Here is a 56,827-nt window from a genome sequence, read left to right as displayed (position 1 = left end):
CTCGTTCTCAACCGGGGGGCCGAGCGGGGACAGGTGCTGATGCACATACTGCTGGCTCATGCCAACTTTCCCTCCTGTCTGGGGCTTGTCGCGCAGCGGCCCCGCCCCCGGGATCCGGGGACGGGGCCGGGAACGCGACATGCCGGGTGCTATGGAGCACAGTCGCTGAGACCGGGCCCGGGGGTCGTGCCCGCCGGGCCGAAGAAGAGGAGCGCGCAACCGGTCAGGAATCCAGGGTTCTCCTCGGGGACGAAGTGCCCCGAGTCGGGCGCGACCACGGTGCGCACGTCGTCGGCCACCTGGCTGAAGGAGCCGGCGACACCCGGGCCGAAGGAGTACTGGCCGCCCATGGCCGCCACCGGCATGGCCAGCCTCTTGGCGGCGTTGGCCTTGTTGTTCGCGGCGTCCGCGGCGAAGGCCCGGTAGTACTCGTACCCGGCCGTGCGCCTGGCGGGGCCGGCATATGCGCGGTAGTAGGTGTCGCGGCGGATCGCGTCCTTGCGGTAGCTGAAGTCGAAGATCACGTCCAGGTACGTGGGCACGTCCTCGTCGTCCATGATCCGTTCGGGGATGGGGGCCGGGGAGGAGTTGAACTTGAAGTGGAAGCTCAGCCCGTACAGGTCTTCGAGACCGAAGCCGGACAGCGGGCTCTCGATCGTCACGAGCCTGCTCACCTCGGCGGGGAAGTCCCGCGCGTACGGGTACGCGACGAGGACGCCCAGGTCGTGGCCGATGATCCCGACCTTGGTGTGGCCCAGCGCGCGGACGGCCTGGCGGACCCGGTGCGCGGTGGTGACCTTGTCGTAGCCGCCGGCCGGGATGGACGAGGTGCCCAGGCCGGGCAGGTCCAGGGCGATGACCGTGTGCTTGCGCGCCAGCTCGGGCATGACGCCGCGCCACATCTCCCAGGTCTGCGGCCAGCCGTGCAGGAGCAGCAGGGCCGGTCCTGATCCACCCTTGACGTAGTGGACGGTGCCGCCGTCGACGGGGACCTGACCCTGGGTGAAGCCGGACAGGCCGTCGGCCTGTGCACCATCGCCTGACGACGCGGCGGCGGTCGTGGCGATCATCACCACGGCAAGGGCGGCGGACGCGACGACGCGCGCCACCCTCCTGCCCCACGTTCCTGCTGGCGTCATGTCGTTCCTTTCGATCTCACGGGAGACGGCATGCGAGGACCGGGTCCTGCCGGGCGTGTTCACCGGCGGACCCGGTCCTGAAGCGGGGCCCTCCGCCCTCCCGCAAGCGCGGCAGGCCCCCGCGACCAGTGGTCGGCGTGCTTTCTACGGCCTCATACTGACCGCGTGCGGCGACTCCGCGCATCTCCTGGATTGCGCTCGTGGCCTGGCCGCCCATAACTCCGCAAACCCGGAGTTGCACCGCCCGGCCTGCTGATCGAAGCTCGATATCGCGACACGACACGAACGCCCCGAGAATCGAGGTCCCGCTCATGGTCACGGAAGCCGTAGCAGCCGGTCGTTCCCGCCGGTGGCTGTCGGAGCTGAACACCCGGCATCACAAGGCGGCGCTGACCGCCTATCTCGTGGTGGTCCTGGCCCACTGGGCAGAGCACCTGGCCCAGGCCGTCCAGATCTACGTCCTGGGCTGGCCGCTGCGCGAGGCGCGCGGCGTGCTCGGCGTGCCCTTCCCCTGGCTCGTCACCTCCGAATGGATGCACTACGGCTACGCGCTGCTGATGCTGGCCGGACTGCTCATGCTGCGGCCCGGCTTCTCCGGCCGCTCCCGCGTGTGGTGGAACATCTCGCTGGGGATCCAGGTGTGGCACCACCTGGAGCACCTGCTGCTGCTCCTGCAGGCGCTCACCGGGAACAACCTGCTCGGCCGCCCGGTGCCGACCAGCCTCATCCAGCTCCTCGTACCGCGCGTGGAGCTGCACCTGTTCTACAACGCGATCGTCTTCGCGCCCATGGTGGTCGCGATGCTCCTGCACCGCCGCCCCCGGCCCGGTGAGCGCTCCGCCATGCGGTGCGCCTGTGCCGCGGCCCCCGCGTAGTGGTGGCCCGGCGCACCCGCTCCCCCGCCTTCACCACCGTCCTGACCCTCATCGCGGCATTCCTGCTCTACCTGGCCGTGCCGAACCTCGGCACGGCCGTTCGCGCGGCACGGGCCGACGGTGCGCACGGGGTGTTCACCGCGCGGGAGCTGACGTGCGTGCGGCATCCGGGGCACGAGTCGTGCGTCTGGATCGGCGAGTTCCGGTCCGACGACGGCTCGATCGCCAGGCCGGGCGTCGAGATGTACGGCAGCGACCGGTACTCGAACCGAGCCGGGGAGCGTACGCGAGCGGTGGACATCGGCCTCGCCGGCCGGGTCTACGGCCCCGGCGGGTCGAACGAGTGGGTGTTCACGGCGCTTCTGCTCGCGAGCGGGCTGGCGATCCTGCTCTGGCAGTACGGCGGCCCGCTGCGCCGCGCCTTCGGCCGGCGGGAGCGAATCCCGCTGTCCGATCGGTCCTGAACTCCGCTCAGGAGTCCCGGCCGGCGATGCGGGCCAGGAGGGCGGCGAGCGGTCCGGGAGCGGAGACCATGGGCCAGTGCCCCGTCTCCAGCGTGTGGAAGTCCCACGTCGGCACGGCACGCATGGCGGACACGTCGGCCGCCAGCCGCCCGGCGAAGTGTTCCATGGTGCAGACGACGTAGCTGGCCCGCTGCCGTTCGAGCGGGCGGGTCAGCACGGCCGGTTCCGCGATGGTGCGCCCCGGGTGCCCCACGAGGCGCTGGGCGAGCCACCGCGCCTGCGCGCGGGTCAGCCCCTGTCCGTCACCCACGACCGTCGCGTCGGGGGCGGGCCAGCGGCCCTCGTTGTCGGCGATGAGCCGCAACTCCTGGGTCCGCTGGCGCTCGGGGAACGCGTGCAACATCGACCTGCCGTGGTGCGGCAGGAACCCCTCGACGAACACCGTGTGCGCGACCCGGTCGCGCGCCCGGTCGGCCACCTGCCCGGCCACCAGGCCGGAGTAGCTGTGCCCGACGAGCACGACCTCGTGCAGGTCGTCCGCCTCCAGCAGCGCCAGGACGTCGTTCACATGGGTCTCCAGGCCGACGTCCGACACGTCGCCCTCGCCGGCGGCCAGGCCGCGCAGGGTGACCGCGCGGGCGTCGTGCCCGCGCGCGCGCAGCCGCCGTGCCACCGGCTCCCAGACCCAGGCCCCCATCCAGGGGCCTGGGAGCAGGACGAGCCTTCGCTTCACCGACGGTCACCTCCCTTCCCTTCATCTGATCGAGGCTCTTCCACGATGTCCACAGTCAGGCGGCTTGCAGGACGCGCGAGCGGTCGGGCTGCGGCGAGCGCGTGGCGGCGGCCGGCCGGTAGCCGATCACCTGGGATTCCACGACGTCGACGCGTCGGGCGCCGGAGATCAGCGCCACCACGGCCACGTACCCGTCGCCGGGGTCCAGGTCGACGAACCGGATGTCATCGGGCGGGATCTCCAGCGGCCAGCTGAGCAGCTTGGGATCCTCCTCTGGGCCGCTGACCTCCAGCTTGTCCGGCGAGATGCGCAGGCCGTGCCCGGTGGCTTTGAGCGCCGCCTCCTTGCGCGTCCAAACCCTGGCGAACGCCTCATATCTCTCCATCGGCGGTATCGCCTCCATGGCCCGCAACTCATCCGGCGTCAGTGCGCACCGGGCCAGATCGTCCACAGGTGTCGAGGGAACGGCCTCGACGTCCACGCCCAGCGCTCCCACCCTCGTCATGGCGACCGCGACCCGGTCGCCGGAGTGGGAGACCGAGACGTGCAGCCGGCGGCCGGACGTCCTGATGTACGGCTTGCCGTGATGCCGGTTGCAGTCCATGCAGCTCCTGTCCACCACCACGTCCTCCGGCCGTACCCCGAGCTGGGTGGCGGCCGCGGTGCGCAACAGCCAGGCTCCGGTGAGGAAGCGGCGGCGGTCGGGGTCGCGCCGGAACTTGGCGGCCCGCTCGAGCTCCGGGTCGCTGAGCACCGCGGACAGCGTCTCCACGGTCCGGTGCCCGGGGGTGGCCCACCAGACACGGCATTCTCCGGGGGCCAGCAGGGAAGCGATCATTGATGTCCTCCTTCAATGGCGTCCTCTTTGTGATTTCTCGCGAGCAGCGTGTGGCAGGTCACCAGCTCCCAGTGGTCGATCTCGGGGTTGGTCAGGATCTCCGTGACCACGGCGCGCACCTGTGCGTTCGTCGTGGGCTCGTCCGTGCGCACCCGGATGACGATGTCTCCGGTGGCCTGGGTGAGATCCTTGTGCCAGCGGCTCGGCAGTAGCGCCATGATGCGGATCCCGTCCACCGGCGAACCGGGCACGGGAAGGCCCTCGACCTTGCGCATCGTCAGCTGGATCAGCATGATTCGGCGGTCTCCGTCCTCGTGGGCGCCCCCGCGATTCCGTTGGCGAACGCACCGGGAATCGCGGGTTCCGCGTAGTCGGCCAGGGTGTTCGTGTTCCACCTCCTAGCGTTGGTCCTTGTTGTCGCACTTCCCACTGTGGGACCTGCGCGACAGGGGAACCAGAGCTCGGAGAGTCAGGAAGCTGCACGTGCCCAGCCGCATGCTGTCAACGCCGCCCGAGCATGCGAAAGCCCCGCGGGCGCGGCCTGCGGGGCTTTCCGGGTGTTGCGGGGGTGTTCTACAGAGGCACGTTCCCGTGCTTGCGCGGGGTCGCGTGCTTGCGCTTGTCGCGCAGCATGGCCAGCCCGCGGGCCACGGCCGAGCGCGTCTCCACGGGATCGATCACGTCGTCGACCAGCCCGCGCTCGGCCGCGTACGTGGGGTGGACCAGCTCGCTGGTGTAGCGGGCCACGAGGTCCGCGCGCAGCATGCCGGGATCGCTCGCGGCGGCCAGCTCCCTCCGGTAGATGACGTTCACCGCGCCCTCGGCGCCCATCACGGCGATCTCGTTAGTGGGCCATGCCAGTGACAGGTCCGCGCCGATGGAGCGGGAGTCCATCACGATGTACGCCCCGCCGTAGGCCTTCCTGAGGATGACCTGGATGCGCGGGACCGTCGCCTCGCAATAGGCGTAGAGCAGCTTGGCCCCGTGCCTGATGGCGCCGGCGTGCTCCTGCTCGGTGCCGGGCAGGAAGCCGGGCACGTCCACGAGCGTCACCAGCGGGATGCCGAAGGCGTCGCACATCCTGACGAAGCGCGCGGCCTTCTGCGAGGCGGCCACGTCCAGCACGCCCGCGAGCACCATCGGCTGGTTGCCGACGACGCCGACCACCTCGCCGTCGATCCTGGCGAACGCGCAGATCACGTTCGGCGCCCAGGCGCGGTGCACCTCCAGGTAGTCGCCGTCGTCCACGAGCTCGGCCAGCACCTGGCGCATGTCGTAGGGCTTGTTCGGCTCGACGGGGACGATCTCCGCCAGCCTGGGCCGCACGTCGTCGGCCGCGCCGCGCGCGGGCAGGGCCGGCGGGCGGCTCATGTTGTTGCTCGGCAGCATCGAGACGAGGTAGCGGACGTCGGCCAGACAGCTCTCCTCGTCGTCGTGCACGAACGCGGCCAGCCCGGAACGGGCGCCGTGCACCTGCGCGCCGCCGAGCTGGGCATGGGAGACCCGCTCGCCGGTGACCGCCTCCACCACGTCCGGCCCCGTCAAGTAGAGCTGCGCGGTGTCCTGCACCATGAACGTGAAGTCGGCCAGGGCCGCGGAATAGGCCGCCCCTCCGGCGCATGGGCCGAGCACGACGCTGATCTGGGGGATCACGCCGGATGCCGCGACGTTGCGCTGGAAGATGCCCCCGTAGCCGTTGAGCGACATCACCCCTTCCTGGATCCTGGCGCCGCCGCTGTCGTTCAGCCCGATGAACGGGGAACCAGTGGACAGCGCCAGATCCATCACCTTCTGGATCTTCAATGCGTGCGCCTCGCCGAGCGAGCCGCCGAAGACGGTGAAGTCCTGGGCGTAGACGAAGACCCGGCGGCCGTCGATCGTGCCCGAGCCGGCGATCACCCCGTCCGTGTGAGGACGCTGCCGTTCCATGCCGAGCCCCTGCGCCCGATGTCTGCGGAGCATGTCGAGCTCCAGGAACGACCCCTCGTCCAGCAGCAACTCCAGCCGTTCGCGCGCGGTCCGCTTGCCGAGCGCGCGCTGCCGGGCCACGGCCTGCGCGCTTCCCTCCGCGACCTTCTCGCGCAGGCGCTCATGCTCCTCGCGCAGCCGGTTCATGGACGGAGGCGGCGACTGGACCGCCTCGTCAAGGGCCTCCACGGACGGCATTGCGGCGATGTCGAGTTCCGAGATGCTCATGATCTCCCTCCCTCGGATCCCCTGTTCAGTGCATCCAGTCAATGGTCAGTGGCCGTTTCCTGTCACCTCCTGCAGTGCGGGGACACGGGGGCCGTGGCAGGAAGCGGAAACCGGCGTGCAGCTTGCTGACTGGGAAAAGCCTGGTTTGTGCCCTTGCCACCTAGCAAAGTTGGAGGTGCGAAGGAAAACGCAAAACAAAATTGACTCAGCAAGAAAGAGGCAGTGTGATGGCGAACTCGACGATTATTCAGAAGATTTTCACCAACGTGACCAAGTGGGCCGTCGCGATTGTCGCCGCCACCGCGATACTGACCTCTGGAGCCGCCGCCCTCGGCTTGAGCGGCAGCACGGCGGTGGCCGAGAACACCTGGCCCGCCCCCCTGGCCCAGGACGACCCGGACAACACCTGGCCCGCTCCCCCGGCTGACGACCCCGACAACACCTGGCCCGCCCCGCTGGCCCAGGACGACCCCGACAACACCTGGCCCGTCCCCCCGGCCGACGACCCCGACAACACCTGGCCGAGCGCCTGAGCCTCACGGCCTCCTGAATTTTTCCGAAATTGAATTCAGAAAGGAGCATCGATCGACAAACTGAATGACCATGAAACCACTCAGGAAAGGAGCAACAGGAACGAGAGCCGAAACCAAAAGAACCCCGCGACCACCGGTCGCGGGGTTCACGCTGTGCGCGAATGGCACAAAAAGCGATCAGATCCAGTTCTCCTCCTTGGCGCGCAGCGCGGCCTGGAAGCGGTTGACGGCTCCCAGCCGGGCCATGAGATCGGCGACGTAGCGGCGGTAGGTGCGCACCGAGACGTCGAGCTCGCGGGCGGCGATCTCGTCCTTGTCCGCCGTGGCCATCACTTCCAGGACGCGCCGCTCCATCTCCGTCAGCATCGGCTCCTCCTCCGGCGGGTCGATGTAGGTGCGCAGGTCCGCGGCCGAGTTCCACAGACCCTCGAAGTAGATGAAGAGCTGTGAGACCAGGCCGGGCTCCCGTACGAGCAGAGCGCCCTTGGAGTTCTGCTTGGGGTCGATCGGGACGACGGCGACGCTGCGGTCGTACATCAGCATGCGGTCCATCGGCTGCTCGGTGATGCGCACCTCCCCGCCGAGACTCATCAGCTCGCGGAGGTAGGACACCATGTGCGGGTCCTCCAGCGCGGAGGGGTGGAAGATCTCCTTGATCGAGAGCCCCCGGCGCAGCGAGCGGGCGTCGAGCGGCAGCGCCGACTCGATCATCACCTTGTTGAACGGGCCGCCGGGGTGCAGGCAGAGCGTCTCCTTGTAGGAGAAGAAGGCGAGGTCGTCCAGACGCTGGCGGACCCGCGCGCCGTTCTCCACCCGCTCGATGTCCAGCACCGAACCGGTGCGCTCGCCCTCCTGCATGTCCTCGAGGAAGCCGGCGATGGCGTCACGGGCGGCGAACACCCGGCGGATTTCGGCATTGAGCTCGTCGAGGCGCTTTTCCACCAGGCGCTCGATGGCGATCCGCGGCTCGGTGGCCACGACCCGGTGGCGGTCGGTGAGGTCGAGCATGGAGAGCTTGCCGAGCTGCTCCACGGCGGCCTCGACGGTGTCGGGATCCATGGACAGGCTTTCGGGAAGCGAGCCGACACCTTCACCCCTGTGCCGGAGGAAGTAACGGTAGATCTCCTCCAGTTCGGGAGTGATACCGATGACTGTAAGGTCCATGGCCCACCTCCCGGCCGCCGGCATGTTGTTCCCGCGGGCGATGCAGTCTTTGTCCGCCTTCATCCCGCATATACGCAATTATCTGTATTAAGTGTGCGCAGCACGTCTTGCGCCGTGCGCTGCCGCGTCCCCGGCTCAACTGAGCAACAACGCGGTTGCCACCGCCGGCGGACGCGATCGCCGCCGCTAGGGAAGGGGGCACGGCAGCCTGGCAGGGGCGGCGCGATAACACGAGGCCCCCGGGCACACGACCTTGACGACCACGCCTGTGCCGCCGGACTCGACCGCCACGGGCTCGTGACCGAACCGGCGGGCGGCGATCTCCATCCAGCTCGCCGGCCGCAGGTCGCCCGGCTCGTCGATGAGCCACGGCTCGGCGTCCACGCCCAGACGCTCCAGGTGCGCGGCGTAGTCGCCCTCGCGGTGCCAGACCGCGAAGCGGCGCAGGGCGTCGGGCAGCGCCAGCGTGGCCCATGGCTGCGCCTTCGCCGCCATCGCCCGCAGGAACGCCTCACCGACCGCGCTCCTGATCGTCCGGCCGGCCGCGACCCCCAGCGTGGCGCCGTCGCCGCCGACCATCACCATGGCGATCCTGGCGTCCGGCACGGAGAGCGCGAACGCCGACACCCGCAGCCCCAGCCCGGAGGCCGCGGCCATCACGCCGGTGGGCAGCAGGCGGTCGAGCTGGGCCGAGACTCGCAGGAGTGGCTGCTGGTGCGGACTGGCCCACCAGCGGGCGACCACGTCATGGGCGATGATCTCGGCGATGCCCTCGGCGATCCCGAGGTCCACAACGCCGCTCATGACCGGCTCCACCTGGGTCTCGCGGTCGCCCAGCCACACGACCTCCGCCGGGAGCTGGTAGCGGTTGCCACTCACCAGGCCGGTGCCGGGAACGAGGAGCCCCACCGGCTCCGGGGGGTCGGCCAGGAAGTCGGCCAGCCGCAGCTCCCTGCCGCGTGGGGCGTCCGCGCGGGCGGGCGAGTCGTAGGGCAGCCGGTGCAGCTGGTCGAGAGCGGTCGCCCGGGCGAGAGCCCTGGCCCTGGTCTGCGCCTCGTAGCGAGAGTAACCGGCGACGACGGCATCCAGGCCGGAAGCCTGGGCGTACGCCAGGTGAACGGTGCCCCCGAGGCAGTCGGCCAGCTCCGCCACCACCCCCGGCACCGCTGTCGCCGACCGCGAGCCCGCAGGCGTGGATGCCATTCTGTCTCCTCCGCGCTCGTCCCCGGCCGGGGCAGGCCCGGCGTGGGGAACATCGGCACCGCGGCCGCCATGCTCCGGCGGATACGGAGGGGGTCCGGCGATGTGCGGACCGCGGGCCGAGCTTCCCCACCGGCCAGCATCGAGGCGATCCTCCGGATGCTGACTCATGACCAGTACAGTCGCAGGTCGGCCGGGGCGTCAACGCTCGGGACGCCATCCAGCAATCCCCAAGAAGGCCGTCACTGCGAGCGTTCGCGGTGACACCGCGACAGCGGCGCATGGCCAGGACAGGCCGGAAGGCCGCACGCCCACATGCGAGAGGCGTGCGGCCGACCGGCCATGTGACGCAGGCGGCGGTGTCAGGTCGCCTACTGAGGCACGGTCACGAACTGGCCCGGCCGGCGACCGGCGCCCGCCGGGCCGCGGTATGCCTGGGCGATGTTCAGCCAGCGGTCCGCCTCCTGCCCGGCCGCGGTGACCGCCACGTCGTCGCGGTGCCGCCGCCTGGTCACCAGCAGGCAGAAGTCGTTCGCCGGGCCCGAGATCCGATTTTCCGCGTCCTCGGGCCCATAGGCCCACAACTCGCCGGAGGGTGCGGTGATCTCGAAGCGGAACTGGACGCCCGGCGGCGTCAGATCGCGCGAAAGGTAGCCGAAGTCCTGCGTGAGCACAGCGAACACCACCAGGTGCTGAAGCCGGTCAGTCCGCTCCAGCTCCACGCCGAGCGCGTCGGCGATGTCCTGCCCGTGCGCGAACTGCTCCATGATCCCGGCGCACGCCAGCACGATCGGCGGCAACGGGTTGACCAGCCACGGCACGGTGTCACCCGCCGGGACGGAGGCGAGCCCCTTGACGACGGCGGCCCGCTCGGCCCGCCACCGGCCGAGCAGGATGTCGGGGGTGTCGTTCTCGTAGTCCTTGAGCGCGGCGTTCACCGCGCCGTCGAAGTTCTGCTGCGCCCCGGCCGTCATGGTCTGGAACGCCTCGGCGTCGGTCGCGGCCGCGGCGGCGATCCGGAAGATGAAGGCGAGGTGGGCGATCTGGTTGGCGATCGTCCAGCCGGGCGCGGGCGTGGGCAGGTTCCACTGGTCCACGTCCAGGCCGGACACCAGACGGTCCAACTGTTCGCCATCGGCGGTCAGGTCGCTGAGCACGACCTCGAGCTCGGTCATGGGCCTGTCCTCTCATTCGGAGATCGGTTCTCTCGGGTCGGTTCGGTACGGGCCGTCATGTCCGGGCGGCCTGGGTGAGTGGCAGCCAGGCGCCCACCCTGCGTGCGGCGGCCAACGCGGCCCACCCGGTCACCTCGACCAGCGCCCGCTGGTCGGGCTCCCCGCGCTGGAAATCGGCCACCACGGTCCCGTCCACCTGATAGGAGGCCAGTGCGGTGAGCAGGGCGAGGCGGGCGGCCGGTCGCTGTCCCTCCGGCAGGCCGGCGACCGCCGCCTCGGCCCAGCCGCGGCCGAGGCCGGGCGGGTGTCCTTCCCAGGCGGCCACCCGTGCGGCGACCAGCTCGCGGACGGGTTCGGGCAGCCGGCGCCCGCCGCCTTCCTCGACGGCCGCGGCGGCCCTGGCGAACGCCCCTTCTATGTGCCTGATGCCCCTGGTCCACGACAGATCGGCGGGCACCGGCGCGGCGGGCAGCAGGGCGAGCGAGTCTCCCTTCGGGCACGACCGCCGCGCGGCAGGCCGCATGGCCAGGCCGAACAGCCGTAACGCCAGCCCCCGCGCACCCCGTGGCACCTCGGGCGGCAGCGGCGAGTCGCCGAGGAACACGTGGACCATGCGGTTGAGGTACTGGAACGTCACCGCCACCGCGACGAGCTCCTGGCTGTGCCCCGTGAGCAGCGGCGGCTCGTGCCGCTCCGCCGTCTCCCTGACTCCGCAGGCCCGCGCCCAGGACGCCACTCGTCGCAGGCCCGGGTCCTCGACTCGGGAGATGCCTCGCAGGGTCGCCCTGTGCACGTCCACGCAGTACGGGCAGGAGTTCGCGGCGGACACCTCGGTGGCCACCACCTCCTTGAGCACCCTGCTCACCGATCCCGACGCGAGCAGCGACTCCCGCAGCAGCAGCCAGCAGGCCGCCATCGTCTCCGGTGCGGGCGAATGCATGACCACGGGCGGGGCCAGCATGCCGAAGTCCCGCTCCACCTGGGCGTACACCTCGGCGACCAGGCCGCGTGCCGCGCCCGGCCGCACGGGAGAGACGTGGCGGACCTGGGCCAGCGTGCCTGGCGCCGTCATCCGGCTGAGCATCGTGCCCATCGCCGGCTCCTCTCTACTTGCGCATCAGGGAGGGCACCAGGTGCGCGGCGCCGCGCCGCCCGCTGGTGGATCCGTCAGGCGCGGGCGCCCCGTACGTGACCTCGACCCCGCGCTCCTGGGCGGCCCTGACGATGCCGGGGATCGCCCGCTCGGCGAGCGCGGAGATGGTCATGGCGGGGTTGACCGTCAGCGCGCCCGGCACGGCGGAGCCGTCGGTGACGAAGATCCCCGGATGGCCGCGTACCTCGTGCCTGTCGTCGAGGGCGGAAGTGTGCGGGTCGTCGCCGATGCGGCAGGAGGCCAGCGGGTGCACGGTGTAGGCGCCGACGAGGTCGTTGGTCCACGGTGTCACGGTGGCGAGCCCGTCACGTTCGAGGATGTCCTTGCAGTCGGCGTCGGCCATCGCCCAGGCGCTCAGCGTGTTGGCGGTCGGCTTGTAGCTGAGGCGGCCGATGCCGAGCATCTGCTGGGAGAGCCGGTCGGCGTTGCCGCGCTCCGGCGGCGGCCCGAAGACGCCCTCGTTGTCGTCCTCGATCATCTGGAAGATGATCAGCCACGACTGCCAGCGCTTGAGCATCTCCTTCTTCCGCGGCCCGAACCACGACCCTTCCGGCCCGTCCGTCAGCGCCAGGATGGTGCCGAGGCCGGGCGGGAAGTAGAGCTGCTCCAGCGAGTAGCGGGTGTACTCGGGCAGCGACCCGTCCAGCCGGTCCCAGTTGGCGACCGTGGGCCCCTTGCCGATCTGGTTGGCGGCGTACGCGAGGCCGTCGCCGCGCTCCAGGCCGAGCACGTCGCGCACGCGGTCCTCGTTGAGCACCGCGGTGTTCAGCCGCTCTCCGTTGCCGGAGAAGTAGCGGCCCACGCCGTACGGCATCGGGCCGAGCGCGGGCTCACTGCGCTGCAGGATGACGGGCGTGGCCGCGGCGCCCGCAGCGAGCACGATCACCTTGGCGTCGATCGTCCCGCCGCCCTCGGTGAGGCGGTAGTCCTCATCGTGGACGTGCATGTAGTGGACGCGGTAGCCGCCGTCGTCGGTTCTGGAGATGCGCTGTACCTCGTGCAGCGGCCTGATCTCCGCCCCATGCGCGAGCGCGGCCGGAAGGTAGTTGAACAGCAGTGACTGCTTGGCGTCGAATCGGCAGCCGGCCATCATCCAGTTGCAGTTGACGCAGGTGGAGGTGTCCACGGCGGCGGGTACCGGGTTGGCGGTGCGGCCCGCGTGGCGGCAGGCGGCGGCCCACAGGCCTCCCGCGTACGACACGTCGTCCCACCCTTGCCGGGTGATCGGGATCGACTCTTCCACCCGGTCGTACCAGGGGTCGAGCGTGTCACGGTCGATGGCCGCCGGCCACATGCGCCTGGCTATGCTGCCGCGGCGCTCGAAGACGAAGCGCGGCGCGCGGGGCATCGCCGCGAAGTAGACGACGCTGCCGCCGCCCACGCAGTTGCCGCCGAGCACGCTCATCCCGTCGCCGACCACGAAGTCGAAGATCCGCGTGTACGACGACCCGAGCTTGAAGTCGTGCTCGAACTCGTTGCTCGACAACCACGGGCCGCGTTCGAGTATCACCACCTTCGCGCCTCCCGCCGCGAGGTGGTAGGCGGCGATCGCGCCGCCGAACCCGCTGCCGATCACGAGCACATCGGTACGCTCGACGCTGTTCATGCGGGGCTCCCCGATGACGTGGTGGCGGGGTGGAGGCCGGCCAGCGGGCGGCCGTAGGACCAGGCCGGGAACCTCCACAGCCCGTCGGCGTCCGGCAGGGTGAGGCCCATCGCGGTCAGCCCCGGGTGGCCGGCCGCGATGGCGTCCACGGTGTTCATGTGAGCCGCGGAGTCGTAGGCCATGTTGCAGAAGAGGGCGAGGCTGACCCACAGCGCCTTCTCCGGGTGGCCGGGCGCGGTCAGCCACCGGACCACGGCGGCGCGGTCCTCGTAAGGGAGTGACACGAACGGCGGCACGTCCTCGTCCGGCACGATTCCGTGCTCGGCCGCGTAGGCCGCGGCGTGGCGGTTGAGCGCGCGGGCGAAGTCGTCCAGCCCGCCGGTGATGCCGGTCGCGTCCCACTCCAGCAGCTCGATGGCGCCGGCCTGGACGGCGCCGCCCCCCTGGCTGACGCCCGCGACGGCCCTGTCGTCGGCGGACCGCTTCTCCCCGGGGATGATGGTGTCGGCGAACGCCTCCAGCGTCGTGGTCCTGTACTCGTAGTCGTCGTCTGGCGTCTGTGGGCCCATGGGCGTTCCCTGCCTAGATGCGGTTCGAATCGGGATCAGAGGTCGCTGCGGTGCCGTCCACGCCGGTGGCATCCGCCGCCGGGGCGTCGAGTGCCTGGCGCAGGGCGTTCAGGGCGCGGGCGGTCTGGCTGCGCACCGTGGAGGACTCGTTGCCCATGACGCGGGCGGTGTCCTCGACGCTGCGGTCCTCCCAGAAGCGGAGGACGAGGGTGGCCCGCTGCCGCGGGCCGAGCCCGGCGAGCGCGTCTATCAGCGCCATGCGCTCGCTCACCAGGAAATACGGGTCGGCGGTGAAGGCGGTCTCGGGCACCGCACCGATGAGGACCTCGCGCGACCAGCGCATCGTCCTGCGGTCGCTGATGAACAGCCGCCGCATGACCCGCCGCGCGTAGGCGCCGATCCTGTCGCGCCCTTCGAGCGTGTCCCAGTGCCTGTGGAGCGCGATCAGCGTGCGCTGGACCAGGTCGTCGGCCTCGTACCAATCCTGCGACAGCTGGAAGGCGGTGCGCCGCAGGGCCGGTCTGCTTCGCCGGACGAAACGCGCGAAATCCCCGTCATCTCGCGCTTCAGCCATTGTCCACACTCCAAGGACGCCGATCCGGCCCCGCGCATCGGCGGTGTCGCATTCGAAATGTTTGCCAGCCTCCCCAAAACTGACCGCCGCATTCGCGCGTCACAACCCCTACCGGCCGTCTGGCTGCCCTTATTCGCGGCCCACCCCAATTCTCCGTCCGGCGACCCCTCTTTTTCATTTCCCGGAGTTGAAAACTCCGTCCGGCGCTGAAGCCTGCGACGGTGACGGGATGAGCCGCGGTGGTGCCGTGTCCGCCGGCACCCCTATTGTTCGCGGCGGAACCCCTATTTCCGCTGCGTACGCGCGGTCCGACCAGCGACGCGACCATAGGCTCGCGCCATGAGCAGTTCGCTGACCACGCGGCAGTCGCCGTCGCCACTCAGCGCCATCGCCCGGTCACTCAAAATTTCTTTCGAATGAATCGATGTCCCATGCAGCATTCCGCCACGTTCGCCGCGTGTAGCAGTAGGCAGCCGAAATCCATTCGATCGCGAATGCTGAGAATGCGCACCAACCAGGGTGATCGAGGAATCGTCGCAATCCAGAAGAAGAATTCGGCCGCCAGTCGGGGGCGATTTCATCCGAGATTGCTCGACCCCCTCCTTAACCCGGGAGGACAAATGGACGACGTCATCGAGCGAGCGGTCATGCGGGTGATCGAGAGCATGCAGGAGAACCTCGGCGAGCAGCTCACGATCGACGACATGGCGCGCACAGCGATGTTCAGCAAGTTCCACTTTTCCCGCGTTTTCCAGCGGGTCACGGGGCTGTCGCCGGGCCGGTTCCTGTCGGCGGTGCGGTTACGCGAGGCCAAGCGGCTGCTCGCCACGACCTCACTGAGCATCACGAACATCAGCCACCAGGTGGGCTACTCCAGCGTCGGCACCTTCAGCTCGCGCTTCACGCACAGCGTGGGCCTGCCGCCCAGCAAGTACCGCCAGCACATGAGCATCACGACGCAGACACTCCTCGCCGGACGGGACGGGCCGCCGGCCACCACGACGATGACCCTCAGCGGCACCGTCACCTCTCCGCTTGCGGACCAGCCGGTCTTCACCGGCCTGTTCCCCGACCAGATCCTCGAAGGACGACCGGCCAGCTTCACGGTGATCAGCCGCCCAGGACCCTACATGCTGGAGAACGTTCCGGAGGGCCGCTGGCACCTGATCGCCCAGTCCGTGGCCGCCGGCCACGAGGACGCCATCCATCATCCGCCGCTCGGCGACGACGCGCTGTGCATCGCGCGGTCCGGGCCTATCGTGGTCGGCTCCGACGGCGGGCAGCAGCGCGCCGACATCCGGCTCAAACCCATGAGCTCGCTCGACCCGCCGGTCCTGCTCGCGCTGCGCGACCTGCTGTCGTCGGCGAACGGCAGGAACGGCATCAACGGTTACGGGAAGGCGAGCTGACCCCGTACACGACGATCCGCGAGCGGTGAGAAGGTCACCGCCCGCGGATCGGCGCGTTTCAGGCGGGGCTCACCGTCATCGGCAGCCCGCCGCGCACCCGCAGCGACAGCATCGCCTCGGGCACCGCGCGGAACCCCGGCAGGCCGGTCAGTTTGAGCTCGCGGGCCACCATGGCCAGCACGAACGTGGCCTCCATCATGCCCAGGTGATTGCCGACGCAGAACCGCGGCCCGGCGCCGAAAGGAATGTAGGCGTACCTGGGCCGCACGGACGAGAGCCCGGGGTCGAACCTGTCGGGGTCGAACCGTCCCGGCTCCTCCCAGTACGCCGGATGCCGATGCAGCGTGTACGGACTGATCATCACGTCGGCCCCGGCGGGCACCCGGAACCCGCCCACCTCGTCGTCCCGCTGCGCGACCCGGGTCAGCGCCCACACCGGCGGGTACAGGCGCATGACCTCCTGGAGGATCATCGAGGTGTACGTGAGCCGGTGCAGGTCCTCGTACACGGGCGCCCGGTCGCCCAGGACGGAGACCGCCTCGTCGCGCAGTCGTTCCCGCACCTCCGGATGCCGGTCGAGGAGATGGAAGGCCCACGACAGCGTGCTCGCGGTGGTCTCGTGCCCGGCCAGCAGCACGGTGACGAGTTCCGCGCGCAGCCGCCGGCGGGCGGCACGGGGATCGGCCTCCTCCCTGGCGGCCGCGATCAGTTGGGACAGCAGGTCGCCGCCGTCGGTCGGGCGGCCGAGCCGCTCAGCCACCAGCAGGTCCACCGCGCGGTAGAGGGCCCGGCGGGAGCGGCGGAAGCGCAGATGAAGCGGCAGCGGCAGCCACAGCGGCACCATGGCCAGCGTCACCATCTCGAACATCGCCTGATCCTGCACGCCCTCGAAGGAGTGCCCGATCGAGGCGTGCGCTCCGAGGTCGGCGTCGAGCAGGGTGCGGCCGAGCACGCCGAGCGCGAGCCCGGTCATCTCCCTGGCCACGTCGACCGGCCCGGCGCCGACGTGCGCCCGCAGCCGCTCGACCAGCCGCCCGGCCTCCTCGCCGATGACCGTGTCCTGCTGGGCGATCCGCTTGTTCTGGAACAGCGGCTGTATCGTCCGGCGCTGCCGCTTCCACAGCTCGCCCTCGCTGGTCAGCAGCCCGTCGCCGATGACGCGGCGGGCCTCGGACAGGCCGATGCCCTTGTGGTAGTTGCCGCTGTTGTCGGCCAGCACGTGCTTGGCGTGATCGGGATGGTTGAACAGATAGATGGACTTGGGACCGATGGTCATCCTGACCGCGTCGCCGTACCGCTCGGCGGCCCTGGACAGCAGGCCGAGCCGGTCGGTGACCAGCCGCTGGAACAGCACGGGCGCGGCCAGGCGGGGCGGCCCCGGCGGTACCGCCGGGGCCGCCCGCGCCGGGGCCCGTGTGCCGATGGCCGTCACGCCGACACCTCCCGCAGTTCAGAGGTGATCTCCCTGAACTGGCCTCGGTAGACCAGCAGGCCCTCGCTGTCGGTGTCCTGGCAGAGGGCGAGCACCTTGCCGATGAAGATGGTGTGGTCGCCCCCGTCGTAGCAACGCCAGAGCTCGCACTCGAATCGGGCGATGGCGCCCTCCACGAGCGGCACCCCGGTGAACACGCCCTGCACCACGTCGACGTCCTCGAACTGGGCCGCGCCGAGCGCCCGGTAGCGGTTGGAGAAGTGCCGTGCCGCGTTCTCCTGGTGCGCGGCCAGCACCGACACGCCGAAGGTACCCGTCATGGTGAGGCACTGGTGCATCACCGCGTTCTTGTCGATGCAGACGAGGATGAGCGGCGGGTCGAGGGACACCGAGGTGAAGGAGTTGGCCGTCATGGCGTGCGGCACGTCTCCCCCGGTCGTCACCACGGTGACGCCTGTGGCGAAGGTACCGAACGCGCGCCGCAGCGCCTTGGTGTCCGACTGTTCGAGCGATGTGGTTGATGGGTGGAGTTGCACGCAAACCTCCTGAATCCGTCCTAGGACGCGTACGGTTCGAGCGCCCTGACCAGCGACTCGGGAACCCTGGCGGGTGCCGTCCTGGTGTTGGGCCCACGCATGCAGGCCACCCGCTGCCTGCCGCGGGCGATGAGCGTCTCGGTCCCGTCCTGGTTCAGCCGCATGTAGTCGAAGCCGAACTCGACCTGCGTCTGCGCCAGCTCGGTGAGCCGCATCCTGATGGACAGCTCGTCGAAGGCGGTGATCTCCGCGAAGAACTCGCAGTCGACCTTGAGCGTGAAGAGCTTGAGATCGTCCTGCAGGTCGGCGAGCACGTCGGGGGCCCGCTCCTTCAGGAACATCTCCCTGCACCGGCCCTGCCAGCGCAGATAGTTGACGTAGTAGACGTTGCCCACGATGTTGGTCTCTTCGAAGCCGACCGTGTGGACGTACTCGAAGTACTTGCTCATGACTGTGACCGTCCTTCGGTGAGTACCGCGACGACGACGGGCTCCGGAACGTCTCGCACGGCCGTCACGAGCGTGGCGACGCGCAGCTCCGCCGAGGCGAAGACCACCCACGCGTCACGCTCTCCCGGGGTGACCGTGAGCGGCTCGGCGTCGCCGAGCCCGGCCTGGCGCAGGCAGCGCACGGCGGCCGAGACGCGGGCCGTCGCGGTGTCCGGCCGTTCCCCGGTCTCCGCCGCCACCCGCTCGATGAGCGCCGGCTGCGCCGCCGGCTCTTGAGCCTCCCGTACGGGAGCGATCGCGCAGCCGATGACGCCGGGTCCCGCCACGCACAGCGTCAGGCCCTCCATGTGGGCGGACGCGACCGTGTCCCCGCGGGCGCGTCCCGCGATGCGTGCGGCGGCCAGAGCCTCGCGGGCTTCCTCGCCCTGCTGCCCCGGTTCGACGGAGACCGCGACCCGGACCCCGGTCAGGTCCTCCAGGGTCCGCTCCAGGTACGGCCCGAGCAGCGGCGCCACCCAGGGACCCCGGCCGTCCTTCTTGCGCACGGCCTGCAGCCGCAGACCCTCCCACCGCTCCACGACCTGCCCGTCCCGCGTGCGCACGGCGATGTCGTAGACGTAGGTGTCGCCGTCCCTGCTGCGCTCGGTGGCGCAGTAGCGGAGCCGGTCCTCCGAGGCGAGCGCGGGGCCGCCAGGATGGATACGATCGATGCCGGTCGGCAGCAGGGTGGCGTCGGGGACGCAGACCTGGTTGCCGTGCATCAGGGCGTCGCGCATGCCGGGGTCGCCCAGGAGCAGCTCGCCCGGCAGGAACGCGGCGAACCAGTCACCCGTGTCCAGCACCGCGACGTCGGCCTCGACGTCGCGGGCCTCGGCCCGCTGGTAGCGGGCCAGCCGCTGGAAGCGCTTGCCTTGGAAGAGCACGTCCCCGTACAGCTCCGACGCCGGGTCGAGCGGGACCGGCGCGAGGCCGTCGCCGGCCTGCGCGGGCGGCCCTTCCGGGGCGCCGTCGCCGGTCAGGCGGAGCACGGCCCTGAAGTGGTCCACGTCGTAGCCGGTGTCCGCGCTGCGGATGCTGAGGGCGAGAGTGTCGTCGTCCTCGGTGACCGTCGCGGCGACGCGCAGCGTGGTGCTGCCGCCGGGCGGCACGATGATCGGGCGCAGGAACTCCGCCCCCTCGATGATCGGCGTGGTGGCCCGCCCGGTGGTGGCCAGGGCCGCCTGGGCCATGGCCTCCATCCCGAACACGGCCGGGAACAGCAGGTTGCCGTCGAGGTGGTGGTCGGCCAGGTAGAGGTCGGTGCCGTCGGTCACCTCGATCTCGGTGACGAGCTCCACGCCGTGGTAGCGGATGAGCGGCTTGCCGACGAACCGGAGCAGGGGCAGCTCGGGCCGGTCGTAACGGACGGTGTGGATGCCCTCGGTGCGCCCGCTGATGACCACGACGCCGGAGGTGCCGGGGTCGGCGACGAGCCGCCTCATGATCTCCACGCCCCGGTCGGCGGGGATGGGTGTGACGCCCTGGCGGGTCAGCCTGTCGATGACGGACAGCCGCTCCCCCATGCCGACCTCGGACCACACGGACCACTCCATGCAGATGCTCCGGCAGCCCGGATGCCGCTCGGCCACCTCGCGGGTCAGCTCGGCCAGCCACTCGTTGGCCGTCGCGTAGTGGCCCTCCCCCGGCAGGCCCGCCCGGCCGATGATGCTGCCGAAGGCGACCAGCAGGCGCAGCCTGTCGCCGTCCACCGCGTCGAGCACGTTGCGCAGGCCGTCGACCTTCGGGGCGAAGGTGCGGCGGAAGGCGTCCATGTCGAGGGTGGCCAGCCCCTCGGGCTCGTTGCGGCCGGCGCCGTGCAGCACCGCCGTCACGGGACCGAGCACCTGCTCCGCCTCGGCGACCGCCCGCCGCACCTGGCCGGCGTCGGTGACGTCGACCCTGGCGTAGTGCACGGCCAGCCCCGCGTCGGCCATGCGCCGCAGGTTGGCGGCGAGCTCCTGGTCGTCGGCCGGGTCGGAGCGGCCCAGCACGGCCAGCGCGGCGCCGCCGTCGGCGGCCACCGCCAGGGCGCATTCCGCCGTGATGCCCTTGCCGCCACCGGTGACCAGCAGGACGTCGGACGGGCCCAGCGGTTGCTCCGTGCGCGCGGGCCGTACCGGCATCGCGCGCATGGTGGGCACCCGGCGCACTCCGTGGTCGTCGTAGTACGCCTCGGCGAAGGCGTCAGTGGCCGCCACCTCGGCGGCTACCCAGCCGGCCGCCTCCGGTACCGCAGGTACGTGCACGACGGTAGTCCGGAGGCCGGCCTCCAGATGGAGCGTCTTGGCCAGCCCCGCCGCGCCCCGTCCGTGCTGGACCAGGACGAACCTGGTGCCCGGTCCACCGGCCAGGGCGGCCTTGGCGCCGAGCAGGGCCTGCTCGACGTCATCGGGCGCGCATTGCGGAGGTAGGCACACCAGCACACCAGATCCGACCTTCCCGCGTTCGAGTGCCTCGCGCAGCGGCTGGGCGATGGGCGAGTCCGCGCCCGCGAACACCTGCCACGGCCCGCTCTCCTCGGCGCCCGCCCGGGACGGCAGGGGCAGCTCGTCGAGATCGACGGCGAACGGCCGGACCCACGGGGCGGAGCCCGTCACTCCGGTCACCGCCCGCTTGCCCGGCTCGGCCGCCAGCTTGTCCAGCGCCTCGCCCAGCTCGCGCAGGCTGGCCGTGGCGAGGTTCGTGGGAGCCTGCCCGGCGGACAGGCCGAGCTCCTGGGTGGCCTGGTCGATGATGTGCATGACGGTGACCGAGCTGAGGTGCAGCTCGTCGAGCGGTTTGCTGTCTTCGGTGACCATCTCCAGAGGCAGCTCCGCGCGTGCGGCGGCCAGGCGGCGCAGCAGGTCCGTGGTGGACTCGCCGGGCTTCCCCGCCGTGGCGGCGGGCGCGCCGGCCGGCTCCTCGGGCTGCTGCCCGGGCGCCTGCGCGACGGAGATCCGCGGCGCCTGCTCGGTCGGGCTCATGAAGAACGAGAGCTCGGCCCCGATCTCCATCGGCCTGGTCAGCCGCCCGTGGAACAGCTCCTCGTGCGCCACGGAGGCGCCTGCGACGTAGGCGGCGGCGACCACTCGCAGCAGCCCGGTCAGCGACTCGTCATCGGTGTCCAGCGCGATCGCCGGCACGTCCGTCACCCCGGCCGCCAGCCCGCTGAGCACCCGGCCGGGACCGACCTCGATGAGCAGGGCCAGGTCCCGTGCCGCCTGCTCGACCGCCTGAGTGAAGCGTACGGGCGCGGTGATCTGCTCCCGCAACAGCGCGGCGATGTCGGTGTCCGGCGCGAGCGCGGTCCCCGTGACCGTGGAGACGACCCGGCGCCCAACCCTGCCGAACCGCTCCTGCTCGAGATACCGGGACAGGGCCGCGGCCGCGGGTGCGACCAGCGGCGAGTGGAAGGCGTGCGAGACGTTCAGCTTGGTCCAGCTCACGCCGGCCGCCCTGGCCGCCCGCCCGACCTCCTCGACCGCCGCCACGGAGCCCGCCACGACGGTCTGGTCAGGGCCGTTGTATCCCGCGATCACCACGGGCAGGTCGCCGATCAGGGCGGTCACGGCGTCGGGCCCGGCACGCAGGCCGGCCATGGTGCCGGACTCGCTGTGCTCGGTCATGGCCCGGCCGCGGCCGGTGGCCAGCCGCAGGAGGCCGTCCTCGTCCATCACGCCGGCCCAGTGCAGGGCCGAGAGCTCGCCCAGGCTGTGGCCGACCGCGACGTCCGCCTCGATGCCGAGCATGGACAGCGCCCGCAGCCCCGCCATGGAACCCGTCACGATGCGGGGCTGGGCCACGGCCGTGGCCACCACGTCGCCGCCCGAGGGCAGCGCGGCCTCGGCATAGAGCTCGTCCACGTCGGCGAAGCGCCTGCGCAGCGCCCCGCCGCCGGTGCCGGAGCTCGCGCGGCCCGACCCTTGCCCGGGGAAGAGGTAGCCCAGCCTGGCAGGTCCGGCGGCGTGGCCGTAGAAGGCCCTGCCGTCGGGGGTGAGCAGCCTGCTCTCGCCCGAGTCGATGGCCTCCAGCAGCCGCGCGAGCTGCCGTTCCGCGTCTTCAGGAGAGGAGGCGACGACGGCCGCCCGGTACGGCAGACCGCGCAGCTCGCCCTGGAGCGTGGCGGCGAGGTCGGCGAGCTCGGCGTAGGACACGGCGGGCACGTAGTCGTGCAGCCGCGCCACCCGCTCGCGCAGTTGCTCGGGCGAGCCGCCGTCGAACAGCAGCAGCTCGGCGTCCTGCAGCGAGGAGGCCAGCAGCTTGGTCCGGCGTCCCAGGCGCCGCCGGGGCGCGGTGTTCTCGATCACCACGTGCGAGTTGATGCCGCCGAATCCCATGGCGCTGACGCCGGCCCGCAGCGGAGTCCCGTCGGGCCACGGCTCGGCCACGCGCAGCGCACGCAGCGTCGCGGACTCGCCGGTCAGCACCTCGTGCGGCTCGACGCAGCCGAGGGTGGGCGGCAGCACCTGCTCGTGCACCGCCATGACGGCCTTGATCAGACCGGCCACCCCCGCCGCAGCCTTGGCGTGCCCGATCATCCCCTTGATGGAGCCGATGGCGGCCGGCGCGACCGCCGGGTCCGCCGCCTGGGCTCTGGCCTGTGACAGCGCGGTCAGCTCCGTGGCGTCGCCGACCGCCGTGCCGGTCCCGTGGCCCTCGAACAGCGCGACCGTGTCGATGCCGAACCCGGCCATCTGGTACGCCCGGCGCACCGCGAGCTGGTATCCGGCCACCTCCGGCCTGGTCATGCTGCCCTTGCCGTCGGAGGAAATGCCCCATCCGGCGATGGTGGCGTAGATCCGGTGCCCCGCCCGTACGGCGTCGTCCTCGCGCATCAGCACGACCATGCCGCAGCCCTCGCCCGGCCAGAAGCCGTTGGAGTGCCGGTCGTACAGCCGGAAGTCGTGCTTGGCCAGGGCTCCGGTCTTGGCGAACCCGATCACCTCGAACGGGTCGATGGACAGGTCCACACCGCCTGCGATCGCGACGTCGAGGTCGCGGTCGGCCAGCGACCTGCTCGCCGTCACCACCGAGAGCAGCGACGACGAACACGCCCCGTCGACGGTGTAGCCGCCGCCGTTGAGATCGAAGTGGTTGCAGATCCGCCCGGCGATCGTGTTGGCCAGGGCGCCCGCGAGGGTGTCCTCGTCCACGGGCGGGAACGGGCTCTTGAACGCGGCCTCGTAGCCGGACAGGAAGCCGGCCAGCTTGGCGTCGTCCCAGCCCTGCTCCCTGAGCGCGGCCGCGAGCGTGCGCCGCACATACGGCCAGCGCAGCCGCAGCGCGTTGGCCCGGCTGAACTCGCCGGTGAGCGTGTTGCCCACGACGACACCCGTGCGCTCCTTCGGCAGCCCCTCGGCCCCCGGGAACCCGGCATCGGCCAGTGCCTGGCCCGCCATGTCGAGGGCGAGCCAGTGGGTGAGGTCGGCAGAGCGATAGGTGCTGCCGGCGATCCTGTGGGCGACCCGGTCGAACGTGTAGCCCTCGATGACGGCGGCGGTCTTGGCGTAGAAGCGGTCGGGCGTCGTGGGATCGGGATCCCAGTAGTCGTCCAGCCGCATGCGTTCATCAGGCAGCCGCCTGAAGGCCCGGCGGCCGGCGATGGCGTTCTCCCACAGCGCGCGAGGCGAGTCCGCATCGGGGTACCGGCAGGCGAGGCCGACGATCGCGATCCTGGTCATACCCGCGCGACCTCTTTCTCAGCGGAGTCGACCGCCGCGGCGGCCGCGGCGGTGACACGGGCCGCGTCGCGCTCGCGGGCCAGCTCGACGATGCGCAGCGACCACAGGAAGCCGCCGCGGACGAGGCAGACGATGGCGGTGGCGAAGAAGATCCCGTACGGGATGCTCATGCCGGTCAGCAGTCCGTAGGTCAGCGCCACGCCGCCGCCGAAGGCGATCTGCGACAGCGGCTTGGACGGGCTCGTACCCGGATCGGTGATCATGTAGTTGGTGAACAGCACGAACGCGACGCCGGTCATCATGGACAGCCCGCCGAGGATCGAGACGTCGTCGAGGATGACGCCGCGCACGACAGCCTGGAGGGCGAAGACGGTCACCCAGGAGACGATCAACCACATGCGGTTGGTGAGCTTGGCGTTGAGCATCGTGCCCGCGACGATGATGACGACGGGGATGATCCAGTCGATCGGGTTGGTGACGTGCTCGGTGAAGTGGTACGGCGGCGCGATGCTGGCCCAGGGGATGACCAGCAGGATCACGGCGATTCCGAAGTTGGAGGGGTTCATGAAGTGCCGCAGGCGCCCGCGCACCGGTGCCCTGAGCACCCACTTGGCTCCGACCGCGACCGTGATCCCGAACATCATCACGAGGACCTGGTCGTTGACGTAGATCAGCATGTTCATCGCGATGCTGGTGATGTGCGCGGGGTAGAGGAACTCCACCAGCCCGCGGAAGCCGTTCCCGAGGAAGCGGGCCGGACGGCCCTCCGCGCGGGCCCCGATCCATTCGAGGACGATCTCGGTGGTGTAGCCGGTCGCGAGGGCGATCAGCGGCCACGTCCACGGCTGCTCGAAGCCCAGGACGGTGTAACCGAGGATGTTGAAGATCGTGATCGAGAGGGCGAACCTGCGCAACGCCGTGACGACCTTCGGGTCGTGGCGCGGCGGACCACCGGCCTTCGCTGTCTTGTCAGCGGCCATGACGTCACTTCTCCTTCGCTTGCGAGCCGAGCTGGATGGCGTGCCTGCCCGGAGAGAGCTGAAGATCCTGCTCGCGCACCTGTCCCGTGCGGTCGCGCCACCGCAGGTGGACCGTCACCGGTCCGATCACGTTCTTGCCGAGGCCGAGGTGCACCTCGTGGCTGCGCCGGCCGGAGTGTCCGCTGCCGCCGTCCACGCGCCCGATCACGGTGCGCCCGCCGGCGGTCACCGTCGCCTCGGCGCCGACGGCCGGGGAGCCCTGCGCACCGGTGGCGGTCTCGTGGGTGAGCTGGAGCGTGATGGCCGATCCGGCCGGCTTGCTCTGGTTCTGGTAGAAGATCGGCGCGTCCCACTGCCGGGCGACCGCGAGGTCGAGCAGCCCGTCGCCGTCTGCGTCACCGGTCGCGATCCCCCTGGTCGGTACGGGTACGGCCAGGCCGAGCTGAGGGGCCACGTCGGCGTAGGCGCCGTTCTCCTCCTTGACGAAGAAGGCGAGCGTCTGGCTGCCCGCGATGTCGGCGCCGGCGTTGACCACGGGCCAGGAGTGCGGGTTGCGCAGCACGCCGTCGTTGGCCGTGGCCAGCTCCTGGAGCTGCGGCCAGCGGTTCACGTCGCCCTTGACGAACCCGGTCGCCTGGACGATGGCGGGGACGCCGCTGTTGTCGAAGTCGTCGATCTTGACGTCCCAGCCCCAGCCGGTCCATGCGGTGCGGGTCTGCGCGCTGCGGTCGTCGAAGGGCGCCACGCCGTCGTCGAGCTGGGCCCGGAGGTCGGCCTTGTCCTTCGCGGTGTTGAAGAAGGCGAAGTTGCTCTCCTGGATGCCGAACGAGGTGGTGATGTTGCTGACGAAGGTGTCGTAGAGGCCGTCGCCGTTCAGGTCGCCGAAGTCGGAGCCCATGCCCTTGAAGGAGTCGTACCCGAGCGTCTTGGACTTGGGCACCCACGGCGAGCGGACGCCCTCGACCAGCGAGAACGTGATCCGCCCTGGCGTGGACCGGTTGTACAGCAGCCGGTCGGGGCCGAAGTCGTTGTTGAGGAACAGCTCGGGACGCTGGTCACCGTCCATGTCGGCGGTACTGGCGCCCAGTTCCCAGCCCTTGGAGACGTCGGTGGGCAGGACGGTGTCGAGCTTGTCGAACGTGGGCGCCGACGGGGCTCCGGCGGTGACGCCGGTCCAGCGGAAGAAGTAGTTCTCGCCGCCGTTGACCGCGTGGGACATCGAGTCGTTCATCTCGACGCCGCCGTTGACCTTGTCGTTCAGCACGGGGCCGTGCGGGAAGTAGTTGCCGATGAAGATGTCGAGGTGGCCGTCGCCGTCGAAGTCCGCGGTGGTGGCGGTGTTGCTGTTCCACTGCGGACCGGTGTAGGTGCCGCCGCCCTTGCCCGGCACCAGCTCGGTGGGCACGTACGCGTCGGCGGCCAGCGCCGTGGCGCCGGCCTTGGCCAGGTAGACGATCGGGGTGCGGCCCCAGAAGTAGGTGAGGATGTCGTTGCGGCCGTCCTCGTTGAAGTCACCGGCGAGGCAGCCCATGGGGGCGATGGCCTCGTTCATCGGCAGCGTCCCGGGGTTCAGCGCGAACGGCCGGTACCTGTCGGAGCGCTCCCCCGGGGTGGGGGTCACCACGATCTGGTCGATGCGGGGGTCGGTGACGCACAGGTCGTTCGACAGACCGTCCATGTCGAGGTCGTTCATCGCGATCCCGGCCCCGACGGAGGAGATCCAGGCGTCGATGTGCTTGTAGCGCTGGTTCACCTTGCGGATGGTCTGCTGCGGGTAGTCCGCCGGCAGCGCGATGCTCAGCGGCTTGAACGAGTACGCGCTCGCCAGCTCGGCCTTGGCCTCGTCGGAAGCGAAGGACGGGCGGCCTATCACGAACAGGGCGGCCATCACCACGAGGGCGACGACTCCCGCCTGTTGCCTGCGCAGCCAGGTGGCTACCGTGGTCACGGGGTAACACCTCCTAGGGAGACGAATGTGTCGGCTATGCGCTGCCGCCAGATCTCGTAGCCGCCCGGTAGGGACGGCTCTGGGCGGGTCTGGATGCTGATCTCGGCGGCGTGCTCCGCCGTGGTGCCGCAGATGATCTGGGTGGCCTGACGGGTGTGCGGCACGAGGAGCCCGGCCCGGACCCTGGCCTCGGCGGCGAAAGCGCTGCCCTGGGCGAGCTGGGGGTAGTGGACGCCGGCCTGGTGACGCAGCTCCCGCAGTTCTTCGTCGGTGGCGCCGCCCGCGTAGGTGGCGGCCAGGCCGGTGCCCGCGTACAGGTCGGCGCGGCGCTGCGCGGGGAAGCTCTCGATCAGCGCGACGACCCGCTCGACGTCGGTCCCGCCGACGAACCACAGGGCGCGGCCGATGCCCTGGTCGATGGCTCGTTGCGCGTAGGCCTCCTGGCCGGCGGGCCAGGGGAAACGGGTCTCCCGCACCTGCTGGTGGACGTACCGCTCGGTGTGGAAGTAGGCCTGGTGGAAACCGTAGCCGTCGTGCACGAGCCAGAGCAGCAGCGGGTCGAACAGGGCGCTCTTCGGCCACAGGAATCTGGGCAGTCTGGCCATGGCCCACCCGATCCCGACGTAGATCATGTAGTTGTGGCGCTCGCCGCCGCCGGTGAGTGAGCCCCTCACCCTGCGCAGGTCGCCGAAGGTGGCGCAGTCCAGGACGGCGAATCCCATTCCCGCGCCTTCGTAGGCGAATCCGCGGAACCGCTCCGGGATCTGTTCCAGCCGCTCTTCCGCTTCGGCGGGAGTGCGCGACTCGACGGCGTACCCGTAACCGGTGAGGAATATCTCACCAATTGTCTCCAGCAACTCCCGGGCAGCCTCGTCCTTCACATGGAAACCGCGGACGGCAAGCTTCGTCTCCGCGATATTCGGGGTAAGTATTCGCTTTCTCAGCGATCGCAGCAGGCCGGCCATATCAACCCTTCACCGCTCAACCAGCAGATATTCTCTTCCATTGACACATGACGTCGAATGCCCGTACAACTCCGGTTGTGCTCACCAGAAAGGGCGAATTCGGGCAGCAGCGAAGTGACCGCCGACAATTACCTGGGTAAATACGAGCGATTCAGCGGGTCAGTGGGGCGCGTTTTCCGCGGCGAAATGCAGGCGCACCCGCCGACGCCACAGCTCGTAATCCGGGACGCGGCCGGAGGCGCCGGACGCGACCGCGGTATCGTCGGCGAGCGCGACCGCGCCGGCGACGGACAGCCCGGTGAGCACGTTTCCGGCGGCCTCGCTGTGTGCGGGCACGTGGCCGGAGTAGTGGCGGGCCTTGACCGCGAACACCGAGCCCTGTGCGAGTTCGTCCCGGTGCTCCCCGGCCTCGTCGCGCAGCGCGGCCAGCTCGTCGTTCCCGCAGCCGCCCGCGAACGTGGCGGCCAGGCCGACGCCGCTCCACAGGTCCGCCTGCCGCTGGGGGGCGAAGCGCCGCACGGCGGCGGCGACGTCCGGCACCCGCCCTCCGTGGATGAACCACAGCGCGCGGCCGACGCCCTGGTCCACGGCCTGCGGGAAGTAGTCCGGCGCGCCCCGCCACGGGTACGGCGCGGGCACCCGCTGCTCGTCGACGTACCGCCGGGTGTGGAAGTAGGCCAGGTCGAAGCCGTAGCCGTCGACCGCGAGCCAGCTCATCACGGGGTGGTACGGCGAGCCGGTCAGATCGGGCAGCACCTTCTTCCACAGGACCCTGGGCAGGCGGGCCATGGCGAAGCCGATGCCGATGTAGGCGAGGAAGATGTGCGGCTGCCCGGGGCCGAGCAGCAGCTCACGCGTGCGGCTGCGGCGGCCGCCGCCCATGGCGTCGAGCACCGTGAAGGCCATGGTCACGCCCTCGTAGGCGAAGCCGCGCAGGTCGGCCCGCACCATGGCGAGCCTGCGCTCCACCTCCCACTGGTCGCGCGCGTCAATGCCCCATTCGAAGCCGCAGACGACGGCCTGCGGGATCGCCTCCAGGCGCTCCGTCTCCGCGGACGGGATGACGGGGAAGCCGCGTCCCTGGAAGGTCACCTCACTCAGGGACGGTGCGAGCACCAGCCTGCGGAGCGAACCGATCAATGTCGACATCGTGGACCTCTCCTCACCAACCGACGGGGTCGGGCACCCTCATCAGGATGCGTTCGGTGACAGGAGCGGGCTTTTCGCAGATTGCGGTGGTGGGCCAAAATGGCCACGAATAGCACAAATGCGGATGAAGTCAGCCGGCCCAGCCGCTGAGCCGCCAGTCGCCCTGGAGCGGCCACCGGCCCCGGCTCGGCCCGCGCGCCAGTCTGCACGGGTCCGCCCAGGACGGCGGCTCGTCCTCACGGGCCCTGGTCTCCCTCATGCGCATGGTGAGGGCCCGTACGACGGCCTCCAGCTCTTCGGGGGTCGCGTTCCCCCGGACCACGGTCAGTTCCATGGCGCACCTCCCGCTTCCGACCGTGGATCCGGCCGGCGAGCGCGCGCAACTCCGTGGATGCCCACCCGCGGCGGGCCTGCCGTCCGGCAGGCCCCCCTCAGTGCTCGACCTGGTCGTCGAACTCCACGACCAGGGGCAGGTCGACCCGCCGGCTGATGTTCAGCTTGCGGTAGGTGCGGGTGAGGTGCTGCTCGACCGTGCTGAGCGTGATGTAGAGCCGCGCCGCGATCTCCCGATTGGCGTAACCCGCCGCCGCCAGCGCGGCCACCCGCCGCTCGGCGTCGCTCAGCACGCCGATCAGCTCACTCGGCAGCGGGGCCGGCACGACGCTCGGGTCGTCGGCCCGGCTCAGCGCGCTGATCATCGGCTCCGCCCGGCACTCACGCGCCGCGGCCTGGGCGCGGCCCGCGATCGTCCGGGCCCGGCGGTACTCGCCGAGCGCGTCGTACGCCTCGACGAGGTCGAACAGCGCCCTGGCCAGCTCGTACCTGTCACCGGCCATCTGCAGGTACTCGGTCGCCTGCCGCAGCAGCGCCGGGCGGCGCGCCGGCTCGGAGACGGCGGCCTGCAGCCGCAGCGCGATGCCCTTGCCCCTGCGGCTGTCGGCGCCGCAGAGGCCGAGCTGGGTCTCGATGAGCTCCCTGGCCTCCTCGAGGTGCCCCATGCGCAGGCACGCCTCGCCCGCGTCGGCGCGCCACGGAATCAGGCCGGGCGTGTCGAGATTCCAGGTGACCATCAGCTCGCCGCAGCGCTGGAAGTCGCGCAGTGCCAGCGCGAAGTACTCGTTCGCCAGGCTGTACCGCCCGCGGGCGTACAGGTAGTGCAGGCCGTACCGGGTCTGGAACATGGTCTCCGGCACGGGACGGTCTAAGTACTCGCGGACCGCGTCGTACTTGCCCATCGCCGTCAGCGCGATGATGAGGCTGCTCAGCGGCCCGCCGATGGCGACGCCCCAGCTGCTCATCGGGATGGTGTCGAGCGCGATGCGGGCGTGGTGGGCGGCGGCGGGCATGTCGCCCTGCCGGATCGCGATCTCGGCGCGGATCGCCGCGAGCCTGGCCTGCCTGCTGGGGGCCTGCCTGGACATCGCCTCGGCGCTGAACATGTCGCACGCCGGGACCGCGCAGTCGAAGCGGCCCGCGTAGGTGAGGGCGAGCAACGCGTTCTCCACGGTGTCCATCGACATCTCGTCGAGATGGGAGTCCTCCAGGATGCGCTCCACGGCGTTCAAGCTCTCCTCGCGCGGACCGCGGGTGAGGACCTCGGCCAGGGCGAGCGTGGCCTCCACCCGCCGGTTGACGGCCACGGACACCATGCCGGCCAACGCGCGCCGGCCGGTCGGGCGTGGGGCGCCGGCCAGCAGCGGCGGGTAGGTGACGCGCAGCCAGAGCTGGGCGACGACCATCTCGGCCAGCGTCTCGTGATCGACGCTCTCGCGCTCGTCGCTGAGCTGCTCCAGCACGTCGCGGGCGTCGTCGAAGCGCCCGTGCCACAGCAGGGCGCGCGCCAGCACGATGATGTCCCCGCCGTGCAGACTGCCCCGGTTCACCGCCTCGGCGAGCTCGGCCAGGTGCCCGGCGGGCGCGGCGGGGTTGATCCGCCATTCCGCCCGTACGAGCATCGTCGTGATCTTCAGGCGGTGCTGCTCGTCGGTGCACTCCCGCCAGGCCAGCCGCAGGTAGGCGACCGCGGACTCGACCTGGCCGCCGCGCAGCGCGTTCATGGCCGCCTCTTCCAGGGTGGGCAGCACCCAGGGGTCCTCCAGCTTGGAGGCCTGCAGGAGGTGGTCGGCGACCACGCAGGGCGTCATGCCCGCGTCGTGGGTCACCTTGGCCGCCTTGCGGTGCAGGTCCATCCGCTCTTGCGGGTCCGTCCCCGCCAGGACGGCGCGGCAGATGGCCTGGTGGCGGAAGTCGCGGCCGGCGACCAGTCCAGCCGCGCTGAGCGAGAGCAGTTCCCTGCTGATGTCGATCAGCGGGATGTCGAGCAGCCGGTCGAGACCGTCGGTCTCGCCGAGCACCGCCAGCCCGCGCGCCACCTGCATGGTCTGCGGGTGGCCGCGCTGCAGGCAGGACAGCACGGCCTGGCCGAACTGGTCGCCGGCGACGGGCTCGACGGGCGGCTCGCCCACGGCGCGCAGGAACTCCCTGTAGTCGTCGACCAAGGCACCGGCCAGGAGGGGGTTGCCGCCGCTGAGCGCGTACCACTCCTTGGCGAATCGCCCGGCCGCCTCCTCGTCCAGCCGCTCGGCCATCAGCTCCTCGACGCCCTCGGGCGACAGGGGTGAAAGCTGCAGCCGGCGGCAGTGGGGCTGCCGCAGCAGGTCCGTCTCGAAGTAGGCGTCGGCGCACCGCATCCGGTCCGAGTGGGCGAACACGGCCACGATTCTGGCGTTCCTGGCCCGCCGGGCGAGGTAGGCCAGGCAGAGGAGCGAGGCGCGGTCGGCATGGTGGACGTCGTCGACGACGATCACCAGCGGGCACCGCTCGGACAGGTCCAGCAGGACCGTGCACAGTGAGTGGACGACCTGCGCGTCGATGAGCTGGTCGGCATCAGAGCCGACCACGCTCGCGGCCTGCGTGCCCTCCTCGAGCAGCGCCATCGCCCGCTCACGGTCGGTCTCCACGAGCGGCGCGTCCTGAACGAGCTGGCGCAGCACGCCCAGCGGCAGGTCCCGCTCCATGAGCGAGGCGGTCGCCGAGACCGCCAGCGCGCCGAGCTCGATGGCCTGCTCGGCCACGGAGCGCAGCAGCGAGCTCTTTCCCGTCGCGACAGCCCCGCTGACCAGGGCGATCCTGCCCCTGCTCAGCACCGCGTTGGCAAGGAGCGACTCCAGAGCAGCCAGCTCCTCCTGTCGTTCGATCAGTCCCACGGCCGTCTCCTCTCGAGTTGCCGCCGCTGTCAGATCGGCAGGACTCGGCCCGACGGTGTCCGCAGGTCGAGCCAGTACCGGAAGCCGCCACGAGCGCGTGGTCTCCGCTTCCTCGCCTGGGTTCGCCTCATGATCCTCACCTCGGGTTCCGGTCCCTCATCGGCTTGGTTCGAACGCTATGCCGGGGGACCATCGCTTCCTTATCGTCCGGCTATCATCCGCCGTGCCCGGGCGGGAACCTGGCGCTGACGACGGCATTCGGACTCGGCCGGCGGGCGCACCCGGCCGGGCTCGGGCACCGCCGCCGGAGCCGACCACGTCCTGGCGACGGCCGACCCGACGGCCTCCAGCGCGGCGCTCGTGATGTCGCCCCGGATCCCGGCGCCCCACGCCGTCCGGCCGCCGAGCCTGCACTGGGCGTAGACGGCCACCTCCTCGCGGCCGCCGGCCAGGCCGCCCATGTGGTGCACCGCGCGTACGTCGAAGCCCTTGACGGCGAGGGCCGAGCGCAACGTCCTCAGCGTGCCGGCCCAGGCGGGGCCGGCGTCGTACTCCGGGCCGTCGATGTACAGCTCGGCGACGGCGCCTTCCGCCGCCGGCGCACCCTGCGCGACGGCGTACGTGGCCTCGAAGACCTCCCGGATCCGCTCCGGCCGGATCTCGCCGCCCTCGGCCTCCGCCAGCGCCTGCACCACCTGGGCGAAGTCGATCTGCAGCGGCCGGGGCAGCGTGAGCCCGTGCCTGGCGCTCATCACGTAGGCCAGGCCGCCCTTGCCCGACTGGCTGTTGATGCGCACGATCGTCTCGTAGGTCCGCCCCACGTCCTTGGGATCGACGGGCAGGTACGGCACGCTCCACGGGAGCTCCGACGGCGGCAGCCCGGCCCGCGCGGCCTCCTGCTCCATCGCGTCGATGCCCTTCTTGATCGCGTCCTGGTGCGTGCCGGAGAACGCGGTGTAGACCAGGTCGCCGCCGTACGGGTGACGCGGGGGCACCGGGATGCCGGTGCAGCTCTCCACGATCCGGCGGACCCGGTCCAGGTCCGAGAAGTCGATGCCCGGCTCGATGCCCTGCGTGTAGAGGTTCATCCCGAGCGTGACCAGGCACACGTTGCCAGCCCGCTCCCCGTTCCCGAACAGGCAGCCCTCGATCCGCTCGGCGCCGGCGAGCAGGGCCAGCTCCGCCGACGCCACTCCGGTGCCCCGGTCGTTGTGGGGGTGCACCGACAGGCAGACATGCTCGCGCCTGGACAGGTTGCGGTGCATCCACTCGATCTGGTCGGCGAAGACGTTCGGCGTCGAGCGCTCGACCGTCGTGGGGAAGTTGAGGATGATCGGCCGGTCCGGTCCGGGCTCCCACACGTCCATGACCGCCTCGCAGATCTCCAGCGAGAAGTCCAGCTCGGTGTCGTTGAAGTGCTCCGGAGAATACTGGAAGGCCAGGTCGCAGTCGGGGATGAGCTTGTCCGCGTACGCCATGACCGTACGGGTCCCGTGGACGGCGAGATCCCGGCACTGCTCGCGGTCCATCCCGAACACCAGCCGCCGGACCGCCGGCGAGGTGGCGTGGTAGAGGTGCAGGGTCGCCGTGGACGCCCCGCGCAGGCTCTCCATGGTGCGCTCGATCAGTTCCTCGCGCGCCGGCACGAGCGCCGTGATGCGCACGCCGTCGGGGATGCGCTCCTCCTCGACGAGGAGGCGGACGAAGTCGTAGTCGTCCTGGCTGGCCGACGGGAAGCCCACCTCGATCTCCTGGTATCCCATGCTCACCAGGAGTTCGAACATGGCCAGCTTGCGCTCCGGGCTCATCGGCCTGGCCAGCGCCTGGTTGCCGTCGCGCAGGTCGGTCGAGAGCCAGCGCGGCGCGGCGTTGATCGTGGCCGCGGGCCAGCGGCGGTCGTCGAGCGAGATCTTCGGAAATGCGGCATAGCGATTGATCTTCATCGCGGATCCCTCACTGCTCGCGAACCACCCTCAGTTGAACGAGCCGAAATAGGCCGAATAGGAGTGCGGCGAGAGCAGAACCTGAATTTGATAGGTGCAGGCTTCGTCAATCATGCGGAACACGACGACGATCTCCGGATAGGCGGCGCTGAGACCCAGACCGACGAAGTAGCGATCACTTCCGAACACGATGCGGTACAGGCCGCGGTCGAGCTTGTGACCGCGCCACTCCTTGACGCGCCCCTCGTGATCCGTCACCGCCCGGGCGTCGACCACCCACTGGCCGTTGTCGGCACGGTCCAGACGCACGTCCACGCTGGCGGCCGGCCGACCGTAGACGCTGTCCAACGCCTGTACGTCAAGGCCCATCTAACGCCACCTGTTCAGAAGTTCCATCGCTGTTCTTCCGGGTTGCCCCACCCGTGGTGTTGGCCACCCGAGTGACCCGCCGCATACTCGCGCCACCCGGGCTCGCGTCAAAGATTGTCGCGGCCCGCTATCCCCGCACCTTCGGCTCGCTATCCCCGCGGCTTCGGCTCGCTATCGGCCGGATATCGCGGCACGGCGGGATCGCGCCGCGGCTTATCCGAGAGTGCTGGATTTCCTCGGGAGGCTCGGCCCGCAACGGCCATTGACCTGCTTCGATGGCGCGCCGGAAGCGCGCCGATATGGGGCCGATGGCGGCCGGTGTGAGCGTCTGTGGCGAGCGGCGAAGACACCGCCGCGACATCCACCCGGAGGTAGGCACCATGGGCTCGATCATCGCCAGGAACGCCGGCAGGATCCGCATGTCGATCATCGTCGCGGCCGCCGCCGCGGGCACCCTCGTGGCGGCGAGCCCGGCCGCGCTGGCGGCGACCGCCTCCCCCGTGCCCACGTCGGCCGACGCCGAGCCCTGGGGCGCCGCACCCGCCGACGCCGAGCCGTGGGGCGTCGCGCCCGCCGACGCCGAGCCCTGGGGCTGATGACCACTTGGCTAGACGGAACACCTGGCGAAGCGGCCGGCGACCACTGGTCCCGGCCGTTTCGCGTTATACGGGGTTCTTATTGGCCGTCACATGCTGGGGCGCGCGCGCTAAGAATCATTCGGCGGGCACAGAGAATACAGAGTGGCCGTGGATCTACCAACACTGTAGTCTAAACCCCAAATCGGTCGAACTTCTCTCGGGGGAGACATCATCAGGATGCATACCGATCTTGTTATCGGAAGCATCCCACCAGGCACTTAGGAGCCATAATCTCAATTACGGTGCCTGCCTAATGCCGGCCTGCTTCGTTCAGCCAGGGGCGTGAGGTTCGCCATTGGGTGGAGGCATCATCAAGGAGATGTGCGTGGAGTTTCGACTACTGGGGGCACTCGAAGTCACCCAGAGTGGAAAAACTATCGAACTCGGGGGCACGCGGCAGCAAATCACACTGGCGACCCTCCTCCTGAACGCGGACCGGCCGGTCGCGCTGTCCCGCCTGATGGAAGCCATCTACGACGACGAGCCCCCGGCCACTTCGCGCGCCCAGGTGCAGATCTGCATCTCGGGGCTGCGGCGGCTGTTCGAGGCGCACGGCGACCCTAACACGATCGTGACCAAGCCACAGGGCTACGCGATCCGCGCCGACCCCGACAAGATCGACGCCCGCGTTTTCGAGAGCCTCCTGGCCAAGGCGCGCAAGCTCCGCAACGGCCGCAACCTCGACGAGGCCATCCAGCACTATCGGGAGGCGCTCGGGCTGTGGCGCGGCCCCGCACTCGACGGCATCGAGAGCAGGCTGCTGCAGGCCATCGCGGGCCAGCTCACCGAGCAGCGCATCACCGCCAACGAGGACTGCATCGAGCTCGAACTGGAGCTCGGCCGCCACCACGAGCTGGTCGGCGAGCTCACCGGCCTGGTCAGCGTCCACCCGCTGCGCGAGCGGTTCATCGCCCAGCTCATGACCGCCCTCTACCGCTCCGGCCGGCAGGCGGAGTCCCTCCAGGTCTACCGCGACGCGCGGCGCATGATGATCGAAGAGCTGGGGATCGAGCCCAACGAGCGGTTACAGCAGCTCGAATCGGCCATCCTCACGGCCGATGAGAGCCTCGCCCCGCCCACGCCACCCACGCAGATCATCCTCGAGCAGCGGCTCACCCACTCCTCCGTCCCCGGCATGCTGCCCGCCGGCATCGCGGACTTCATCGGCCGCCAGAGCCAGATCGACGAGATCAAGAAGAGGCTGACGGAACCACCCGACGGCGCCGCCCGCTTCGCCGTACCCATCGTCGCCATCGCCGGCCGGGCCGGCATCGGCAAGACCACCGTCGCGGTGCACACCGCGCACAGCGTGGCCGGCCACTTCCCCGACGGGCAGCTCTTCGCCCACATGCACGGCGGCGTCTCCCGCCCGGTGAGCCCGATGCAGGTACTCGAACGATTCCTGCGGGCACTGGGCGTGCCGGGCACCGCTCTCCCGGAGACCCTTGAGGAGCGGGCGGAGATGTACCGCATGCTCCTGGCCGACCGCCGCATGCTCATCGTGCTCGACGACGCGGCATCGGAGAGCCAGGTGCTGCCGCTGCTGCCGGGCAACCCCGCCTCCGCCGTCCTCGTCACCAGCCGCAGCAGACTCGGCGGGCTGGCCGGCGCGACCCAGGTGGACGTGGACCTGTTCGACTTGGCTCAGTCGATCGACCTGCTCTCCCGTATCGCGGGGGCGGATCGGGTGTCGGCCGAGCCCGAGGCCGCCGCCGCGCTCGCCGAGCTGTGCGGCCATCTCCCCCTCGCCCTGCGCATCGCCGGCGCCCGCATGGCCGCCCGGCCGCACTGGGGCGTCGAACAGCTCGTGGAGCGGCTCAGGGACGAGGCCCGCAGGCTGGACGAGCTCATGCACGGCGAAATGGGCATCAGGGCCAGCCTGTCGCTGACCTACGAGGCCATCAGCGAGCCGGCGCGCCGCCTCTTCCGGCGGCTGGCGATACTCGACGCCCACATCTTCTCCGCCTGGACCAGCGCCGCCCTGCTCGACCAGCCGCTGGCCGACGTCCAAGACCTCCTCGACGACCTGGCCGACGCCCAGCTCATCGAGGTTCTGGGCACCGGGCGGCACGTCGGCGTCCAGTACCGCTTCCACGATCTCATCCGCGTGTACGCCCGCGAGCGCCTGGCCGCCGAGGAGACTCCCGCCATGCGCGCCGACGCGCTGGCCCGAGTGCTCAGCGCCCTGCTCCACCTGACCATGGCGGCCCGCCGCCGCGAGTACGGTCCGCCGCCCACGTCGTACCCACCGGCCGAGATCGACTCGCCGCTGCCGGACGAACTGGTCGAGCGGCTGGTCGCCAAGCCGATCGCCTGGTTCGAGCGCGAGCGCCACGTCCTGCTCGCCGGCGTCAGGCAGGCGGCGCAAGCCGGGTTCGTGGAGCTCTGCTGGCGGCTGGCGATGAACGCCGAAGCCTTCTTCGAGCTGCGCGTCTACCTGGACGACTGGCGCGAGACGCACGAGATCGCCCTGGAGGCCGCACGCTCCGGCGAGGACAAGCGCGGCCAGGCCGAGATGCTGTACGCGAGAGGCTCGCTGTCACTGATCGAACAGCGCTTCGACGACGCCGCGGGGGACTTCGAGGCGGCGCTCTCCCTTTTCCAGGAGGTCGGGGACGAGCTGCAGACGGCCAGGACGACCCGCGACATCGCCGTCCTCGAACGCATGAACGGCCAGATGGACAGGGCGGTGACCCACCTCGAACAGGCGCTGAAGATCTTCTCCGCCATCGGCGACCAGATCGGCGCCGCGCACACCCTGCACAACCTCGCCCAGATCCGGGTCGACTGCGACGACATCGACGGCGCCAAGATGCTTCTCACCGAGGCCCTCGTACGCAGCAAGTCCGGCGGCAACCGGCGGGTGACCGCCCAGGTGCTGCACCGGATGGGTCACGTCCACCTGCGGGCGCGCGAGGTCGCCATCGCGGCGGGTACGTTCGAGGAGTCGCTGGCGGTCGTGCAGGAGATCGGCGACACCATCGGAGAGGCGTTCGCCTTGCATGGCTTCGGCGTGGCCCGGCTGCGGCAGGGCAGGCTGGAGGAGGCGGGGCCGCTGCTGCGCGAGGCGCTCACCCGGGCCGAGCGCTCGCGCCACCGGCTCGCGGAGGCGCACTCCCTGGCCGGTCTCGGCGAGCTGGCGCTCGCGGCGGGCCAGGCGTCCGAGGCCGCCAACTGCCTGCACAAGGCGGCCGCCCTGTTCCGTCAGATGCGCATTCCGTTACTCGAGGCGGAAACCCTTCTCATGCTGTGCGAGGTCGTCGACAAGGACGCGGCGGCGATGGCTCGGTCGCGGGTGCGCGAGCTGATCGAGCAGGTCGGGGAGCAGGCCGGCGAGTCGCTGCGCGAGCAGCTGAAGGCGGCCTCCAGCCGCGAAGTCCACGCACCGTACGCGGACCTCTTAGCCGAGTCGTAGCAGCCAGGGGTCAACTAGCCTTGGCCGTGACCTGTTCCAGCAGGGCATCCAGCGTGGCGCCACGCAGCAGGGCGACCGGCTCGATCGCGACGCCGAGCCGGTTCTCGATTTCGGCCGCCATTCGCACGGCCGCGAGCGCCTTTCCGCCGAGTTCGCCGAATGTGGCGCCCGCCGCACCGCCGAGTGCGGCGTTCCAGATTTCCGTGACATGCTTCTCGACGTGCGTGCGCACATCGTCCTCCCGAAAGGCAGGCACATTCTGGGGAGACGATACGGCGGCGACGGAGGCCGTGTTTATCCGGGCTTGCGGAATTCTGCGCACCGAATCGCGCGCGGGCTCACCGGCCGACCCACTGCTCCAGCTCCACCAGGGCGTCGCGCACCGCCGGCACCATGGGCGTCAGCCTGCCCGGATGGCTGTCCACCAGACCGTCGAAGTGGGTGCCACCCTCGATCCGGTAATACCGGAACGGCCGATCCGGCCCCACCATCCTGGCGTACTGGTCGGAGTCCTTGGAGATCGGCAGCAGGGCGTCCAGCGTGCCGTGCAACGTGATCAACGGCTTGGTGATCCGCCCCGTCAGCGCGACCTTCGCCACCGCCGCGTACGGCTTGCGCGCATGGTAGTCGTAATCGGCTGGATCCCCCGTATACGAAGGATCCATTTCCTTTTGATAGATCCGCGCCGTCAGCTGCCAGAAGTTCGCAAAATGGAAAGGCCACAAGAATTCCGACCCCTCCGGGAAGCCCGCCGCGTGCACCCCCGCCGGGTTGCCGGGGTACGCCCGGAGTGCCTGGGGCAGGAACGTCAGCAGATTGTCGCCCTGGACGCTCCACAGCGTCCCCTCGTAGTCGACGCCGCCGTCATACAGCCACCCGCGGTTCTCCAGCTGCCACCGGACCAAATAGCCCCCGTTGGACATGCCCATCATGAACGTACGCGTCGGCGGCCGGCCGTACCGCTGCCGGATCACCTCCTTGGCCGCCACGGTGAGCTCCGTCACCCGCTGGTTCCACTCGGCGATCGCATCGCCCGGACCGCTGCCGTCGGTGTGGAACTCCGGACTGGTGTTGCCTTTGTCGGTCGCGACGAACGCATACCCCCGCGACAGCACGTAGTCCGAAATCGTGTAGTCGTTGGCGTACTGCTCCCGGTTGCCCGGCGCCCCGGTGACGATCAGACCGCCGTTCCACTGGTCCGGCAGACGGATCACGAACTGCGCGTCGTGGTTCCACCCGTGATTGGTGTTCGTCGCAGAAGTGTCCGGAAAATAGCCGTCGAGCTGGATACCCGGAACACCCGCCGGGTTGACGGTGCTCGACGCGTGCAACCCGGCCCAGTCCGCCGGATCGGTGTGCCCGGACGCCACCGTGCCCGCCGTGGTCAGATCATCCAGCGCGGTCGCAACCAGGTGCTCGGCACCGGGCACCGCCAACCGCTCCGGCGCCGTCCCCTGGCCCGCCGGGGATAAAAGCCCGGCGACCAGAGCCGAAACCAACGTCAAAGCGATCAACATCACGCCTCCTCGACGTCACTACGCCTGCGCCCCCGGTCACGGCACCGGGCGGCCGCGCCATGAGCGGGCGGCACGAGCCCTGCTCCTCGAACCCGGCACTCGGCGTCCGCCGGGCACCGCTCCGCCCGGCCGCCATGATCAGTGTCGTCGCGGCGTCCCTCGACGGACAAGGCCCCAGAAGAGGTGCAGCACGTTGAAAGGAAGGAGAGCCGCGCATAGTCGGCTGTAGCCGGTCGTCATGGCTCATCGGGTGCCTGGGAGAGAAATTTCATGATCTTACGGGCGGGCGTTGGGTACACTGAGCCTCATGGTCTTGCCCGTGCTGTTCGGCGCGAACGTGGATCCCATCTGGGCCGACCCGCAATCCCCCCTGCGGCTGACCCGGCAGGTGGAGCTGGCCGGTCTGGACCTGGTCACCATCCAGGATCACCCGTACGAGCCCGCGTTCTACGACGCGTGGACGCTGATCAGTCACCTCGCGAGCGCGACCCAGCGGGTGACCTTCGTGCCCACGGTCGCCAACCTTCCGCTGCGGCCCCCGGCCATGCTGGCGAAGTCGGCCGCCACGCTGGACGTGCTCACCGGCGGGCGGGTTCAGCTCGGCCTCGGGGCGGGCGCCCTATGGGACGCGATCGCCGCGATGGGAGGACCGCGCCGAAGCGCCAAGGAGGCGGTGACCGCGCTGGAGGAGGCGATCGAGGTCATCCGCCTGATGTGGAGCGGCGAGCGCGCCGTCCGGTTCGAGGGCACGCACTACCACATCTCCGGCGCCGACCCCGGTCCTTCCCCCTCCCCCGGCCTCGGCATCTGGCTGGGCGCCTATGGTCCCCGCATGCTCGCGCTGGCCGCCGCCAAGACGGACGGGTGGCTGCCCTCGTACAACTTTCTGGGCCTGGACCGGCTGGGTGATGCCGTGGCCCGGTTCGACGACGCCGCCCGGGAGGCCGGGCGGGACCCCGCGGGCCTCCGCAAGGTCTACAACCTCAACGGCCTCATCGGCCCTGAGTCCACCGACCCGTTCCGGGGATCGGTGAGCCAGTGGGTCGAGCAGATCGTGTCGGTCGTACGCGACTACGGCATGAACGGCTTCGTTTACTGGCCGGACGCCGACCATGCGCGGCAGATCGCCCGCTTCGCTGCGGAAGTCGTGCCTGCGGTACGCGCGGAGCTGGGCCCCGTCGGCTAGCCGGCGCCTTGACAGGCCGGCGTCCCAACGGAGATCGTTTCGCGGGAAAGACTCGCCCCTTGCGGGGCCGACCGGGGAAAGAGCGCGATGAAGCTGATCATCGGTGGGGTCTTACTGGCGGCGATGGCGGCCGCCCTGTGGGCGCGAGGACGCTACGTGGTGGTCACGGTCGAGGGGACGAGCATGGCCCCGACGCTGTCCGACGGCGATCGGGTCCTGGTGCGCAGGCTCCGGATCGACCAGGTCAGCACGGGAGACGTGGTCGTGCTCGAGCCGCCGCTGACTCCCGTGGAGCTCGGACCCGGGGGCCCGGACGGCCGGCAGTGGAACATCAAGCGTGCCGTCGCGTTACCCGGAGACCCGGTGCCGCCGGGGATCGACGACAGTGTCACCCGGGTGCCCCCCGGCGCGCTGGTCGTCCTGGGTGACAACGCCGACAGCGTCGACTCCCGGCAACGCGGGTTCTTCGACGCCGACCGCTTGCTCGGCGTCGCGCTGCGCCGGTTGGGCGGGCCACCGCTGTAAAGCCGGTACATGGTGCGGTTTCGACTACTCGGCCCGATGCGGATCCAGCTCGACGGATCGCCGGTCAGAATCACGGCGCCCAAGCAACGCACCGTGCTCGCCATGCTGCTGACCCGGGCGGGTCACGTCGTCCCGATCAGGTCATTGGTGGCGGAGGTGTGGGACGAGCGGCCACCCCGCTCCGCGGTGGCGAACCTGCGCACCTACCTCATGCAGCTGCGCAGGCTGTTACCGGACGAGGAGCGGCTGGTCACCTCGGACGTCGGCTACCTGCTGCGGGTCGGACCGGAGGAGTTGGACCTCTTCGAGTTCGAGGCGCTGTCCGCGCAGGGTCGCCAGGCTCTGGCCCGGCACGATCTGCGCGCCGCCGAGGAGGCCTTCACCAGGGCCCTGGCGCTGTGGGAGGGGACGGCGGCGGAGGACGTGCCGCTGGGACCCAGCCTGCGTGAGGTGATCGCCCGCCTCACCGACCATTACCTGGGGGTGATTGAGGAACACGCGGACATCCAGCTGGCTTTCGGGAGAAACACGACGGCGGCCACGCGGCTGCGCGAGGTGATCGCGCAGTATCCGCTGCGCGAGCGGCTGCACGGTCAGCTCATGGTGGCCCTCTACCGCAGTGGTGACGTGGTCGGCGCACTGGACGCGTTCGGCGCCGCCCGCCGGATCCTGGCCGACGAACTGGGCATCGATCCCGGGCCGGACCTGCGCCGGCTGCACCAGGCGATCCTGCGCAGGGACACCGACCTGCTGACAGCCGATCGTGACGCCGCGGCCGTGCCCGTCAATGACGGGCGCCCGCGTCCACGCCTGCTTCCGCGGGCTCCCACGGTGTTCGTGGGCCGCTCGGCCGAACTGGCCCAGCTGCACACCATCCTGTACGGCGGGACGGGCCCACCCGTGGTGGCGCTGCACGGCCCCGGCGGTGCGGGAAAGTCGGCGCTCGCCCTGAAGGCGGCACACGGCATGGCCGACCGCTATCCCGACGGGCAGCTCTACGTCGATCTCCAGGGATCCACGCCCGGCCTGCCGGCGTTGGGGCCGGCCGAGGTGCTCGGCCGTTTCCTGCGCGCGATGGGAGTGCCGCCCGGCGACGTCCCGGCGGCACCGGCGGAGGCGGCCACCCACTACCAGTCGCTGCTGGCCGACCGGCGAGTCCTGGTCGTCCTCGACAACGCCGTCGGCGCCGCCCAGGTGGCGCCGTTGCTGCCGGCGGGCAACGGCTGCGCGGCGCTGGTCACCAGCCGCGCCGCGCTGACCACCGTGGACGCCGTACCGATCGCCGTCGGCATGCTCGACGAGGCGGAGTCGGTGCGCCTGCTGACGTTGCTGGCCAGTCCGGAGCGGGTGACGGCCGAGGCGGAAGCGGCCGCGGAGATCGCGCGCTGGTGCGGCTACCATCCGCTGGCGCTGCGCATCGCCGGCGCCCGGCTGGCGGGCCGGCCCGACTGGCCGCTCGCTCGGTTCAGCGAGCGGCTGAGCGGCCCGCAGCGGCGGCTGGACGAGCTCCAGGCGGCCGACCTGCGCGTGCGAACCTGCTTCGAGGTGGGGTACGGAACGCTGACAAGCAACGCGAAAGCGGCCTTCCGCGCGTTCGGCGTGCTGGAGGTGCCCGAAGTCGGCGTCGAGCTCACCGCCGCGCTGACCGATGTCGACCAGACGACGGCAGAGGCCGCGCTCGACGAGCTCACCGAGGCGCGGCTGCTCGAGCCGGCCGGCGACGGCCGGTTTCGTATGCACGACCTGCTGCGGCTCTTCGCCGCGGAGCTGGCCGCCGCCCATGACGCGCCGAAGGAGCGCACGGAGGCGGTCGGACGGGCTCTGGACTGGTACCTCGACCGCGGCCGGCAGTTGCAGGGTCTGCTGCAACCGCACCTGGTGTCCGCCGGCGGGGGTGCCCGCGAATCCGGTGTGGACCTGCGGGATCCCGCCGAGGCCGTGCGGTGGCTGGACACGGAGCTGCCCTGCCTGGTGGCGGCGGCCGTACAGGCGGCGAAAGGGGGCCCGGGCGGCTTCGTCACCGAGCTGATGGCCCTGATCAAGGCCATCGCGATGAAGAGCGGCTACTGGCGGGAGCTCGAGACCATCGCGCGGCTCGCCATCGAGGTCGCGCGGCGTGACGGTGACCGCGCCGCGGAGGCGTCCACGCTGTCGACGCTGGGCCTGGTGGAGTGGAGGTCCGGCCAGGCCGAGGCGGCGCACGGCCTCCTGCGCCGGGCGCTGACTCTATGGCGTGACGTGGGCGAGCGCGGGGAGGAAGGACTGGCGCTGCACAACCTCGGCTGGTTGTGCATGCAGACCGGAGATCTCGACGGGGCCCTCGACCACATCAGCGCGGGCCTGCTGTTGCTCGAGGCGCACGGGTCGAACCGCGTGGGGATGGTCGCGCACAACCTGGGTGAAGTCCTGCTCCGGTTGGGCCGGTACACCGAGGCGGTGGACCGCTTCGAACGGTGCCTGTCCATCCGGCGGGCCGATCGCGACCTTTACGGCGAGAGCATCACGCTGGCCGCGCTCGGCCGCGCCCGCTGCCTGCTCGACCAGCGGGAGAAGGCACTGGCGGTGCTGACGGAGGCGCTGGTCCGCTGCGAGGAGATCGGCAACCGGGAGGATCAGTGGGAGGTCCTGCTCAGCAGGTCCGAGATCCATCTGCGACAGGACGAACCGGCCGCGGCCGCGGCCGACCTTGCCATCGTCCTCGAGCTGACCACCAAGATCGGCGACGCGTACGGCCACGCCGCCGGCATCCGCCAGCTCGCCAGAGCACGCGCGGCCCTCGGCGATCCGCGTGCCGCGGCCGACGCCGGCAAGGCCGCGGCACTTTTCGCCGATCCCGCGATGCGGCGCGATCCGGTGCTGGAGAGGCTGCTCACCGCCCAGTTATAGCGCGGCTGTATGGGGCGCTGTATGCCACCCGCATAGGTTCCGGCTGACCGCATCGCTACGAAAGGAGCCATTCCATGACTGCTGTTCTCGGCAGGCTCGGCGACCGGATTCTCGACAAGCTGGTGCCCAAGGCGTCCGCGAAGGCAGCCGCCGAGTGGTACGTCCACTGCTACTGCAGGGAGCGCTCCGACTTCCGCAAGCTCTGCACCACCGCCGGCGGCCAGACCCGCTGTGGTTCCTGCTACGCGTACAGAATCTGCGGCGGCTAAGTAGGACACCCAGGTCTGGCGGCGGACGTCCGCCGCCAGACCCCGGCGCGAGGTGGAGACTTGCTGTATCTCATGATCGCGTGTCGCGCCCTGCTGGCCGCCGTCTTCGCGATCGCGTTCGTGGGGAAGGTTCGCGGCCGCGCGGCGTTCGACGAATTCGTCACCTCCATCGTGGTCCTCGAGGTTCTCCCGCGACGCGTGTCCGTAGCGGCCGCCCACGCGCTGTTGGCCGCTGAGGCTTCGGCGGTTCTGCTGCTGGCGTTGCCGTCGGCCGTACCGCTGGGTTTCGTGGCCGCTGTGGGGACGCTCGCCGTCCTGACCGGCGGCATTCTCGCCGCCCTGCGCCGAGGGCGGCAGGCGCCGTGCCGGTGTTTCGGCGCTTCCGTCACGCCGCTCGGCCGGATACACGTGGTGCGCAACCTCGTCCTGGCCGGCGTCGGCGGCGTCGGGCTCACCGCCTGGATCGCCGCCGGCCCGTCCACGCCGCATCCGGCCGGTGTCGCCCTCGCACTCGTCGCGGCCGGCGTGGGCGTCCTGCTCGTGGTGCGCCTCGACGACCTGATGGAGCTGTTCACCGTCTGAAGTGAGGATGCCTGATGCCTTTCCTGGTTGCCGCCGTCGTGTTCGTCGGCCTCCTGTGCCTGTTCAACCTGGTGCTCACCTTGGGGGTGCTCCGCCGGCTCCGCGAGCACACCGCTGAGCTGGAGCGCCTCGCCGGAGGCTCGATGCTCATGCCGTACGATCCCCACGTGCTGGTCGGCCGGGCGCTGCCCGAGACCGCTGCGGGTGCGCGACTGGTGGGCTTCTTCGACGTCGGCTGCAGCACGTGTCACGAGCGCGCACCGCAGTTCGCCGACGCGGCGGGAAAGCAGCCCGCCCTGGCGGTCATCACCGGCGACGGCGCGAAGGTCGCCGACCTCGTCGCCGTGGTCGGCGGCGTGTCGAGCGTGATCACGGGCGAGGAGGCCGGCCTTCTCACGCACACGCTCGGTGTGGAGGCGTTCCCCACCTTCCTCCTGGCCGACCAAGAGGGCAGGGTCGTGGCCGCGCACACGGAGCTCGCCGAACTCACCGCCACGGCGACGGCGAGATGACCTCGGACCGGCTGCGAAGGGCCGCCACCCTGGGGCTACTGTGCTGGCGGGCGGGACCTGCGCTGGCGGTGTCCCAGCTGGCGGTCACCGTCGTGGCCGGGCTGCTGCCCGCAGGCACCGTGTGGGTGACGAAGCTGCTCATCGACGGGCTGGCGACGGGCTTCATGGAGCGGGTGCTGGGGCCGGTCGCCGGACTCGTCGCGCTGGGGCTGGCCGCCGGGGTGCTGCCCCACGTCACGGCATACCTGCGCGCCGAGTCGGACCGCCGGCTCGATCTGTTGCTGCAGGATCGCCTGTACACGAGGGTCAACGGGTTCCAGGGGCTGTCACGGTTCGAGGACCCGGGTTTCCTCGACGAGCTGCGGATGGCCACGCAGGCCACGGGCGGCGCGATGGGGCCGATCACCTCGGGCCTGTTCGACCTCTGCCGCAACGTCATCACCCTGGCCGGGCTCCTCGGCGCGCTGGCCATGTTGAGCCCTCTCATGGCCGGCCTGGTGGCCCTTGCGGCGCTGCCCACCCTCGCCGCCAGGATGTCCCTGGAGAAACGGCGGACCAAAATGATCGCCGGGCAGTCGACGGCAGCCCGACGGCAGATCTTCTACTCCTCACTGATCACGGACGTGGAGGCCGCCAAGGAGGTCCGGCTCTTCGGGCTCGGCGACTTCCTCAGGCGCCGGGTCATCGGCGAGCTCACCACGATGCAGGCGGCCGAGCGTCGGCTGGACCGGCGGGAGGCGCTCACGCAGTCGTCACTGGCCGCTCTCTCCGCCCTGGTCAGCGGCACCGGGTTGGTCTGGGCGGTGTACTCCGCCCTGGCCGGGCGGCTGACCCTGGGCGACGTCACGGCCTTCGCCGCCGCCGTGGCCGGCACCCAGGCCGCCCTGATCGCGACCGTGGAGAACGCGGCCAACGCCAGGCACGCGCTGTTCCTGTTCGACCATCACGAGCGGGTGATGTCGCTCTCCGACGACCTCCCACCGCCTCACCGGCCGGCCGCGCTGCCGCCCCTCGGGCGCGGCATCGAACTCCGCGACGTGTGGTTCCGGTACGACGAGAGCCACCCGTGGGTGCTGCGCGGTGTTGACCTGACGATTCCCCACGGCGCGTCGGTCGCCCTGGTAGGGCTCAACGGAGCCGGCAAGAGCACGCTGATCAAACTGCTGTGCCGCTTCTACGATCCGTCCCGCGGGGCGATCCTCTGGGACGGCGTGGACATTCGCGACGTACCCCCTGCCGAGCTGCGCGCCAGGATGGGCGTGCTCTTCCAGGACTACATGAGCTACGACCTCACCGCGGCGGAGAACATCGGCGTCGGCCACCTCGAGGCGATGTCCGACCGGACCAAAATCCAGGCTGCCGCCGAGATGTCCGGAGCCGACCAGATCCTGCGGGCCCTGCCTCAGGGGTACGACACGATGCTGACCCGGATCTTTTTCGGACCGGAAGACGATGCGGGAGTGGTGCTCTCCGGAGGCCAGTGGCAACGGCTGGCCCTGGCCCGCGCCCTGGTGCGCGAGCACCGCGACCTGCTCATCCTCGACGAACCCAGCTCGGGGCTCGACGCGGAGGCCGAATACGAGGTGCACCGGCGGCTGCGCGAACACCGGGCAGGACGCACCAGCCTGCTCGTCTCGCACCGGCTCGGCTCGGTACGGGACGCCGACCTCATCGTGGTGCTCGGCGACGGGAGGATCGTCGAGCAGGGAACCCACGACGACCTCATCGCCGCGGGCAACGGCTACGCCAGGCTTTTCGAAACCCAGGCCAGCGGCTACCGCGTCGAGGCCTAGGCGTTGCCCCGGACTCGGCAGGGGGACGCGTGCGGCCGGTACCCTTCCCCAGCAAGCGGCAACGGCTGACAGTACCCGATCACGGAGGACGCCGGTGAAGAGGCTGATCGCCCGGCTCTGGCACGGCATCCGCGGGCCGATGCAGTGGCGGTTGCTCTACCTGTCCCAGGCCAAGTTCATGGTCGGGGTGACCGGCGTGGTCCGCGACCGGGACGGGAACGTGCTGCTGCTGCGGCACCGGTTCTGGCCCGAGGACCGGCCGTGGGGCCTGCCGACGGGCGGCGCCAAGCGGGGCGAGACCTTCGAGCAGACGGTCGTCCGCGAGGTCCGGGAGGAGACCGGGCTGGAGGTGCGGGTCGGCGAGTTGGTGCACCTCAGGAGCGGATTCCAGCTCAGGATCGAGATCGCCTACGCGGCCGGGTACGCCGGCGGCGGCACGATGCGGCTGAACACGACAGAGATCCTCGAGGCCCGCTGGTGCGCCCCGGACGACCTCCCGGAGGGCCTGCTGGAGTCGCACCGGCTACTGATCAAATCTTCACTTCGGTAGGGCCGCAAAGCGCGGCGAACAGGGCCTGACAGATGCTCAACAGATCCTCAACGCGCCCCGGCCTACCTTCCTCTCATACCGATCAAACGGGGAGGAAGACATGAACAGATGGTCAAGCTCAGCACCGCCATCGTCGCCGGCGCCCTTTCGCTCGGCGCCCTCAGCGCGGCCCCCGCGCAGGCGGTCACCACCGGCGCGACCGCCGCCGGCGCCGCCGCCGCGGGATGCGCCAAGGTCGAGCACTGGACCGGCCGGGCCACGCAGAGCGTCAGGGTCACCAACAACTGCGGCTACACGATCTCCTACCAGGTCAAGCGGCGCGGGCCCGACCCGCGTTGCACGATCCTCGCCGACGGCCAGTCCCGCACCTGGCAGTGGACGCGCTGGGGCGGCCAGTGGCAGGGCATCCGCTGGAACTGCGCCTGACCGGCACGCTTGTCCGGCGGGGAGGGCAGCCCTCCCCGCCGGGTCACAGGAAGAGGAAGCCGATCGCTGCGGCCGCGATGAGGGTGCCCAGGACGATCGCGAGGGCGATCTCCCGACCGGTCGCCCGCTCCTCGCGCCGGATCCACGCCAGGTAGCAGGCGGTCGCCGGGATGGCCACGACGGCGGCGGTGACCGCGCCGGGCGAGTACTCGCCCAGGATGATCCACGTGGTCAGGTGGAAGAGGGCGTTGACGCTGAACTGCCATTGGAAGGCGGTGGCCAGCACGACCCAGGGGCCGGACCTGCCCTGGCGCATGGCACGCCAGGAACAGGCCAGCACCAGGAGCATGAGCGGGATGTGGTACGCGGCGAACATGCTCGTGGTCTCCGGGCCGAAGTGCCGGCCGGCCCAGGCGGCGAAGCCTGGCAGCTCCTCCACTGTGTGCAGGACGTAGACCACGAACGGCAGCAGGAAGGGCAGCTCTCCGGCGATCGGGGAGCTGTGGCGCGAGCCGCTTTGCGCGGCGGCGGGCACGGGCATGGCATACCTCCAGGGGGTTCTTCGGAGTGAGCGGCTAGAATATGAGGAATCCCTCGCGTTTTGTACTCGCATCTGGAGGCGGTCGATGCCCCCTGCCCGCTCGCCTTATCGCCCCAGGAAGACGCCCCGGCAACAGCGCGCCTGGCAAACCCGCCGTCGCATTGAAGAGGCAGCGGCTCGTGTTTTCGCCCAGCACGGCTACGCCTCAGGAACGACCGACCGCATCGCCGAGGAGGCCGGGCTGTCCATCGGCTCGCTGTACCAGTACTTCCCGAACAAGGACGCGATCCTGGTCGTACTGGTGCGCGCGCATCTGGAGCAGATGACCCAGACGGTGACCGCCATACTGGCCGAGCCGCGTCCCCTCGCCGACTGGCTTCCGGAGCTGACCCGGGCGCTCGTGCGGATCCACGCCGACGATCCGCGCCTGCACCGGGTGCTGTTCGAGCAGGCCCCGAGACCGCCGGAGTTGCTGTCCCGCTTCCACCAGGCCGAGAACGAGGCAGCGGCGGCCGTTGAGTGGCTCCTGCGCGCTGACCCGGACCTCACACTGACCGAACCCGGCCGCCAGGCCCGATTCGTCGTGGCCACGATTGAGTCGCTCATCCACCGTTTCATCGGAAATCTTCCATACCTCGACGCGGCGGAGCTGGAGCGGGAGATCGTCACGATGGTGACGCGGTATCTGCGCTGCCACGAGTAACGGCCGGTAACCTTTTACCTTGAGCAGAACGCGGCAGGAGGGCGGCGGTACAGCTCGGCGCTGGTTCTGATCTTTTGGGCACCGCGAAAGGGAATGTCATGTTCGAGATCGTGTCCGCCCTCGTACCTCCCCTCGTGGTAGGCGGGGCGTTCGTCTTCGGCGTCGTCAAACTGATGCGATCCGAAGGGCGTGCGAGGGCGGCCGAGGGCCGGGAGCGGGTGCAGAAGAGGGCGTCGAGTGCGCCGTCAGCCGCCGCCGATCCCCCGCCCGAGCGCTGACGACTGTCCGCGCCACGCTAGATTTCCACAGCCCTCGGAGTCGGCGCCGTCGCCGCCGCGCCCTTTGTACGGAGCACGGCGGCGAAGACGAACGACTGCAGCTTCGGACTGACTCGCCAAGAGCCGGCCGATTTGCGGTCTAGAGGGGCAACGCGGCCAGGGCGGTGTTCACCCGATCTTCGCGGTACTCGCCAAGCAGGCCCTCGACGCCGTGCTCGCCACCGACCTGGCGTTCCTGCAACCCCTCGGCAGTCGCCAGCGCGAATCGGTCGCGGCGGCCCTGAAGACCCTCCTGCTGTCTCTGGAAACCGCACCGCCCACGTGAGCAGGGCCGGCCCAGTCTCACGGAGCGCGACGAGCGGTGCGGTCTTCCCGCCGGCCAGGAGCAACCGGCGACGTACGCTCACGGAGCGGACCCCGACCGGTCGGCGCGGTCGTCGGGAGTCGGTGCAGCAGGGGATCCCTCAGTTGACCTGGCGCTCCAGCACCTCATCGATCTGCGCCAGTTGCGCCGGGTCCAGTGGCCCGTGCCGCAGCGCGCCGGCGTTCTGCTCAGCCTGGCCGGGCGTCCTGATGCCGGGGATCGGCACCGTGCGCCCGCTGCGGGCCAGCAGCCAGCCGAGGGCGCCCTGGGCGAGGGTACGGCCGCCAGAGGTCAGGATGTCGCGGATCGCGTCCAGCATGGCCAGGAACTCCGGGGCGGGCCGGCCGTCCCTGAAGAAGGTCATCCACTGCGGGGAATCGCCGCGTACGTCGTCCATCGGCAGCCGCGACTCCGGGCCGTACTTGCCGGACAGCAGCCCCATCGCCAGCGGCCCCCGGTTGACGGAGGCGAGCTCGTGGGTGTCGCACACCGTCAGCATCGCCGGGGCGTCGTGCAGGACGTTGAGGTTGTGCTGCACAGCGGCGCAGTGCGGCCCCTTCGCGAACGCGGCCGCCCGTTCGGGATCGTCGGTGCTCCAGCCGTAGGCCCGGATCAGACCTTCGTCGACGAGTTCCTCCAGCGTGGCGATCAGCTCGTCCACGCGCTCCAGCGGGGCGTCCCCGACGTGCAGCTGGTAAAGGTCGATGTGATCGGTGCCCAGCCGTTCCAGCGACGCCCGGCACGCCTGCCGGATGTATCCGGGCGAGACGTCCTGGCCGGTGAGGGTCCGCGTCGCCGCGTCGAAGGTGAGGCCGAACTTGGTCGCGATAACGACCTCGTCCCACCGTCCGGACAGCGCCCTGCTGAGCACCCGCTCGCTGTGTCCGGTGCCGTACACGTCGGCGGTGTCGAAGAAGGTGACCCCCAGGTCGAGCGCCCGATGCACGGCCGCCACCGACTCCTCGTCGTCCACCTGCCCCCATCCGGCCGGCTTGCCACGGGCCATGAAGGGTCCCCCGATCGCCCAGGCCCCGAACCCGATCGCACTCACCTGCAGGCCGCTACGCCCCAAGGTCCGGAACGAAGTACTCATATCGCACACTCCCTGACTCCAGTGAACCCTCGAGAAAACCCTGTCACCTGGAGTGAACTCCAGGTCAAGAGCGCATTGTCGCCGCTTGATCGCCCGCCATCGAGATAAGCAACCAGAGGTTGCGCATCGGTGGAGTCGCTTGCTAGCGTGAACACGCAACCAAAGGTTGCATTTTAGATGGGAGAATCGCCATGATGATTCCGAGCATCGAACGAGAAATCCTGATCGAGGCGCCGGTCGAGGTGGTCTGGGGTGCGGTGACAGAGCCTGGCCAGCTCAGCAGTTGGTTCACCGACGCCGCGGAAATCGACGTGCGCGAGGGCGGCAAGGGCACGCTCACCTGGGCCGGCCGGGCAACCGTCAGGCCGGCCACCGCCGATATCACCGTGGTGGCCGTCGAGCCGCCGCACCGGTTCTCCTTCCGCTGGGCCTACCCGGACGGTGCTCAGCCGCGTGCGGGCAATTCCGTGCTCGTGGAGTTCACGTTCGCCCAGGAGGGCGAGGGCACGCGGTTGCGGGTGACCGAGAGCGGCCTCAGCGAAATGGACTGGACCGAGGAGCAGCAGGCCACCTACGCCCAGGAGCACATCAACGGCTGGAAAAAGCACCTCGCCGACCTGACGGCGTACGCTTCTGCGAAGGACCGGGCATCAGCGCAGTGACGGACTTCGATGACGAGGAGCTCCTGGCGGCGGTCACCGAACCGAGCCGTCGCCGGCTTCTTGACGTCCTACTCGCCCTCGGCGAGGCGACACCCACCGCCCTCGCCGCCGAACTGCCCTTCACCCGCCAGGCGGTCGCCAAGCACCTCGCGGTCCTCGACCGCGCCGGGCTCGTCGAAGCACGGCGGGACGGCCGCGAAGTCCGCTACACCATCCGCCCGCAACGCCTGGACGAGGCCGTCCGGGCGATGGCGGACGTCGCGGCTCGATGGGACGCACGGCTGCAAAGGATCAAACACATCTCCGAATCCGCCCACCGCGAGGCACAAAGCGGCGCGGCCGCCGAGGTGGCGCCACAGGATTGACGATGACGCCCTCGATGCGCGGCATCGAGGGCGTCATCACGTGATCACGTGAGCTCGTAGAGAGCCTGACCGCTGGTGTCGGTGCCTCCGTAATCGGATGCGTCCACCAGGCTGCCGTTGGCCTTCACCCACTCCGTCACCGAGGAGTCGGTGTCGTTCCGGCCGTTGTCGTCGCTGATCAGCACGTACTTCAGCTTGCCGCTGGAGACGTACTCCTGCAGCTTGGCGACGGTCATGGCCGGGTCGCTGCCGGTGAAGCCGCCCATGGCCATGACCGCCTTGCCGCTGGACAGGATGATCGAGGATGCGCTCTGCGCGCTGTTGACGGCCACCAGCCAGGTGGCGTCGCCCTGGTTGGCCTCCAGATACTTGATCATCTCGGTGCTCACCTGTCCCCCGCCGGGCCGGCCACCCGTGCGCTGGCCGCCCTCGGTCTGACCGGCTGCGGGCCGGCGGGTGCCACCGGGCCCGCCCATCATGCCGCTGCCGGCCGGGCCTGCGGTCGGGTTGGTGCCCTGGACGGCCGAGGTCAGCGGGGTCACCGCGTACGCCGCCGGCCCGGCCAGCCCGCCGAACAATCCGGCGACCAGGGCCACGGCGGCCAGCCGCTTGGCGCCGAACGCGGCCGCCAGGAGACCGAGCACCGCCACAGCGGTCGCCCCCACGACCACCCAGGGCAGCCATGACACGAAGTCGGTGGTGCGGCGGAGCACCACGAACGACCAGCCGCCGGTGACGGCGATGCCGAGCGGCAGAGCCCACCTCCAAGCGGCGGACCGCCGGTAGGCGTGCCACATCAGCACCGCGCCGATCCCCGTGAGAGCGGCGATGGCGGGGGCCATGGCGGTGGAGTAGTACGGGTGGAAGCCGCCTTCCGAGAAGCTGAACACCACGAAGTGGATCGCGAGCCAGCCGCCCCACAGCAGCAGGGAGGCTCGGGCCGCATCGGTCCGGGGGCGACGGCCGATCAGGGCGACACCCACGGCCAGGGCGAGGGCCGCGAACGGAATCAGCCAGGAGATCTGCCCGGCCATGGTGTCGTTGAACAGCCTGGTGGCACCGGCCTCGCCGCCGAAGTTGGCGCCGCCGCCGCTGCCGCTCCCACCGAAGATCCGGCCGAGCCCGTTGTATCCGATGACGAGGTCCCAGACGGTGTTGTCCTCGCTGCCGCCGATGTACGGCCGGCTGCCCGACGGCCACAAATCGACGATCACCATCCACCAGACGCTGGAGACGACGAGGGCCGCTCCGGCGGCGAGCAGGCGGCCGAGCCGGCGTAGCGGCTTGCCGGGGGCGGCCATCAGGTAGACGGCCGCGAAGGCGGGCACCACCAGGTAGGCCTGGAGCATCTTGGCGTTGAACGCCAGACCGACCAGCGCCGCCGCGACCAGCAGCGTGCGCACCCGCCCGGTGCGGATCGCCTCCAGGCAGAACCAGGCCGCCGCGACCAGCAGCAGAACCAGGACCGTGTCGGGGTTGTTGTCCCGGTTGATGGCCACCGTGATCGGCGTGAGCGTCATCACCAGGGCCGCGATCAGCGCCGCGACGTGCGCGAGGTGGCCGCCCCCTGCCCTGTTCGACCAGGCGGTGAGCGAACGCCGTACCGCCGAATAGACCAGGCCGGCGGCGGCGACACCCGCGACCGCCTGAGGGAGCAGCATGCTCCAGGTGCCGAACCCGAAGAGGCGGGCCGACAGGCCCATCACCCACAGGGCCAGCGGGGGCTTGTCGACGGTGATGTACGAACCCGCGTCCACGGCTCCGAAGAAGAAGGCCTTCCAGCTCTGCGTGCCGGAGTAGACGGCGGCGGCGTAGTAGGTGTTGGCGTAGCCGTTCTGGCCGAGCGCCCAGGTGTAGAGGAAGGCGGCCAGGGCCAGCACACCCCACATCGCGGGGCGGGCCCACCGCGGGTCCTCCGGCGGGCCGAGGAACAGCCGTCCCACCGGTCCTCGCCGGGGTCCACCGCGGTGGCCGGCCGCGGCCTGATCATCATTGAGCGGCCGCTCCAGCTGCTGCGTCATCGTGCCCTCCGGGGATTGAAGACCCACGCCCGCAGCAGGACGAAGCGGAGGAGGGTGGCGAGTGCGTTGGCGATGGTGACGGCGATCAGCTCAACCGCGTGCGACGCGGTAGCGGGCAGCAGAGCCAGGCTCGCGGTGGTCAGCCCGAGGCCGATGAAGAAGACGATCAGGCCTTCCAGGTGATTGCGTACGGCACGCGCCCGGCCGCTCACCCCGAAGGTGAATCTGCGGTTGGCCGCGGTGTTCGCGATCGCGGTGACCAGCAGGGCGACCGCGTTGGCGGCCATCGACGGCAGCACCGCGCCGAGTGCCGAGAACAACAGCAGGTAGGCGAGCGTGCTGACGACTCCGATGAGCGCGAACGCCGGCAGCTGGCGGGCCATCCCGGCGGGTAGCTGCTGGACCCGAGTGGGGACGCCGGACCGGGCGGTGCCCGACAGGGTGGCACGCGCCACCCGCCACATCCCCTTGAGGTCGTCCGTGGCGGTCCTGACGATGTCGACCCTGCTGTCGGGGTCGTCCACCCAGTCCACCGGGACCTCGTGGATGCGCAGGCCGTGGCCCTCGGCCAGCAGGAGCAGTTCGGTGTCGAAGAACCATTCCTGGTCCTCCACGGCGGGCAACAGGGCCTGTGCGACCTCGGTCCGCGCCGCCTTGAAACCGCACTGGGCGTCGGAGAACCGGGCGCCCATGATCGAGCGGAGGAGCAGGTTGTAGGTGCGTGAGATGAACTCCCGCTTGGGCCCGCGGACCACGTTCGAGCCCTTGGACAGCCGGGTGCCGATCGCCAGATCGCTGTGCCTGGACAGGAGCGGCGCCACCAGCGGGAAGAACGCGTCCAGGTCGGTGGACAGGTCGACGTCCATGTAGCTGACGACGTCGGCGTCGCTCTCCGACCAGATCTTCCGCAGGGCCCTGCCGCGTCCCTTCTGGTCCAGGTGCACCGCCCGCACATGCGGCAGTTCCCGTTCCAGCTCGGTGGCCGCTTTCCAGGTGTCGTCCGTGCTGGCGTTGTCCGCGATCGTGATGCGGAAGCCGTACGGGAAGGTGCGGATCAGGTAGGAGTGCAGCCGATGGATGCTCTCCGCCAGGACCCGCTGCTCGTTGTAGACGGGAACCACGACCTCGACGAGGCGGGTTCCGCGCGCTGCCTCAACCCGAGGCGCTGTAACCGTCATCGTGCTCATGTCGCCAACGATCGGGGGCGGGCATTGAACGGGCCTGAGGCGACTATTAAGCCTCTCTGAGAGGGCAGCGGCGGGTCCGGCGGACAGGCCGGCGGGCCGCCGAGCGGGAACTGGCCAGGAAGCTGACTTCGCGGGGCCCGTCGCCGGGGCGCTGCCGTACTCGCTGCTGACCACGGCGTCCCCTGGGAACTCTACAAACCCAGACATGTCGTGATTGCCGCAATAAGGCGATCGACTTATATTCGGAGAGCCGGGCTCCCGAACTGGAGGACATATGACTGCCGACGCGATCCCCGATTTTCCGTTCGACCGCCCCACGGCCCTGGAGCCGCCGCCACAACTGGCGGAGCTACGGGAGCGATGCCCAGTGGCGCACGTACGGCTGCGAGCGGCGACGTGGCCACGCTGGTGACCAGGTACGACGACGCCCGCGCGGTGATGGCGGACCCGCGCTTCAGCCGCAACCTCGCCAGGCAAGGCGCCGCCCGGCTGTCCACCACTGAAGACGGCGGCCTCTTCAGCCGGTCCAGGGACGGCGCCGCGGACATCAACGAGGGGCAGGGCCACATGCGGTGGCGGCGGCTGCTCAGCCGCTGGTTCACGGCGCGGAAGATGGAGGTGTGGCGGCCCAGAGTCCAGGCCATGACCGACGACCTGCTGGACGCCATGCTGGCCAAGGGCTCCCCGGGCAACCTGTCGGCCGGGCTGGGCCTGCCGCTCCCGGTGCGGGTCATCTGCGCGCTGGTCGGCGCGCCGAGCGAGGACCAGGACAAGTTCGCACACTGGTCGCGCACCATGCTGACGCTGACGCGCAACACCCAGGAAGAGGTCGACCAGGCCTACCGGGAGTTCAACGCGTACGTGTCGGACCTGGTCGACCGCAACCGCGCCAACCCCGGCGACGACCTGCTCAGCGAGCTGACCCAGATCACCGACGCCGAGGACGGCCGGCTCAGCCAGGCCGAGCTCATCGCAACCGTGCGCGGGCTGCTGCTGGCCGGCCACGAGAC

At 70.5% G+C, this 56,827-nt stretch carries 51 protein-coding genes (2 of these 51 only partly in view); 20 read left to right on the top strand and 31 right to left on the bottom strand.

Going from position 1 to position 56,827, the window contains the following annotated elements:
* Both ACTMTI_RS03385 and ACTMTI_RS03380 read right to left on the bottom strand, forming a co-directional pair.
* A protein-coding gene (locus ACTMTI_RS03385; protein WP_441118098.1) for an FAD-binding oxidoreductase crosses the window boundary here: on the bottom strand, positions 1-60 show its 5' portion. The gene continues 1,299 nt to the left of window position 1, outside the view; only the first 60 of its 1,359 coding nucleotides appear in the window; the start codon lies at positions 58-60; the stop codon falls past the left edge of the window.
* 89 nt (positions 61-149) lie between these two features.
* A complete protein-coding gene (locus tag ACTMTI_RS03380; protein WP_441118097.1) occupies positions 150-1,139 on the bottom strand; it encodes an alpha/beta fold hydrolase in 990 nt (329 codons plus the stop codon).
* A 311-nt stretch (positions 1,140-1,450) separates the two neighbouring features.
* On the opposite strand from ACTMTI_RS03380, the gene ACTMTI_RS03375 reads away from it, so the two are divergent.
* Both ACTMTI_RS03375 and ACTMTI_RS03370 read left to right on the top strand, forming a co-directional pair.
* On the top strand, positions 1,451-2,014 hold the full coding sequence (locus tag ACTMTI_RS03375) for a hypothetical protein (protein WP_441118096.1): 564 nt from the start codon (positions 1,451-1,453) through the stop codon (positions 2,012-2,014).
* Between the two features lie 2 nt (positions 2,015-2,016).
* A complete protein-coding gene (locus tag ACTMTI_RS03370) occupies positions 2,017-2,478 on the top strand; it encodes a hypothetical protein (RefSeq protein ID WP_441118095.1) in 462 nt (153 codons plus the stop codon).
* A 7-nt stretch (positions 2,479-2,485) separates the two neighbouring features.
* Here the strand turns inward: ACTMTI_RS03370 and ACTMTI_RS03365 are convergent, their stop codons facing one another.
* The 4 genes from ACTMTI_RS03365 to ACTMTI_RS03350 form a co-directional block, all read right to left on the bottom strand.
* On the bottom strand, positions 2,486-3,211 hold the full coding sequence (locus tag ACTMTI_RS03365; protein ID WP_441118094.1) for an alpha/beta fold hydrolase: 726 nt from the start codon (positions 3,209-3,211) through the stop codon (positions 2,486-2,488).
* A 55-nt stretch (positions 3,212-3,266) separates the two neighbouring features.
* Positions 3,267-4,049, bottom strand: coding sequence for a 4'-phosphopantetheinyl transferase family protein (locus ACTMTI_RS03360; protein ID WP_441118093.1), 783 nt, complete (start codon positions 4,047-4,049; stop codon positions 3,267-3,269).
* On the bottom strand, positions 4,046-4,342 hold the full coding sequence (locus ACTMTI_RS03355; RefSeq protein WP_441118092.1) for a hypothetical protein: 297 nt from the start codon (positions 4,340-4,342) through the stop codon (positions 4,046-4,048). The genes ACTMTI_RS03360 and ACTMTI_RS03355 overlap by 4 nt, the downstream gene beginning before the upstream one ends.
* A gap of 280 nt (positions 4,343-4,622) precedes the next feature.
* Positions 4,623-6,164 carry an acyl-CoA carboxylase subunit beta gene (locus ACTMTI_RS03350; RefSeq protein WP_441118147.1) on the bottom strand — a complete coding sequence of 514 codons (1,542 nt, stop codon included), beginning with the start codon at positions 6,162-6,164 and terminating at the stop codon, positions 4,623-4,625.
* A gap of 308 nt (positions 6,165-6,472) precedes the next feature.
* Here ACTMTI_RS03350 and ACTMTI_RS03345 point away from each other — a divergent pair, with 308 nt between their 5' ends.
* Complete coding sequence (locus ACTMTI_RS03345; protein WP_441118091.1) at positions 6,473-6,778, top strand: hypothetical protein; 306 nt, start codon at positions 6,473-6,475, stop codon at positions 6,776-6,778.
* 177 nt (positions 6,779-6,955) lie between these two features.
* Here the strand turns inward: ACTMTI_RS03345 and ACTMTI_RS03340 are convergent, their stop codons facing one another.
* The 7 genes from ACTMTI_RS03340 to ACTMTI_RS03310 all read right to left on the bottom strand — a co-directional run bounded on the left by ACTMTI_RS03340 (position 6,956) and on the right by ACTMTI_RS03310 (position 14,219).
* Entirely contained in the window at positions 6,956-7,942 is a 987-nt protein-coding gene (locus tag ACTMTI_RS03340) for a LuxR C-terminal-related transcriptional regulator (protein WP_441118090.1), read from the bottom strand.
* Positions 7,943-8,128: 186 nt separating this feature from the next.
* Positions 8,129-9,145, bottom strand: coding sequence for a hypothetical protein (locus tag ACTMTI_RS03335; protein ID WP_441118089.1), 1,017 nt, complete (start codon positions 9,143-9,145; stop codon positions 8,129-8,131).
* 368 nt (positions 9,146-9,513) lie between these two features.
* A complete protein-coding gene (locus tag ACTMTI_RS03330; RefSeq protein ID WP_441118088.1) occupies positions 9,514-10,317 on the bottom strand; it encodes a TIGR03084 family metal-binding protein in 804 nt (267 codons plus the stop codon).
* Positions 10,318-10,372: 55 nt separating this feature from the next.
* Entirely contained in the window at positions 10,373-11,410 is a 1,038-nt protein-coding gene (locus tag ACTMTI_RS03325; protein WP_441118087.1) for a carboxymuconolactone decarboxylase family protein, read from the bottom strand.
* 13 nt (positions 11,411-11,423) lie between these two features.
* Complete coding sequence (locus tag ACTMTI_RS03320) at positions 11,424-13,076, bottom strand: FAD-dependent oxidoreductase (RefSeq protein ID WP_441118086.1); 1,653 nt, start codon at positions 13,074-13,076, stop codon at positions 11,424-11,426.
* On the bottom strand, positions 13,073-13,645 hold the full coding sequence (locus ACTMTI_RS03315) for a DUF5987 family protein (protein WP_441118085.1): 573 nt from the start codon (positions 13,643-13,645) through the stop codon (positions 13,073-13,075). Before ACTMTI_RS03315 ends, ACTMTI_RS03320 begins: the two co-directional genes overlap by 4 nt.
* Positions 13,646-13,658: 13 nt before the next feature.
* Entirely contained in the window at positions 13,659-14,219 is a 561-nt protein-coding gene (locus tag ACTMTI_RS03310; RefSeq protein ID WP_441118084.1) for a SigE family RNA polymerase sigma factor, read from the bottom strand.
* 620 nt (positions 14,220-14,839) lie between these two features.
* Between ACTMTI_RS03310 and ACTMTI_RS03305 the strand changes: the two genes are divergently transcribed.
* Positions 14,840-15,628 (top strand): helix-turn-helix domain-containing protein, encoded by a 789-nt coding sequence (locus ACTMTI_RS03305; RefSeq protein ID WP_441118083.1) that lies wholly within the window; start codon positions 14,840-14,842, stop codon positions 15,626-15,628.
* 58 nt (positions 15,629-15,686) lie between these two features.
* On the opposite strand, the gene ACTMTI_RS03300 is transcribed toward ACTMTI_RS03305, so the two are convergent.
* The 12 genes from ACTMTI_RS03300 to ACTMTI_RS03245 all read right to left on the bottom strand — a co-directional run bounded on the left by ACTMTI_RS03300 (position 15,687) and on the right by ACTMTI_RS03245 (position 34,304).
* On the bottom strand, positions 15,687-17,060 hold the full coding sequence (locus tag ACTMTI_RS03300) for a cytochrome P450 (RefSeq protein ID WP_441118082.1): 1,374 nt from the start codon (positions 17,058-17,060) through the stop codon (positions 15,687-15,689).
* Positions 17,057-17,596 carry a flavin reductase family protein gene (locus ACTMTI_RS03295; protein WP_441118081.1) on the bottom strand — a complete coding sequence of 180 codons (540 nt, stop codon included), beginning with the start codon at positions 17,594-17,596 and terminating at the stop codon, positions 17,057-17,059. Before ACTMTI_RS03295 ends, ACTMTI_RS03300 begins: the two co-directional genes overlap by 4 nt.
* Before the next feature lie 20 nt (positions 17,597-17,616).
* Complete coding sequence (locus ACTMTI_RS03290; protein WP_441118080.1) at positions 17,617-18,045, bottom strand: acyl-CoA thioesterase; 429 nt, start codon at positions 18,043-18,045, stop codon at positions 17,617-17,619.
* Positions 18,042-23,744 (bottom strand): type I polyketide synthase, encoded by a 5,703-nt coding sequence (locus ACTMTI_RS03285; RefSeq protein WP_441118079.1) that lies wholly within the window; start codon positions 23,742-23,744, stop codon positions 18,042-18,044. Before ACTMTI_RS03285 ends, ACTMTI_RS03290 begins: the two co-directional genes overlap by 4 nt.
* A complete protein-coding gene (locus tag ACTMTI_RS03280; RefSeq protein ID WP_441118078.1) occupies positions 23,741-24,724 on the bottom strand; it encodes an enediyne biosynthesis protein in 984 nt (327 codons plus the stop codon). The genes ACTMTI_RS03285 and ACTMTI_RS03280 overlap by 4 nt, the downstream gene beginning before the upstream one ends.
* 4 nt (positions 24,725-24,728) lie before the next feature.
* A complete protein-coding gene (locus ACTMTI_RS03275) occupies positions 24,729-26,672 on the bottom strand; it encodes a CRTAC1 family protein (RefSeq protein WP_441118077.1) in 1,944 nt (647 codons plus the stop codon).
* Complete coding sequence (locus tag ACTMTI_RS03270; RefSeq protein ID WP_441118076.1) at positions 26,669-27,637, bottom strand: DUF1702 family protein; 969 nt, start codon at positions 27,635-27,637, stop codon at positions 26,669-26,671. The genes ACTMTI_RS03275 and ACTMTI_RS03270 overlap by 4 nt, the downstream gene beginning before the upstream one ends.
* Before the next feature lie 159 nt (positions 27,638-27,796).
* Positions 27,797-28,786, bottom strand: a complete 990-nt coding sequence (locus ACTMTI_RS03265) for a DUF1702 family protein (RefSeq protein ID WP_441118075.1) — start codon at positions 28,784-28,786, stop codon at positions 27,797-27,799.
* A gap of 130 nt (positions 28,787-28,916) precedes the next feature.
* On the bottom strand, positions 28,917-29,120 hold the full coding sequence (locus tag ACTMTI_RS03260; RefSeq protein WP_441118074.1) for an acyl-CoA carboxylase subunit epsilon: 204 nt from the start codon (positions 29,118-29,120) through the stop codon (positions 28,917-28,919).
* A 97-nt stretch (positions 29,121-29,217) separates the two neighbouring features.
* Positions 29,218-31,992 (bottom strand): helix-turn-helix transcriptional regulator, encoded by a 2,775-nt coding sequence (locus ACTMTI_RS03255; protein ID WP_441118073.1) that lies wholly within the window; start codon positions 31,990-31,992, stop codon positions 29,218-29,220.
* Positions 31,993-32,192: 200 nt separating this feature from the next.
* Positions 32,193-33,935, bottom strand: a complete 1,743-nt coding sequence (locus ACTMTI_RS03250) for a 2-isopropylmalate synthase (RefSeq protein WP_441118072.1) — start codon at positions 33,933-33,935, stop codon at positions 32,193-32,195.
* Between the two features lie 30 nt (positions 33,936-33,965).
* Positions 33,966-34,304: a hydroxyisourate hydrolase gene (locus ACTMTI_RS03245; protein WP_441118071.1), complete on the bottom strand. Its 339-nt coding sequence runs from the start codon at positions 34,302-34,304 to the stop codon at positions 33,966-33,968.
* Between the two features lie 380 nt (positions 34,305-34,684).
* Here ACTMTI_RS03245 and ACTMTI_RS03240 point away from each other — a divergent pair, with 380 nt between their 5' ends.
* Both ACTMTI_RS03240 and ACTMTI_RS03235 read left to right on the top strand, forming a co-directional pair.
* Entirely contained in the window at positions 34,685-34,900 is a 216-nt protein-coding gene (locus ACTMTI_RS03240) for a hypothetical protein (RefSeq protein WP_441118070.1), read from the top strand.
* 367 nt (positions 34,901-35,267) lie between these two features.
* Positions 35,268-38,357, top strand: a complete 3,090-nt coding sequence (locus ACTMTI_RS03235; protein ID WP_441118069.1) for an AfsR/SARP family transcriptional regulator — start codon at positions 35,268-35,270, stop codon at positions 38,355-38,357.
* Positions 38,358-38,367: 10 nt separating this feature from the next.
* On the opposite strand, the gene ACTMTI_RS03230 is transcribed toward ACTMTI_RS03235, so the two are convergent.
* Positions 38,368-38,589: a phosphopantetheine-binding protein gene (locus ACTMTI_RS03230; RefSeq protein WP_441118068.1), complete on the bottom strand. Its 222-nt coding sequence runs from the start codon at positions 38,587-38,589 to the stop codon at positions 38,368-38,370.
* A gap of 106 nt (positions 38,590-38,695) precedes the next feature.
* Positions 38,696-39,874 (bottom strand): alpha/beta hydrolase family protein, encoded by a 1,179-nt coding sequence (locus ACTMTI_RS03225; protein WP_441118067.1) that lies wholly within the window; start codon positions 39,872-39,874, stop codon positions 38,696-38,698.
* 307 nt (positions 39,875-40,181) lie between these two features.
* Between ACTMTI_RS03225 and ACTMTI_RS03220 the strand changes: the two genes are divergently transcribed.
* From ACTMTI_RS03220 to ACTMTI_RS03180, 9 genes are all read left to right on the top strand, one after another.
* Positions 40,182-41,060 (top strand): LLM class flavin-dependent oxidoreductase, encoded by an 879-nt coding sequence (locus ACTMTI_RS03220; protein ID WP_441118066.1) that lies wholly within the window; start codon positions 40,182-40,184, stop codon positions 41,058-41,060.
* 87 nt (positions 41,061-41,147) lie between these two features.
* On the top strand, positions 41,148-41,585 hold the full coding sequence (gene lepB, locus ACTMTI_RS03215; RefSeq protein ID WP_441118065.1) for a signal peptidase I: 438 nt from the start codon (positions 41,148-41,150) through the stop codon (positions 41,583-41,585).
* 9 nt (positions 41,586-41,594) lie between these two features.
* Positions 41,595-44,471: a BTAD domain-containing putative transcriptional regulator gene (locus tag ACTMTI_RS03210; RefSeq protein ID WP_441118064.1), complete on the top strand. Its 2,877-nt coding sequence runs from the start codon at positions 41,595-41,597 to the stop codon at positions 44,469-44,471.
* Between the two features lie 74 nt (positions 44,472-44,545).
* Positions 44,546-44,740 (top strand): hypothetical protein, encoded by a 195-nt coding sequence (locus ACTMTI_RS03205; protein WP_441118063.1) that lies wholly within the window; start codon positions 44,546-44,548, stop codon positions 44,738-44,740.
* Positions 44,741-44,800: 60 nt separating this feature from the next.
* On the top strand, positions 44,801-45,322 hold the full coding sequence (locus ACTMTI_RS03200; protein WP_441118062.1) for a MauE/DoxX family redox-associated membrane protein: 522 nt from the start codon (positions 44,801-44,803) through the stop codon (positions 45,320-45,322).
* 14 nt (positions 45,323-45,336) lie between these two features.
* Positions 45,337-45,834 (top strand): TlpA family protein disulfide reductase, encoded by a 498-nt coding sequence (locus tag ACTMTI_RS03195; RefSeq protein ID WP_441118061.1) that lies wholly within the window; start codon positions 45,337-45,339, stop codon positions 45,832-45,834.
* Positions 45,831-47,627 (top strand): ABC transporter ATP-binding protein, encoded by a 1,797-nt coding sequence (locus ACTMTI_RS03190; protein ID WP_441118060.1) that lies wholly within the window; start codon positions 45,831-45,833, stop codon positions 47,625-47,627. Before ACTMTI_RS03195 ends, ACTMTI_RS03190 begins: the two co-directional genes overlap by 4 nt.
* A gap of 94 nt (positions 47,628-47,721) precedes the next feature.
* On the top strand, positions 47,722-48,177 hold the full coding sequence (locus ACTMTI_RS03185) for an NUDIX hydrolase (protein ID WP_441118059.1): 456 nt from the start codon (positions 47,722-47,724) through the stop codon (positions 48,175-48,177).
* 108 nt (positions 48,178-48,285) lie between these two features.
* A complete protein-coding gene (locus tag ACTMTI_RS03180) occupies positions 48,286-48,603 on the top strand; it encodes a hypothetical protein (protein WP_441118058.1) in 318 nt (105 codons plus the stop codon).
* A gap of 43 nt (positions 48,604-48,646) precedes the next feature.
* On the opposite strand, the gene ACTMTI_RS03175 is transcribed toward ACTMTI_RS03180, so the two are convergent.
* A complete protein-coding gene (locus ACTMTI_RS03175; protein WP_441118057.1) occupies positions 48,647-49,144 on the bottom strand; it encodes an HXXEE domain-containing protein in 498 nt (165 codons plus the stop codon).
* Positions 49,145-49,229: 85 nt separating this feature from the next.
* Here ACTMTI_RS03175 and ACTMTI_RS03170 point away from each other — a divergent pair, with 85 nt between their 5' ends.
* Entirely contained in the window at positions 49,230-49,847 is a 618-nt protein-coding gene (locus tag ACTMTI_RS03170) for a TetR/AcrR family transcriptional regulator (protein WP_441118056.1), read from the top strand.
* Between the two features lie 98 nt (positions 49,848-49,945).
* On the top strand, positions 49,946-50,125 hold the full coding sequence (locus tag ACTMTI_RS03165; protein ID WP_441118055.1) for a hypothetical protein: 180 nt from the start codon (positions 49,946-49,948) through the stop codon (positions 50,123-50,125).
* A gap of 464 nt (positions 50,126-50,589) precedes the next feature.
* On the opposite strand, the gene ACTMTI_RS03160 is transcribed toward ACTMTI_RS03165, so the two are convergent.
* Positions 50,590-51,582: an aldo/keto reductase gene (locus ACTMTI_RS03160; RefSeq protein WP_441118054.1), complete on the bottom strand. Its 993-nt coding sequence runs from the start codon at positions 51,580-51,582 to the stop codon at positions 50,590-50,592.
* Positions 51,583-51,773: 191 nt separating this feature from the next.
* Between ACTMTI_RS03160 and ACTMTI_RS03155 the strand changes: the two genes are divergently transcribed.
* Positions 51,774-52,244: an SRPBCC domain-containing protein gene (locus ACTMTI_RS03155; RefSeq protein ID WP_441118053.1), complete on the top strand. Its 471-nt coding sequence runs from the start codon at positions 51,774-51,776 to the stop codon at positions 52,242-52,244.
* Positions 52,241-52,609 carry an ArsR/SmtB family transcription factor gene (locus ACTMTI_RS03150; protein ID WP_441118052.1) on the top strand — a complete coding sequence of 123 codons (369 nt, stop codon included), beginning with the start codon at positions 52,241-52,243 and terminating at the stop codon, positions 52,607-52,609. Before ACTMTI_RS03155 ends, ACTMTI_RS03150 begins: the two co-directional genes overlap by 4 nt.
* Before the next feature lie 44 nt (positions 52,610-52,653).
* Here ACTMTI_RS03150 and ACTMTI_RS03145 read toward each other — a convergent pair whose 3' ends face one another.
* On the bottom strand, positions 52,654-54,630 hold the full coding sequence (locus ACTMTI_RS03145; protein WP_441118051.1) for an ArnT family glycosyltransferase: 1,977 nt from the start codon (positions 54,628-54,630) through the stop codon (positions 52,654-52,656).
* Positions 54,627-55,817 carry a glycosyltransferase gene (locus ACTMTI_RS03140; RefSeq protein ID WP_441118050.1) on the bottom strand — a complete coding sequence of 397 codons (1,191 nt, stop codon included), beginning with the start codon at positions 55,815-55,817 and terminating at the stop codon, positions 54,627-54,629. The genes ACTMTI_RS03145 and ACTMTI_RS03140 overlap by 4 nt, the downstream gene beginning before the upstream one ends.
* A gap of 360 nt (positions 55,818-56,177) precedes the next feature.
* On the opposite strand from ACTMTI_RS03140, the gene ACTMTI_RS03135 reads away from it, so the two are divergent.
* Positions 56,178-56,827 carry the 5' portion of a cytochrome P450 gene (locus ACTMTI_RS03135; protein WP_441118049.1) on the top strand. 487 nt of this gene lie beyond the right edge of the window, so only the first 650 of its 1,137 coding nucleotides appear in the window; the start codon lies at positions 56,178-56,180; its stop codon lies off the right edge, out of view.

The sequence above is a fragment of the Nonomuraea sp. H19 genome (assembly GCF_052068215.1).
Taxonomy (GTDB): Bacteria; Actinomycetota; Actinomycetes; order Streptosporangiales; family Streptosporangiaceae; genus Nonomuraea.
The sequence above is the reverse complement of the archived record's forward strand: the minus strand, read 5'-3'. Positions and strand labels throughout refer to the sequence as shown.

Coding starts and splice junctions, on each gene's coding strand:
- ACTMTI_RS03285 (WP_441118079.1), bottom strand. CDS start 23,744: ATGACCAGGATCGCGATCGTCGGCCTCGCCTGCCGGTACCCCGATGCG.
- ACTMTI_RS03360 (WP_441118093.1), bottom strand. CDS start 4,049: ATGATCGCTTCCCTGCTGGCCCCCGGAGAATGCCGTGTCTGGTGGGCC.
- ACTMTI_RS03340 (WP_441118090.1), bottom strand. CDS start 7,942: ATGGACCTTACAGTCATCGGTATCACTCCCGAACTGGAGGAGATCTAC.
- ACTMTI_RS03165 (WP_441118055.1), top strand. CDS start 49,946: ATGTTCGAGATCGTGTCCGCCCTCGTACCTCCCCTCGTGGTAGGCGGG.
- ACTMTI_RS03245 (WP_441118071.1), bottom strand. CDS start 34,304: ATGGGCCTTGACGTACAGGCGTTGGACAGCGTCTACGGTCGGCCGGCC.
- ACTMTI_RS03190 (WP_441118060.1), top strand. CDS start 45,831: ATGACCTCGGACCGGCTGCGAAGGGCCGCCACCCTGGGGCTACTGTGC.
- ACTMTI_RS03265 (WP_441118075.1), bottom strand. CDS start 28,786: ATGTCGACATTGATCGGTTCGCTCCGCAGGCTGGTGCTCGCACCGTCC.
- ACTMTI_RS03355 (WP_441118092.1), bottom strand. CDS start 4,342: ATGCTGATCCAGCTGACGATGCGCAAGGTCGAGGGCCTTCCCGTGCCC.
- ACTMTI_RS03180 (WP_441118058.1), top strand. CDS start 48,286: ATGGTCAAGCTCAGCACCGCCATCGTCGCCGGCGCCCTTTCGCTCGGC.
- ACTMTI_RS03250 (WP_441118072.1), bottom strand. CDS start 33,935: ATGAAGATCAATCGCTATGCCGCATTTCCGAAGATCTCGCTCGACGAC.
- ACTMTI_RS03210 (WP_441118064.1), top strand. CDS start 41,595: ATGGTGCGGTTTCGACTACTCGGCCCGATGCGGATCCAGCTCGACGGA.
- ACTMTI_RS03325 (WP_441118087.1), bottom strand. CDS start 11,410: ATGGGCACGATGCTCAGCCGGATGACGGCGCCAGGCACGCTGGCCCAG.
- ACTMTI_RS03175 (WP_441118057.1), bottom strand. CDS start 49,144: ATGCCCGTGCCCGCCGCCGCGCAAAGCGGCTCGCGCCACAGCTCCCCG.
- ACTMTI_RS03315 (WP_441118085.1), bottom strand. CDS start 13,645: ATGGGCCCACAGACGCCAGACGACGACTACGAGTACAGGACCACGACG.
- lepB (WP_441118065.1), top strand. CDS start 41,148: ATGAAGCTGATCATCGGTGGGGTCTTACTGGCGGCGATGGCGGCCGCC.
- ACTMTI_RS03170 (WP_441118056.1), top strand. CDS start 49,230: ATGCCCCCTGCCCGCTCGCCTTATCGCCCCAGGAAGACGCCCCGGCAA.
- ACTMTI_RS03305 (WP_441118083.1), top strand. CDS start 14,840: ATGGACGACGTCATCGAGCGAGCGGTCATGCGGGTGATCGAGAGCATG.
- ACTMTI_RS03205 (WP_441118063.1), top strand. CDS start 44,546: ATGACTGCTGTTCTCGGCAGGCTCGGCGACCGGATTCTCGACAAGCTG.
- ACTMTI_RS03140 (WP_441118050.1), bottom strand. CDS start 55,817: ATGAGCACGATGACGGTTACAGCGCCTCGGGTTGAGGCAGCGCGCGGA.
- ACTMTI_RS03290 (WP_441118080.1), bottom strand. CDS start 18,045: ATGAGCAAGTACTTCGAGTACGTCCACACGGTCGGCTTCGAAGAGACC.
- ACTMTI_RS03160 (WP_441118054.1), bottom strand. CDS start 51,582: ATGAGTACTTCGTTCCGGACCTTGGGGCGTAGCGGCCTGCAGGTGAGT.
- ACTMTI_RS03350 (WP_441118147.1), bottom strand. CDS start 6,164: ATGAACCGGCTGCGCGAGGAGCATGAGCGCCTGCGCGAGAAGGTCGCG.
- ACTMTI_RS03345 (WP_441118091.1), top strand. CDS start 6,473: ATGGCGAACTCGACGATTATTCAGAAGATTTTCACCAACGTGACCAAG.
- ACTMTI_RS03310 (WP_441118084.1), bottom strand. CDS start 14,219: ATGGCTGAAGCGCGAGATGACGGGGATTTCGCGCGTTTCGTCCGGCGA.
- ACTMTI_RS03375 (WP_441118096.1), top strand. CDS start 1,451: ATGGTCACGGAAGCCGTAGCAGCCGGTCGTTCCCGCCGGTGGCTGTCG.
- ACTMTI_RS03330 (WP_441118088.1), bottom strand. CDS start 10,317: ATGACCGAGCTCGAGGTCGTGCTCAGCGACCTGACCGCCGATGGCGAA.
- ACTMTI_RS03240 (WP_441118070.1), top strand. CDS start 34,685: ATGGGCTCGATCATCGCCAGGAACGCCGGCAGGATCCGCATGTCGATC.
- ACTMTI_RS03145 (WP_441118051.1), bottom strand. CDS start 54,630: ATGACGCAGCAGCTGGAGCGGCCGCTCAATGATGATCAGGCCGCGGCC.
- ACTMTI_RS03320 (WP_441118086.1), bottom strand. CDS start 13,076: ATGAACAGCGTCGAGCGTACCGATGTGCTCGTGATCGGCAGCGGGTTC.
- ACTMTI_RS03155 (WP_441118053.1), top strand. CDS start 51,774: ATGATGATTCCGAGCATCGAACGAGAAATCCTGATCGAGGCGCCGGTC.
- ACTMTI_RS03270 (WP_441118076.1), bottom strand. CDS start 27,637: ATGGCCGGCCTGCTGCGATCGCTGAGAAAGCGAATACTTACCCCGAAT.
- ACTMTI_RS03380 (WP_441118097.1), bottom strand. CDS start 1,139: ATGACGCCAGCAGGAACGTGGGGCAGGAGGGTGGCGCGCGTCGTCGCG.
- ACTMTI_RS03260 (WP_441118074.1), bottom strand. CDS start 29,120: ATGGAACTGACCGTGGTCCGGGGGAACGCGACCCCCGAAGAGCTGGAG.
- ACTMTI_RS03220 (WP_441118066.1), top strand. CDS start 40,182: ATGGTCTTGCCCGTGCTGTTCGGCGCGAACGTGGATCCCATCTGGGCC.
- ACTMTI_RS03335 (WP_441118089.1), bottom strand. CDS start 9,145: ATGGCATCCACGCCTGCGGGCTCGCGGTCGGCGACAGCGGTGCCGGGG.
- ACTMTI_RS03195 (WP_441118061.1), top strand. CDS start 45,337: ATGCCTTTCCTGGTTGCCGCCGTCGTGTTCGTCGGCCTCCTGTGCCTG.
- ACTMTI_RS03280 (WP_441118078.1), bottom strand. CDS start 24,724: ATGGCCGCTGACAAGACAGCGAAGGCCGGTGGTCCGCCGCGCCACGAC.
- ACTMTI_RS03225 (WP_441118067.1), bottom strand. CDS start 39,874: ATGTTGATCGCTTTGACGTTGGTTTCGGCTCTGGTCGCCGGGCTTTTA.